General features: G+C 68.0%; 51 protein-coding genes, 3 tRNA genes, 1 other RNA gene and 1 riboswitch (1 of these 56 cut by a window edge). Of the genes, 24 read left to right on the top strand and 31 right to left on the bottom strand.

The features are described from left to right. From QAR72_RS05705 to QAR72_RS05690, 4 genes are all read right to left on the bottom strand, one after another. Positions 1-1,086, bottom strand: partial view of an ethanolamine ammonia-lyase subunit EutB gene (locus tag QAR72_RS05705; RefSeq protein WP_304616400.1) — the 5' portion only. Its footprint begins 291 nt before the window's first position; only the first 1,086 of its 1,377 coding nucleotides appear in the window; its start codon is at positions 1,084-1,086; its stop codon lies off the left edge, out of view. A 93-nt stretch (positions 1,087-1,179) separates the two neighbouring features. Next, positions 1,180-1,266 (bottom strand) — tRNA-Leu (locus QAR72_RS05700). Positions 1,267-1,352: 86 nt separating this feature from the next. Then, on the bottom strand, positions 1,353-3,890 hold the full coding sequence (locus QAR72_RS05695; RefSeq protein WP_304616399.1) for an ABC transporter permease: 2,538 nt from the start codon (positions 3,888-3,890) through the stop codon (positions 1,353-1,355). Next, positions 3,887-4,582: an ABC transporter ATP-binding protein gene (locus QAR72_RS05690; RefSeq protein WP_304616412.1), complete on the bottom strand. Its 696-nt coding sequence runs from the start codon at positions 4,580-4,582 to the stop codon at positions 3,887-3,889. Before QAR72_RS05690 ends, QAR72_RS05695 begins: the two co-directional genes overlap by 4 nt. A 100-nt stretch (positions 4,583-4,682) precedes the next feature. Between QAR72_RS05690 and QAR72_RS05685 the strand changes: the two genes are divergently transcribed. The 6 genes from QAR72_RS05685 (at position 4,683) to QAR72_RS05660 (ending at position 10,057) form a co-directional block, all read left to right on the top strand. Next, entirely contained in the window at positions 4,683-5,303 is a 621-nt protein-coding gene (locus tag QAR72_RS05685) for an arylesterase (RefSeq protein ID WP_304616398.1), read from the top strand. Positions 5,304-5,384: 81 nt separating this feature from the next. Then, complete coding sequence (locus QAR72_RS05680; RefSeq protein WP_304616397.1) at positions 5,385-5,549, top strand: hypothetical protein; 165 nt, start codon at positions 5,385-5,387, stop codon at positions 5,547-5,549. Next, positions 5,549-6,730 (top strand): vWA domain-containing protein, encoded by a 1,182-nt coding sequence (locus QAR72_RS05675; RefSeq protein WP_304616396.1) that lies wholly within the window; start codon positions 5,549-5,551, stop codon positions 6,728-6,730. The genes QAR72_RS05680 and QAR72_RS05675 overlap by 1 nt, the downstream gene beginning before the upstream one ends. A 48-nt stretch (positions 6,731-6,778) precedes the next feature. After that, positions 6,779-7,462: a M48 family metallopeptidase gene (locus QAR72_RS05670; RefSeq protein WP_304616395.1), complete on the top strand. Its 684-nt coding sequence runs from the start codon at positions 6,779-6,781 to the stop codon at positions 7,460-7,462. A gap of 79 nt (positions 7,463-7,541) precedes the next feature. Beyond that, the gene (locus QAR72_RS05665) at positions 7,542-8,726 is read left to right on the top strand and encodes a hypothetical protein (RefSeq protein ID WP_304616394.1); all 1,185 of its coding nucleotides are present in this window, start codon (positions 7,542-7,544) and stop codon (positions 8,724-8,726) included. Beyond that, positions 8,723-10,057: a cytochrome P450 gene (locus QAR72_RS05660; RefSeq protein ID WP_304616393.1), complete on the top strand. Its 1,335-nt coding sequence runs from the start codon at positions 8,723-8,725 to the stop codon at positions 10,055-10,057. Before QAR72_RS05665 ends, QAR72_RS05660 begins: the two co-directional genes overlap by 4 nt. Positions 10,058-10,060: 3 nt before the next feature. Here QAR72_RS05660 and QAR72_RS05655 read toward each other — a convergent pair whose 3' ends face one another. The 11 genes from QAR72_RS05655 to QAR72_RS05605 form a co-directional block, all read right to left on the bottom strand. Next, on the bottom strand, positions 10,061-11,143 hold the full coding sequence (locus QAR72_RS05655; protein WP_304616411.1) for an ABC transporter ATP-binding protein: 1,083 nt from the start codon (positions 11,141-11,143) through the stop codon (positions 10,061-10,063). Between the two features lie 11 nt (positions 11,144-11,154). Beyond that, positions 11,155-11,970, bottom strand: a complete 816-nt coding sequence (locus QAR72_RS05650; RefSeq protein ID WP_304616392.1) for an ABC transporter permease — start codon at positions 11,968-11,970, stop codon at positions 11,155-11,157. Then, positions 11,970-12,839 carry an ABC transporter permease gene (locus tag QAR72_RS05645; RefSeq protein WP_304616391.1) on the bottom strand — a complete coding sequence of 290 codons (870 nt, stop codon included), beginning with the start codon at positions 12,837-12,839 and terminating at the stop codon, positions 11,970-11,972. Before QAR72_RS05645 ends, QAR72_RS05650 begins: the two co-directional genes overlap by 1 nt. Positions 12,840-12,930: 91 nt before the next feature. Further along, positions 12,931-13,701 (bottom strand): squalene/phytoene synthase family protein, encoded by a 771-nt coding sequence (locus tag QAR72_RS05640; protein ID WP_304616390.1) that lies wholly within the window; start codon positions 13,699-13,701, stop codon positions 12,931-12,933. After that, entirely contained in the window at positions 13,698-15,170 is a 1,473-nt protein-coding gene (cysS, locus tag QAR72_RS05635; RefSeq protein ID WP_304616389.1) for a cysteine--tRNA ligase, read from the bottom strand. Before cysS ends, QAR72_RS05640 begins: the two co-directional genes overlap by 4 nt. A 30-nt stretch (positions 15,171-15,200) precedes the next feature. After that, positions 15,201-16,424, bottom strand: coding sequence for a glycosyltransferase (locus QAR72_RS05630; protein ID WP_304616388.1), 1,224 nt, complete (start codon positions 16,422-16,424; stop codon positions 15,201-15,203). After that, positions 16,421-18,145, bottom strand: coding sequence for an ABC transporter ATP-binding protein (locus QAR72_RS05625; protein WP_304616387.1), 1,725 nt, complete (start codon positions 18,143-18,145; stop codon positions 16,421-16,423). The genes QAR72_RS05630 and QAR72_RS05625 overlap by 4 nt, the downstream gene beginning before the upstream one ends. After that, a complete protein-coding gene (locus QAR72_RS05620; RefSeq protein WP_304616386.1) occupies positions 18,142-19,245 on the bottom strand; it encodes an ABC transporter permease in 1,104 nt (367 codons plus the stop codon). The genes QAR72_RS05625 and QAR72_RS05620 overlap by 4 nt, the downstream gene beginning before the upstream one ends. Then, complete coding sequence (locus QAR72_RS05615) at positions 19,245-20,321, bottom strand: microcin C ABC transporter permease YejB (protein ID WP_304616385.1); 1,077 nt, start codon at positions 20,319-20,321, stop codon at positions 19,245-19,247. Before QAR72_RS05615 ends, QAR72_RS05620 begins: the two co-directional genes overlap by 1 nt. 95 nt (positions 20,322-20,416) lie before the next feature. Continuing rightward, complete coding sequence (locus QAR72_RS05610; RefSeq protein ID WP_442953555.1) at positions 20,417-22,285, bottom strand: extracellular solute-binding protein; 1,869 nt, start codon at positions 22,283-22,285, stop codon at positions 20,417-20,419. A 164-nt stretch (positions 22,286-22,449) separates the two neighbouring features. Then, positions 22,450-22,971 (bottom strand): c-type cytochrome, encoded by a 522-nt coding sequence (locus tag QAR72_RS05605; RefSeq protein WP_304616384.1) that lies wholly within the window; start codon positions 22,969-22,971, stop codon positions 22,450-22,452. 124 nt (positions 22,972-23,095) lie between these two features. On the opposite strand from QAR72_RS05605, the gene QAR72_RS05600 reads away from it, so the two are divergent. Next, the gene (locus QAR72_RS05600) at positions 23,096-23,947 is read left to right on the top strand and encodes a prephenate dehydratase (RefSeq protein WP_304616409.1); all 852 of its coding nucleotides are present in this window, start codon (positions 23,096-23,098) and stop codon (positions 23,945-23,947) included. A 19-nt stretch (positions 23,948-23,966) separates the two neighbouring features. On the opposite strand, the gene QAR72_RS05595 is transcribed toward QAR72_RS05600, so the two are convergent. Beyond that, complete coding sequence (locus QAR72_RS05595) at positions 23,967-24,425, bottom strand: hypothetical protein (RefSeq protein WP_304616383.1); 459 nt, start codon at positions 24,423-24,425, stop codon at positions 23,967-23,969. Positions 24,426-24,650: 225 nt separating this feature from the next. Between QAR72_RS05595 and QAR72_RS05590 the strand changes: the two genes are divergently transcribed. Beyond that, entirely contained in the window at positions 24,651-26,567 is a 1,917-nt protein-coding gene (locus QAR72_RS05590; RefSeq protein WP_304616382.1) for a bifunctional 2',3'-cyclic-nucleotide 2'-phosphodiesterase/3'-nucleotidase, read from the top strand. 63 nt (positions 26,568-26,630) lie between these two features. Beyond that, positions 26,631-26,727, top strand: an RNA gene (gene ffs, locus QAR72_RS05585) — signal recognition particle sRNA small type. Between the two features lie 15 nt (positions 26,728-26,742). Here the strand turns inward: ffs and QAR72_RS05580 are convergent. Next, the gene (locus tag QAR72_RS05580) at positions 26,743-27,276 is read right to left on the bottom strand and encodes a CBS domain-containing protein (RefSeq protein WP_304616381.1); all 534 of its coding nucleotides are present in this window, start codon (positions 27,274-27,276) and stop codon (positions 26,743-26,745) included. A 214-nt stretch (positions 27,277-27,490) separates the two neighbouring features. On the opposite strand from QAR72_RS05580, the gene QAR72_RS05575 reads away from it, so the two are divergent. Both QAR72_RS05575 and QAR72_RS05570 read left to right on the top strand, forming a co-directional pair. Then, complete coding sequence (locus tag QAR72_RS05575; protein ID WP_304616380.1) at positions 27,491-28,060, top strand: heme NO-binding domain-containing protein; 570 nt, start codon at positions 27,491-27,493, stop codon at positions 28,058-28,060. Beyond that, positions 28,057-29,112: a GGDEF domain-containing protein gene (locus QAR72_RS05570; RefSeq protein ID WP_304616379.1), complete on the top strand. Its 1,056-nt coding sequence runs from the start codon at positions 28,057-28,059 to the stop codon at positions 29,110-29,112. The genes QAR72_RS05575 and QAR72_RS05570 overlap by 4 nt, the downstream gene beginning before the upstream one ends. Positions 29,113-29,408: 296 nt before the next feature. On the opposite strand, the gene QAR72_RS05565 is transcribed toward QAR72_RS05570, so the two are convergent. After that, positions 29,409-29,966: a TetR/AcrR family transcriptional regulator gene (locus tag QAR72_RS05565; protein WP_304616378.1), complete on the bottom strand. Its 558-nt coding sequence runs from the start codon at positions 29,964-29,966 to the stop codon at positions 29,409-29,411. An 86-nt stretch (positions 29,967-30,052) separates the two neighbouring features. Between QAR72_RS05565 and QAR72_RS05560 the strand changes: the two genes are divergently transcribed. After that, on the top strand, positions 30,053-31,552 hold the full coding sequence (locus QAR72_RS05560) for an MFS transporter (RefSeq protein WP_304616377.1): 1,500 nt from the start codon (positions 30,053-30,055) through the stop codon (positions 31,550-31,552). A gap of 21 nt (positions 31,553-31,573) precedes the next feature. Here QAR72_RS05560 and QAR72_RS05555 read toward each other — a convergent pair. Then, a tRNA-Gln gene (locus QAR72_RS05555) sits at positions 31,574-31,648 on the bottom strand. Between the two features lie 95 nt (positions 31,649-31,743). Here QAR72_RS05555 and QAR72_RS05550 point away from each other — a divergent pair. After that, positions 31,744-32,916, top strand: coding sequence for an NAD(P)/FAD-dependent oxidoreductase (locus QAR72_RS05550; protein WP_304616376.1), 1,173 nt, complete (start codon positions 31,744-31,746; stop codon positions 32,914-32,916). A gap of 18 nt (positions 32,917-32,934) precedes the next feature. On the opposite strand, the gene fba is transcribed toward QAR72_RS05550, so the two are convergent. The 10 genes from fba to QAR72_RS05500 all read right to left on the bottom strand — a co-directional run bounded on the left by fba (position 32,935) and on the right by QAR72_RS05500 (position 43,327). Beyond that, on the bottom strand, positions 32,935-33,969 hold the full coding sequence (gene fba, locus QAR72_RS05545; RefSeq protein ID WP_304616375.1) for a class II fructose-bisphosphate aldolase: 1,035 nt from the start codon (positions 33,967-33,969) through the stop codon (positions 32,935-32,937). Between the two features lie 6 nt (positions 33,970-33,975). Next, positions 33,976-34,947, bottom strand: a complete 972-nt coding sequence (locus QAR72_RS05540; protein ID WP_304616374.1) for a class 1 fructose-bisphosphatase — start codon at positions 34,945-34,947, stop codon at positions 33,976-33,978. Beyond that, positions 34,947-35,408, bottom strand: a complete 462-nt coding sequence (gene derI, locus QAR72_RS05535) for a D-erythrulose-4-phosphate isomerase (protein WP_304616373.1) — start codon at positions 35,406-35,408, stop codon at positions 34,947-34,949. Before derI ends, QAR72_RS05540 begins: the two co-directional genes overlap by 1 nt. Then, complete coding sequence (locus tag QAR72_RS05530) at positions 35,405-36,166, bottom strand: triose-phosphate isomerase (protein ID WP_304616372.1); 762 nt, start codon at positions 36,164-36,166, stop codon at positions 35,405-35,407. Before QAR72_RS05530 ends, derI begins: the two co-directional genes overlap by 4 nt. Beyond that, positions 36,163-36,960, bottom strand: coding sequence for a DeoR/GlpR family DNA-binding transcription regulator (locus QAR72_RS05525; RefSeq protein WP_304616371.1), 798 nt, complete (start codon positions 36,958-36,960; stop codon positions 36,163-36,165). Before QAR72_RS05525 ends, QAR72_RS05530 begins: the two co-directional genes overlap by 4 nt. 180 nt (positions 36,961-37,140) lie before the next feature. After that, the gene (locus tag QAR72_RS05520; RefSeq protein ID WP_304616370.1) at positions 37,141-38,091 is read right to left on the bottom strand and encodes a sugar-binding transcriptional regulator; all 951 of its coding nucleotides are present in this window, start codon (positions 38,089-38,091) and stop codon (positions 37,141-37,143) included. Further along, complete coding sequence (locus QAR72_RS05515; protein WP_304616369.1) at positions 38,091-39,239, bottom strand: iron-containing alcohol dehydrogenase; 1,149 nt, start codon at positions 39,237-39,239, stop codon at positions 38,091-38,093. Before QAR72_RS05515 ends, QAR72_RS05520 begins: the two co-directional genes overlap by 1 nt. A 26-nt stretch (positions 39,240-39,265) precedes the next feature. Next, positions 39,266-40,195, bottom strand: a complete 930-nt coding sequence (locus QAR72_RS05510) for a sugar phosphate isomerase/epimerase family protein (RefSeq protein ID WP_304616368.1) — start codon at positions 40,193-40,195, stop codon at positions 39,266-39,268. A 10-nt stretch (positions 40,196-40,205) separates the two neighbouring features. Further along, complete coding sequence (locus QAR72_RS05505) at positions 40,206-41,723, bottom strand: glycerol-3-phosphate dehydrogenase (RefSeq protein WP_304616367.1); 1,518 nt, start codon at positions 41,721-41,723, stop codon at positions 40,206-40,208. After that, on the bottom strand, positions 41,720-43,327 hold the full coding sequence (locus tag QAR72_RS05500; RefSeq protein WP_304616366.1) for an FGGY-family carbohydrate kinase: 1,608 nt from the start codon (positions 43,325-43,327) through the stop codon (positions 41,720-41,722). The genes QAR72_RS05505 and QAR72_RS05500 overlap by 4 nt, the downstream gene beginning before the upstream one ends. Before the next feature lie 359 nt (positions 43,328-43,686). Between QAR72_RS05500 and QAR72_RS05495 the strand changes: the two genes are divergently transcribed. The 6 genes from QAR72_RS05495 (at position 43,687) to QAR72_RS05470 (ending at position 51,171) form a co-directional block, all read left to right on the top strand. After that, positions 43,687-44,367 (top strand): DUF2291 family protein, encoded by a 681-nt coding sequence (locus tag QAR72_RS05495; protein WP_304616365.1) that lies wholly within the window; start codon positions 43,687-43,689, stop codon positions 44,365-44,367. Continuing rightward, positions 44,364-45,866, top strand: coding sequence for a sugar ABC transporter ATP-binding protein (locus tag QAR72_RS05490; RefSeq protein WP_304616364.1), 1,503 nt, complete (start codon positions 44,364-44,366; stop codon positions 45,864-45,866). The genes QAR72_RS05495 and QAR72_RS05490 overlap by 4 nt, the downstream gene beginning before the upstream one ends. Before the next feature lie 16 nt (positions 45,867-45,882). Beyond that, on the top strand, positions 45,883-46,920 hold the full coding sequence (locus QAR72_RS05485) for an ABC transporter permease (RefSeq protein WP_304616363.1): 1,038 nt from the start codon (positions 45,883-45,885) through the stop codon (positions 46,918-46,920). A 97-nt stretch (positions 46,921-47,017) separates the two neighbouring features. Continuing rightward, positions 47,018-47,968 (top strand): D-ribose ABC transporter substrate-binding protein, encoded by a 951-nt coding sequence (locus QAR72_RS05480; RefSeq protein WP_304616362.1) that lies wholly within the window; start codon positions 47,018-47,020, stop codon positions 47,966-47,968. A gap of 63 nt (positions 47,969-48,031) precedes the next feature. After that, positions 48,032-49,522 carry an FGGY-family carbohydrate kinase gene (locus QAR72_RS05475; RefSeq protein ID WP_304616361.1) on the top strand — a complete coding sequence of 497 codons (1,491 nt, stop codon included), beginning with the start codon at positions 48,032-48,034 and terminating at the stop codon, positions 49,520-49,522. Then, positions 49,519-51,171 carry a glycerol-3-phosphate dehydrogenase/oxidase gene (locus tag QAR72_RS05470; protein ID WP_304616360.1) on the top strand — a complete coding sequence of 551 codons (1,653 nt, stop codon included), beginning with the start codon at positions 49,519-49,521 and terminating at the stop codon, positions 51,169-51,171. The genes QAR72_RS05475 and QAR72_RS05470 overlap by 4 nt, the downstream gene beginning before the upstream one ends. On the opposite strand, the gene QAR72_RS05465 is transcribed toward QAR72_RS05470, so the two are convergent. Together QAR72_RS05465 and tgt are read right to left on the bottom strand one after the other, a co-directional pair. After that, complete coding sequence (locus QAR72_RS05465; protein ID WP_304616359.1) at positions 51,153-51,623, bottom strand: 6,7-dimethyl-8-ribityllumazine synthase; 471 nt, start codon at positions 51,621-51,623, stop codon at positions 51,153-51,155. The genes QAR72_RS05470 and QAR72_RS05465 overlap by 19 nt on opposite strands. Positions 51,624-51,694: 71 nt before the next feature. Beyond that, positions 51,695-51,827: riboswitch (FMN riboswitch) on the bottom strand. Positions 51,828-51,892: 65 nt separating this feature from the next. Then, complete coding sequence (gene tgt / locus QAR72_RS05460) at positions 51,893-53,026, bottom strand: tRNA guanosine(34) transglycosylase Tgt (RefSeq protein ID WP_304616358.1); 1,134 nt, start codon at positions 53,024-53,026, stop codon at positions 51,893-51,895. A 121-nt stretch (positions 53,027-53,147) separates the two neighbouring features. Between tgt and QAR72_RS05455 the strand changes: the two genes are divergently transcribed. The 5 genes from QAR72_RS05455 (at position 53,148) to QAR72_RS05435 (ending at position 55,909) form a co-directional block, all read left to right on the top strand. After that, the gene (locus QAR72_RS05455) at positions 53,148-53,504 is read left to right on the top strand and encodes an SUF system Fe-S cluster assembly protein (RefSeq protein ID WP_304616357.1); all 357 of its coding nucleotides are present in this window, start codon (positions 53,148-53,150) and stop codon (positions 53,502-53,504) included. Positions 53,505-53,613: 109 nt separating this feature from the next. Continuing rightward, positions 53,614-53,988, top strand: coding sequence for a HesB/IscA family protein (locus QAR72_RS05450; protein WP_304616356.1), 375 nt, complete (start codon positions 53,614-53,616; stop codon positions 53,986-53,988). A 70-nt stretch (positions 53,989-54,058) separates the two neighbouring features. Continuing rightward, positions 54,059-54,805, top strand: a complete 747-nt coding sequence (gene tpiA / locus QAR72_RS05445; RefSeq protein WP_304616355.1) for a triose-phosphate isomerase — start codon at positions 54,059-54,061, stop codon at positions 54,803-54,805. Between the two features lie 68 nt (positions 54,806-54,873). Next, a tRNA-Arg gene (locus tag QAR72_RS05440) sits at positions 54,874-54,950 on the top strand. A gap of 794 nt (positions 54,951-55,744) precedes the next feature. Continuing rightward, a complete protein-coding gene (locus QAR72_RS05435) occupies positions 55,745-55,909 on the top strand; it encodes an FAD-dependent oxidoreductase (protein ID WP_304616354.1) in 165 nt (54 codons plus the stop codon). Positions 55,910-55,981: the final 72 nt, after the last annotated feature.

Here is a 55,981-nt window from a genome sequence, read left to right as displayed (position 1 = left end):
CCCCATCGGCAGGCCCAGCATCTTGCCGCAGAAATGATCCTCTAGCCCGGCCCGGATGATCTGCTTGCCGTCGAACAGGTATTCCGGCCCGATGAAGCCCACGACCGTGTTCACCAGCAGCGGATCGAAGGCCCGTGCGACGCCGTAGGCGCGTGCCTCAAGCGTCTGCTGATCGACGCCGTGATGCGCCTCGGCCGACAAGGCCGAGCCCTGCCCCGTCTCGAAATACATCACGTTGCGCCCGACCGTACCGCGCTTCAGCGACAGCCCTGCCTGATGCGCCTCGGCCAGCATGGCCAGGGTGATGCCGAAGCCGTCATTGGCGGCCTCGGTCCCGGCGACGGACTGGAAGATCAGATCCACCGGCGCGCCGCGTTCGATCAGCGTCAGCGCGTTCGTCACATGGGTCAGGACGCAGGTCTGGGTCGGGATATCCAGCGCCGCCCGCATCTCGTCCAGCGCCGTCAGCATGGCGTGGCAATTGCCCAGATTGTCCGAGGCCGGGTTGATCCCGATCACCGCATCCCCCGCGCCCTGCAGCAGCCCGTCCAGCACGGCCACGGCGATGCCACGCGGATCGTCGGCGGGGTGGTTCGGCTGCAACCGAGAGGCCATGACCCCCGGCCCCCCGATCCGGTTCCGAAAGGCGGTTTCCACGCGGATCTTGCGGGCCACGCGGATCAGGTCCTGGTTCCGCATCAGCTTGCTGACCGCCGCCACCATCTCGGGCGTCAGGCCGGGCGCCAGCGCCCGCAGGGCCGCCCGATCGGCGGCGGGCGAGAGCAGCCAGTCGCGGAATTCACCCACGCTCATCGAGGCGACCGGGGCAAAGGCCGCGCGGTCATGACCGTCGATGATCAGGCGCGTGACCTCGTCGGTCTCGTAGGGGACAAGCGCGTCGTTCAGGAAGTTTGCCAAGGGCAGGTCCATCAGCACGCGGCGCGCGGCGACACGCTGCAGGGCGCTGTCGGCCGCAACGCCGGCCAGCTGGTCGCCGGACCGTTCCGGCGAGGCGGCGGCCATCACGGCCGCAAGATCGTCGAACCGGAACGTCTCGCCCCGCGCGCTGGCGCGATATGTCGTCATGAAAAAACCCCGGACAGCCGCGCCACATGATGGGGCGCCGCCACGCGAAAGGTCAAGAGACCAGACCGATCAGGTCTATTTCAGGGGGTTAGATGGTGCGGTCGAGAAGACTCGAACTTCCACTCCGGTTAAGGAACAGCGACCTCAACGCTGCGCGTCTACCAATTCCGCCACGACCGCATCCGGGCAGTGCGCGCCTGATAGCCGGTCCCGCGCGCCTTGAAAAGGGGAAAAACGCATCCCAGCGCGCATGGCCGGGATGCGCGTCAGTCCTGCGCCCGAAGCACCTGCGCAGGCCGCGCCGACAGGGGCCGCCAACCGAAGGCAAGGCCCGCCAGCAGTGTCGACAGAACGCCGCCCGCGACGATGCCGATGGCCGAGGCCGCGTCAAAGCGGAAATCGGTCTCCATCACGAAGCGCATCACCGCCCAGCCCGCAAGCCCGCCCCAAAGCAGCGCTACAAGCCCTGCCGCCGCCCCCAGAAGCGCCGAGCGCAGCGCGAAAGAGGCCAGCACCCGCCCACGCACCGCGCCAAGCGTCTTGAGCACCGCCGCCTCGAAGACGCGGGCGCGTTCGCCCGCCGCCGCCGCGCCGATCAGCACGACGAAGCCGGTCAGCAGGGTGGCCGCCGCCGCCCAGGATGTCGCGGCGGCGATCCCCGACAGCGCCTCGGCCGCGCGGTCGATGGCCTCGCGCACGGGAACGGCGGTGATGTTGGGGAAGCGGCTGCCCAGATCGCGCAGGATCGCGGCCTCGGCCTCGGGCGGGGCATAGACGGTGGCGATATGGGTATGCGGGGCCCCCTGCAGCGCCCCCGGGTTCATCGCCATGACAAAGCCGATGCCCGCCGTGCTGAAATCGACCTCGCGGAAGCTGGCGATGGTCGCGGTGATGTCGCGGCCGAGGATGTTGACCGTGACCGTGTCGCCAAGATTCAGGCCGATCTCGCGCCCGATCTCGTCGGACATGCTGACAAGGGGCGGGCCTGCGTAATCCTCGGGCCACCATTCGCCACGGGTCAGCACCGTGCCGGGCGGAGGCGCCGCCGCATAGGTCACGCCCCGGTCGCCGCGCAGCACCCAATGGCCCGGCGCGACCTCGGCGGCCGGACGGTCCTGAAGGCGCGTGATGATGCCCCGCAGCATCGGCGCGGTCTCGACATTCGAGACAAGGGGGTCATCATCCAGCCGGGCCATGAATTCGGGCAGCTGGTCGGTCTGGATATCGACGAAGAAATAGGCCGGGGCGCGTTCGGGCAATTCGTTCTGGATCGCGGATCGCAGGTTCGATTCGACCTGCCCCACGGCGGCCAGGACCGTCAGGCCCAGGCCGAGCGACAGGATGACCGACATCGCCTCTTCGCGCGGGCCTCCGATCGCGGCCAGTGCCAGCCGCAAGGCCGGGCGCCCCCGCACCAGCCGCGTGCGCGCCAGCGCCCGCGCGAGGCGCCGGACCAGCAGGGCGGCGACGACCAGCACGAGAAAGGCGCCGAGGATGCCGACCGCGGCCCCGAGCGCCAGTTCCGGCACACCCGAGAACCAGGCCGCAGCCCCGATAAGCACCGCCAGGGCCGCGATCATCGCCAGAAGATAGCGCGCCCTCGGCCAGCCCTCCGCCACGCCGCCCATACCCCGGAACAGGGCCGCCGCGCGGACCTGTTCACTGCGCGCCAGCGGCCAGAGCGTGAAGACGAAGGCCGTCAGAAGCCCATAGAGCGCCGCCTCGGCCAGAGGCGCGGGATAGAGGCCAAAGACCGCAGGCACCGGCAGACGGTCCGCCAGCAGCGGCGACAGGGCCAGCGGCACGCCCGCGCCAAGCACCAGCCCCGCCGCGATCCCCAGCAGCGCCATCACGCCGATCTGGATGAAATAAACCCAGAAGATCGTCCGCCCCGGCGCACCGAGCGTCTTGAGGATCGCGATCACCTCGGTCTTGCGCGCCAGATAGGTCCGCACCGCCGCCGAGACGCCGACGCCGCCCACGGCAAGCCCCGTCAGGCCGACCAGAACCAGAAAGGCCGCGATCCGGTCCACGAACATCTCGATCCCCGGCGCGCCGCGGCGGGCATCGCGCCAGCGCGCGCCGCTGTCGGGAAACGCTTCGCGCAGGGCCGAGCGCAGGGCGTCGGGATCGGCATCCGGCGCCAGCATCATCCGGTATCGGCTGTCGAACAGCGTGCCCGCGCCCAGAAGCTGGCTGTTGGCCAGTGCCTCGGTCAGGACCAGCGTGCGCGGCCCGAAGCCGAAGCCCGCCGCCCCCGCATCGGGTTCACTGACCAACGCCGCGGTCAGTTCGAATTCCTGCACGCCAAGCCGGAAGCGGTCGCCGATCTCAAGCCCCAGCCGGTCGCGCAGAAGCGGCTCGACCACCGCGCCGGGCAGGCCCGAAGGCTGAACCCCGAGCGCCTGCGCGATAGGCATGTCAGGCTCAAGCACCGCCTGACCGACCAGCGGCCAAAGCGCGTCCACGCCCTTGACCTGGGTCAGGGCGCGTTCGGCCCCGGCGCCCTCCCCCACGACCACCATGGAACGGAAATCGACTATTTCGGAAACGGTTAGGCTGTTTTCCTCGAACCATTCACGCTCCGCAGGGTCGGCGAAACGGTAGGTCAGGCTGACCTGCGCGTCGCCACCCAAGAGCGCCGCGCCTTCGCGTTCCAGACCCGCCTCGATCGCGGCGCGGACCGTGCCGACGCCGGCAATGGCCGCGACGCCAAGCGCAAGGCAGATCAGCAGGATCCAGAAGCCGCCAAGGCCACCGCGCAATTCCCGGCGCGCGATCCGGGCGGCGATACGCAGGCTCATTCGGCGGCCTGCGGGATGGCCGAGGCATCGATCCGGCCATCGGCCAGACGCACGACACGGTCACAGCGCGCGGCCAGGTCAGGAGCATGCGTCACCAGAACCAGGGTCGCGCCGTGATCGGCGCGCAGGCCGAACAGCAGGTCCATGATCGCCTGCCCGTTCGCGCCGTCCAGATTGCCGGTCGGCTCGTCCGCCAGCAGGATCGCCGGGCGCGGCGCGGCGGCGCGGGCCAGCGCGACGCGCTGCTGTTCGCCCCCCGACATCTGGCCGGGATAGTGGTCCATCCGCGCGCCTAGGCCCACACGGCGCAGTTCCTCGGCCGCGCGGTCGAAGGCGTCAGCCATTCCCGCCAGTTCCAGCGGGGTCGCGACATTTTCAAGCGCCGTCATCGTCGGGATGAGGTGGAAGGACTGGAACACCACCCCCATATTGCCCAGACGAAAGCGGGCCAGCGCGTCCTCGTTCAGGGCCGTCAGATCCTGACCAAGCGCCTGCACCCGCCCCCCAGTGGCGCGTTCCAGCCCGCCCATGACCATGAGGAGCGACGACTTGCCCGAACCCGATGGCCCGACCAACCCCACCGTCTCGCCGCGCGCCACGTCCAGCGTGATGCCCCGCAGGATCTCGACCGGACCGGCATTGCCTTGCAGCGTCAATCGGGCGTCTTCAAGGCGGATCACGGGCTCGGTCATCTCGTTCATCCCTGCTTTGCTTCGGCTTTTCGCACCTGCGGCAGGATATGGGGCGCGGCGCGCGCTGCGCAACCGCGCGGCGGTCACAATCCTGCCGGTGATGCTGGCGGCGTCGCCGGTAGCGGCGGAACCGCTGGTCCTGACGGCACTGGGCGACAGTCTGACGCAGGGCTACGGCCTGCCGCAGGACGAGGGTTTCGTCCCCGTGCTGCAGGATTGGCTGACCGATCGCGGCCATGACGTGACGGTGATCAATGCGGGCGTATCGGGCGACACGACGGCGGGCGGCGCGGCCCGCATCGACTGGACCCTGGCCGAGGCGCCCGATGCCATGATCGTCGCGCTTGGCGGCAATGACCTGCTGCGCGGGATCGACCCGGCCGCCAGCCGCGCCAATCTGGACGCGATCCTGACCGCGACCGGGGCGGCGGGCGTGCCTGTCCTGCTGGCGGGACTGCCCGCGCCCGGCAATTACGGCCCCGATTTCCGCCGCGACTTCGAGGCGATGTATGTCGATCTGGCCCAGGAACATGACGCGATCTTGGTGCCCGACTTCCTTGGCCCCCTTGGCGAAAAGGCGACGCAGGGCCTGTCCATCGCCGATCTGATGCAGGACGACCGCATCCATCCCAATGCCGAGGGCGTGCGCCAGATCGTCGCGGCCATCGGACCCGAGGTAGAACGACTTCTGGACCGCGCCCGCCAGCCCGATGCCCCATGACCTGCCGCTGACTGGCCCTGCCCGGTTGCGGGCAGGCGCGGGCCAAGCTATCCCCGGCCTGCACAGACAGGAGCGCCGCCCATGATCGTCATCGCCGCCGCCATCTTCGGAGCCCTGCTCGGCTGGCGCCGCGCCGCGCAATTGCGCGGCAACCGTCGCGACAAGGCGCAATATGCCTTTGCCTATGGGCTGGGCCTTGCGATGATCGGGGTCTTTGCCACGATCATCATTCACCGGATGGCCTGATGTTCCTGCCCTTCCTTGACAGCCTGCGCCGGAACGGGGTTCCGGTCTCGCTGCGGGAATGGCTGGATCTGATCGCGGGGCTTCAGGCCGGCGTCGCGGGCTGGACGGTCGAGGGCTTCTACCACTTTGCCCGTGTGGCGCTGGTCAAGGACGAACGGCATCTGGACCGCTTCGACCGGGCTTTTGCCGAAAGCTTCTCGGGGCTGGCCGAGATCCCGCTCGAGGCGCTGGTCAACGAACGCGCGCTGCCCCGCGAATGGCTGGAAAAGCTGGCCGAGAAGGTTTTGTCCGACGAGGAAAAGGCAGCGATCCGGGGCAGCGGCAGCTTCGAGGCGCTGATGGAGGCCTTGCGCGCGCGGCTGGCCGAACAGCAGGCTCGCCATCAGGGCGGCAGCAAGTGGGTCGGCACGGCGGGAACCTCGCCCTTTGGCGCCTATGGCTACAACCCCGAAGGCGTGCGGATCGGCCAGGATGCCAGCCGCCACCGTCGCGCCGTCAAGGTCTGGGACAAGCGCGAATTCCGCGATTTCGACGATTCGGTCGCCCTTGGCACGCGCAACATCAAGGTCGCGCTGAAACGCCTGCGCCAATGGGCGCGCCACGGTGCGGCCGAGGAACTGGACCTGCCCGCAACGATCCGCGCCACCGCCGATCACGGCTATATCGACGTGCAGACCCGGCCCGAACGGCGCAACGCGGTCAAGGTGCTGCTGTTTCTGGATGTGGGCGGCAGCATGGACGACCATATCCGCGTCGTGGATGAATTGTTCAGCGCCGCGCGGGCCGAATTCAAGCACATGCAGCATTTCTACTTTCACAACTGCATCTATGAAGGGCTGTGGACCGACAATCGCCGCCGCTGGACCGAACAGACGCCGACCTTCGATGTGCTGAACCGCTTTGGCCGCGATTACAAATGCGTGATTGTGGGCGATGCCTCGATGTCGCCCTACGAGATCGCCGTCCCGGGCGGCGCCAACGAGCACTGGAACCCTGAATCGGGCGAGACGTGGCTGCGCCGCCTGACCGGCGCCTTTCCCGACCATGTCTGGCTGAACCCCGTCCCCGAGGCGCATTGGCCGCATACCCAATCCATCGGCATGATCGGCAGTATCTTCGAGAACCGAATGATGCCCCTGACGCTGGACGGGCTGACGCGCGCCATGCGAATTCTGGGCTAAGCGCCGCAGGCTCTGGCAGGGCTGGCGCGTTGCGACCATATTGCGGGCATGCGCTATTTGCCCCTGCTTCTCCTGATCCTCTATCTGGCCGCGATGTGGTTCTTTTCCGCATGGCGCCTGAAACAGGAACTGAACCAGAAATCGACGCCACTGCGCCATCCGCGCCTGACGCCCATGCTGGAACGCCTGGGGCGCGCGATGGACCTGCCGCCGATCCAGGCCCATATCTACGAGGTCGAGCCTGTGAACGGGCTTGCCGCCCCGGACGGCCGCATCTTCCTGACGCGCGGCTTCATCCGCAAGCTGGATGCCTGCGAGGTCACGGCCGAGGAAATGGCCAGCGTCATCGCGCATGAGCTGGGCCATGTCAGTCTGGGCCATGCGAGGCGGCGGATGATCGACTTCGCGGGGCAGAACGCCATCCGGCTGGCGCTGGCAGGGGTTCTGGGGCGCTTTCTTCCCGGCCTTGGCGCATGGATCGCCAATCTGGTGGCCACAGCCGTGGCGGCCCGCCTGTCGCGTCAGGACGAGTTCGAGGCCGACCGCTTCGCCAGCGCCCTGATGATCAAGGCCGGTCTGGGGACCGAGCCGCAGAAATCGCTGTTCCGCAAGCTTGAACGGCTGACCGGCGCGCAGGGCGTGGGCGCGCCCGTCTGGTTCCTGTCGCACCCCCCCGCCCCGCAGCGCATCGCCGCGATCGAGGCGCTGGAGGCACGCTGGCGGGCACGCTGATTTTGCGTCGAATTCGTCCCGAGGGCTTGCCGCGCGGGGCGCAGGCTCTATTCTGCGTGGCGACAGAAAGGCCCTTCGGATGACCCGCCCCTTCCGCCGCCGCGTGCTGTATCTGCCGGGCTTCGACCCGATCCCGCCACGCCGCTACCGCGAACTCTATCGCCGCGAGGGTGCGGAACAGGCGCGGATCTCGGGCCATGAACTGTCCATGCTGCCAACCGGGCCCGACCCGCAGCGTTTCTCGTGGGGCGTCGCATCGCGCATGGGCGACGCCGAGGCGGAGACCCGGATCGAGGTTCTGGTCTGGTCCGACATCGTGCAGGCCTCGATGCGGGCGGGCATTCCTGGCACCTATGCCCAGCTTCTTCGCACCGCTTGGACCTATATCGCGACTGGCACGCTGACGCGGCTGATGCGGCTCAGGCGGGGGCCGGTCATCGCCGCGCTCTATCCGATCGCAATCCTGTCGGCGCAGTTCCTGCTGGCCGTGCTGGCGGGGCTTCTGGCGGGCTGGGCGATTGCGGCCCTCGCCGGGATCTGGGCCGGGCTTGTCGCGGGGCTGGCCGCGTTCTGCGGCATCCTGATCCTGGGGCGGCGGCTGGATCACCGGCTTTTCGCCTATTACCTGATGCATGATTACGCCTTTACCGCCGCCCATCGCGGCGCCTATCCGCAGGCGCTGGAGGAACGGCTGGCCGAGTTCCGCACCCGCCTGACCGAGGTTCTGGCCGAGGATCTGGACGAGGTTCTGGTCGTCGGCCATTCGTCGGGGGCCTATCTGGCGGTGTCGGTGCTGGCCGATCTCTTGCGTCAGGGCCGCCCGCAGGGGCCGGACCTGTCGCTGTTGACGCTCGGCCATGTCGTGCCCATGGCGGCCTTCCTGCCCGATGCGGGACGTCTGCGCGAGGATCTGGCCTGGCTGACGCGGCGCGACGACATCTTCTGGCTGGACGTGACCGCGCCGGGCGATGCCTGCTGTTTTGCGCTCTGCGATCCGGTCGCGGTCTGCGGCGCAGGGGGCGAGGGGCAGCTTTGGCCGCTGGTGATCTCGGCCGCCTATACGCAGACCCTGTCGCCCGAAAAGCAGCGCGAGATCCACAACCGTTGGTTCAGGCTGCACTTCCAGTATCTCTGCGCCTTCGACCGGCCGGGCGATTACGATTACTTTGCCATCACCGCCGGACCGCAGACGCTGGCGCAGCGTTTCGCGGGTCGCAAACCCTCGCCCGGACGGATCACCCGGCCGGTCGGCGCGCGGCCATGACTGCACCGCGCCCGCGCGGCGCCGAAGGGCGCGGCACTCTTCTGGGCCTGATGCGCGGCTTTCGGAGCGACCTCTTGGCCGCCCTGCCCGAACGGCTTTACCGCGCCTGGATGGCCGAGTTCCGCAATCCGCTGATCCACAGCTTTTTCTGCAACGATCCCAAGTTGTTGAAGGTCATTCTTCAGGAAAGGCCCGAAGACTTCCCGAAATCGAACCGGATGCGCGAGGGGTTGGCGCCGCTGCTGGGCAACGGGGTCTTCATCTCGAATGGCGAGGATTGGGCGCATCAGCGCCGCATCATCGACCCGGCCTTTGAAGGCGGACGCGTCCGGCACAGCTATGCCGCGATCCTCGATGCCGCCCATGCCGCCGCCGCCCGCCTGCCCGAGGGTCTGGTTGATGTCGAACCACATGCCGCCCATGCGGCGGCGGATGTGATCTTTCGCAGCCTGTTCTCGATCCCGGTCGAGCACGGCATCGCCGCCGAGGTCTTTTCCGCCTTTCGCGAGCATCAGGAGGCGCAGCCGCTGGTCAATCTGGCCGCGTTGCTGCCCCTGCCGCGTTGGCTGCCCCGCCCCCATTCGCACCGCACCAGGCAGACGGCAGGGCGCATCAGGAGCCTGATCGCGGGGCTGGTCGCGGAACGCATGGCGGCGATCCGGGCGGGGACCGCGCCCGACGATCTAGCGACCAAGATCATGACGACGCCCGATCCCCAGACCGGCGCCTGCTTCACCGAGGCCGAAATGATCGACCAGGTCGCGGTGCTGTTTCTGGCCGGGCACGAGACCAGCGCCTCGGTTCTGGCTTGGGCCCTGTGGCTTCTGGCCGAACATCCCGAATGGCAGGACCGCGTCGCGGCCGAGTCCGCGCTGCTGGGCGAGGATTTCGCCTGCGTCTCGCGACTGACGGCCAGCCGGGCGGTGTTCCGCGAGGCACTGCGGCTTTATCCCGCCGTCGCCATGTTCGCGCGCGAGGCCACGCGGCCCGAACGCTTCCGCGACCGTGACGTGCCGAAAGGGGCGCAGCTGACGATCTCGCCCTGGCATTTGCACCGTCATCAGCGGCTGTGGGACCGGCCCGACGATTTCGACCCGGCACGATGGGACAGCCCCGAGGGCAAGGCCAGCGCCCGGCAGGCCTATCTGCCCTTTTCCGCCGGTCCCCGCGCCTGCCCCGGCGCTGCCCTCGCCATGGTCGAGGGGCCGGTGATGCTGGCCGCCATCGCCGGCGCGCACCGGATGGAGGTCACGGAGCAACGCCCCCGCCCCGTGGCACGACTGACGATCCGGGCGGCGGACGGGGTCTGGCTGCGCCTGACCCCGCGCTAGAGCTTAGCGGAACAGGACCCGCGAACCGGGCGACCAGGCGAGCCGGGTGCGGGTGCCCACGCATTGCACATCCCGTCCGAAGACGTTGCGCATCGAGATGCGGACGACCTTGCCCGCCCCGTCCAGCCGCAGATCGTAATAGGTCATGTCGCCGTAATAGACGACCTCGTCGATCGTGGCCTCGGATTCGCGCGGTTGGTTATGGGCCTGACCCGGTGTCACCAGCGTCATCGTCTCGGGGCGGAAGCCGATGCTGGGGCCGTCATCATCGGGGCTGGCGCGGCTGATCTGGTCGGCGGGGATCTGGACCTGCCCGAGGCCCGCCACATCGACCAGCGCGCCCTGCCCGTCCTCGGACAGGATCGTCACCGGCAGGAAGTTCATCACGCCGATGAAATCCGCGACGCGGCGCGTGGCGGGGCGGGCGTAAAGCGCCTCGGGGCTGTCCATCTGCGCGATCTCGCCCTCGAACATCACGGCGATGCGGTCGGACATGACCAGCGCCTCTTCTTGGTCATGCGTCACCAGAACGAAGGTGATGCCAACCTGGCGTTGCAGCTTGATCAGCTCGACCTGCATCTGTTCGCGCATCTTGCGATCCAGCGCGGACAGGGGTTCGTCCAGCAGCAGCACCTTGGGCTTGAGGATCAGCGCGCGCGCCAGCGCGACCCGCTGGCGCTGCCCGCCCGACAGCGCATGCGCCGCCCGCGCCCCGTAGCCGCGCAGGCCGACCATGGCCAGCGCCTCTTCGACCGCCGCCGCCTTTTCGGCCCTGGACCTCGGATCGCGGCGAAGGCCGAAGGCCACGTTCTCGGCAACCGCCAGATGCGGGAAGATGGCGTAGGACTGGAACACCATGTTCGTCGGCCGCTTGTTCGCGGGCACCTCGTCCATGCGGCGTTCGTCGATCAGGATCGCGCCGTCGCTGATCCCCTCGAACCCGGCAATGGTGCGCAGAAGCGTGGTCTTGCCGCAGCCCGACGGCCCCAGAAGCGAGAAGAACTCACCCGCGCGGATGGTCAGGTCGATCCCGCGCAGCGCGTGGTATTCGCCGTAATACTTGTGGACGCCGTGGCATTGGATCATCGGCTTTTCGGTCACAGCAACCCTCCGGTGGGCTTGCCGCCGATGCGGGCATTGCCCCGGCGACGGAAATATTCGCCGAGCGCCAGAAGGACGACCGACAGGATCACCAGCACGGTCCCGAGCGCCATGATGACCGGGATCGCGCGCGGAAAGCGCAGCTGGCTGAAGATGTAGGTGGGCAGCGTCGGCTCGTTCCCCGCCAGGAAGAAGGCGATGATGAACTCGTCCAGACTGATGGTGAAGCTGATCAAGAGCGCGCTGATGATGCCCGGCATGACCAGGGGCAGCGTGACCAGCCGGAAGGCGCCCCATTTCGTCTCGCCCAGATCATAGGCGGCCTCTTCAAGGCTGCGGTCAAGGCTGGAAAAGGCCGTGGACAGGACCGCGATCGCATAGGGCATGCAGATCAGCGTATGTCCGACAATCACCGTCAGGATCGACAGCTGCACCCCCATGCCCAGCAGAACGACCAGCAGCGACATGGCGACGATGATCTCGGGCAGGACCATGGGCAGCATGATGAAGCCCATCACGCCGCCCTTCAGCGGAAAGACATAGCGCGTCGAGGCGCGCGCCGCGAAGATCCCCAGGCAGGTCGCCAGAATCGAGGCCGAGACCGCGATGGTCAGCGAATTCGACAGGGCCCGCCGCAGCGTCGCATTGCCCCACATCTGCGCGAACCATTCCGTCGTGAAGCCCTGCAGCGGAAAGGCGATCACGGTTCCCGAATTGAAGGCGAAGATCGGCAGAAGCAGGATCGGCGCATAGAGAAACAGCAGATAGAGGATCACATAGGCCTGAAGGCCGCGCCCGGAATTGGCCTTCATCAGCGCCCCCTCAGAAAGCGGCGGTTCAGCGCCAGGAACAGCACGCTGACCAGCGCCACGATCACCATCGTCGTCACCGCCAGCGCCGAACCAAGCGGCCGGTTGTCCAGCGCCAGCATCTGCACCTGGATGAGGTTCGCGATCATCGGGATCTTGCCGCCGCCGATCACTTCGGGGGTGACGTAATCGCCGATGGTCGGGATGAAGACGATCAGCACCGCCGCGATCACCCCCGGCATGGCCAGCGGCAGCGTGACGCGCCAGAAGGTCATCAGGCGGCTCTCGCCCAGATCGCGCCCGGCTTCCAGAAGCGAGCGGTCGATCTTTTCCAGCGCGATGAAGATCGGCAGGATCGCAAAGGGCGCATAGGCATGGGCCAGCGTGATCACGATGGAATTGACGTTGTAGAGAATGAAGGTCAGCGGCGCATCGATGATGCCAAGGCCGGTCAGCGTCGTGTTGACCACCCCGTTGAAGCCCAGGATCACCTTCCACAGGAAGACCCGGATCAGGTAGCTGGTCCAGAAGGGAATGGTGATCAGGAACAGCCACATCGCCTTGCGTTCCGGGCGGACATGGAAGCTGACGTAATAGGCGACCGGAAAGGCCAGCACGACCGTCACCAGCGTCACCATCGCCGCCACGCCAAGCGAGCGCAGCATCACCACCCGCACGATGGGATCGGTGAAGACCTGCGTGTAATTCGCAAGCGTCGGCTCGCGGATGATCTCGAGATAGCCGTCGGTCAGGAAGCTGGTCGCCAGGATGGTCAGCAGCGGCGCCGCAAGGATCAGCAGCGCGAACAGAAGCGGCGGCGAGATCAGGGCCAGCCCTGCCCGCCCCTCGGCATCAAGTCTGCGTCCGGCCATTATTCCCCCGCCATCATGGCCGCCTGCGCGACCCCGTCCGCCAATTCCTTCCATAGCGCGGGCGGCAGGAAAAGAGCCTTTTTGCGAGGCCTCACCGCCACCAGCGCCCTGTCACCGCCAGACGGGCCAGCGACGCCCGGCGCTGAAAGGCCGAAATGGCGGGAACTTCGGTGAAGGCGTCGATGCGCCCTGCCGCGATTTCGGACAGAAGGCGCGGCACGCGGGGGCCGGGATAAAGCGCCGCTGCCGTGCGCTTGGGCAGCTTGCGATGCATCCGGGCAGCTATGCGAAGCCCGTCGCGGGCGGCCTCGGCCAGCAGGGCCAGATCCTCCGGGTCCGGATCGGCCAGGCCCAGGCCCATCGGCTGAAGCTGCGGCAACGCGCGCAGCCAGGCGGCCAGCCCCGCGCCCCGTGCCTGGGCCGCGACGATCTCGCGCGCGCCGTCGGGCGCGCCCAGCCGCGAGGCAGCCGCCCAGACCAGCCCGCCCGCCGTGGCATCGACATAGGCGATCACCTCGGCCGGCCCCTCGAAGGGTTCGCGCGCGCAATCGCGACGACGAGCCTCGGCCAGCGGCTCCAGCGTGCCGGCATCGGCGCCCCAGATCTCCCAGAGCGGGGTCAGAACGTCATGCAGGGGCGGCGCGGTGCCGCGCCCCATCTCGGCCAGCCTATCCACCCACCATTGCAGCCGCATCTCGGCCAGCATCGGCTCGGCCGATTGAAAGGGCGCCCGCGCAATCTCGAGGTTCAGCGCGTAGAGCGTGACGAGGGCGGGCCGGTCCTGCGGATCGGCCACCAGAACGGCGCCGAAGCGCAGGGGGTCATGCTCGCGCAGCGTCTCGGTGCAGGCTTCTAGGGTCATGTCGCTGAAATGCCGTGCTTCGCTGCGATAGCGGAGACTTGGGACAAGTCGGCCTGCTGCTCGCGCTTGTAGGTGATGCCACCATCGGGGTCATAGCTCAGGGTGATGCCGATACCGGTCAAGTCTGCGCGGATTGCGTCTGCAGTTGCGAAATCCTTCGCTTTTCGTGCCTCGGCCAGCTTCTGGACAAGCAAACGGACGAGAGGTTCGACACTCAGCGAACCCGCAATCCATTCCGTCGACTTTGCGTCCTCATACCACTCCGACATCTCGGGCAGAAGCAGCCCCAGCATCCGCGCCGAGGCCAGCAGCCCCGCCGCATCGCCGCGCGCCGCCAGATCGTGCAACACCGCAAAGGCGCCCGCCGTGTTCAGGTCGTCGGCAAGCGCCTCGACCAGCGCGGGCGCCGGGCTTGTTGCGGGTTCGATGCCCGCAACAAGCCCTCGCCACCGCCGAAGCACGGCTTCGGCCTCGGCGGCCTTCGCTTCGGTCCAGTCCATCGGCTTGCGGTAATGCGTGGACAGCATCACGAAGCGGATCACCTCGCCCGGCACGCCGCGATCCAGCAGGTCGCGGACGGTGAAGAAGTTGCCAAGCGACTTGGACATCTTCTTGCCCTCGACCTGCAACATCTCGTTGTGCAGCCAGTAGCGGGCGAACCCCTCGGCGGGATGGGCGCAGCAGCTCTGCGCGATCTCGTTTTCGTGATGGGGGAATTGCAGGTCGATGCCCCCGCCATGGATGTCGAAGGACGGCCCCAGCAGCGCCGCCGACATGGCCGAGCATTCGATATGCCAGCCCGGACGTCCCCGCCCCCAAGGGCTGTCCCAGCCCGGCAATTCGTCATCCGAGGGCTTCCACAGCACGAAATCCATCGGGTCGCGCTTGAAGGGCGCGACCTCGACCCGCGCACCCGCGATCATGTCATCGACCGAACGACCCGACAGCTTGCCGTAATCGGGAAAGGACCGCACGTCGAACAGCACATGCCCCTCGGCCTCGTAGGCATGGCCGCGCGCGATCAGGTCCAGGTTCATCTGGATCATCTGCGCGATATAGGCGGTGGCGCGAGGCTCTGCCACGGGCGTCACCTCGCCCCGGATATGGGGGCGCATGGCGCCAAGCGCGTCCATGTCGGCGTGATACCAGGCGATGGTCTCGTCCGAACGCTCGGCCACCAGCGCCTCCAGCGACAGGGCCGAGCCCGCGGCCTTGCGGCGCTGCGCCTCGGCGTTGATCTTGTCATCCACGTCGGTGAAGTTGCGCACATAGGTCACGGCTTCGCGGCCATAGACGTGATGCAGCAGCCGTACCAGCACGTCGAAGACCAGCACGGGCCGCGCATTGCCCAGATGGGCGCGGTCATAGACGGTCGGCCCACAGAGATAGAGGCGCAGATTGGTCGGGTCGATCGGCTGGAAATCCTCTTTCCGGCGCGTGCGGGTATTCGTCAGGCGGATCTGCACCATCTGGGGCCTCTTGCGTCAGGTCGGGCAGGCTTAGCGCATCGTCCCGCCGCTTTCCACCCAGGCAATCTGGCGCGGCAGGCTATGGGCGCGCAGGTCATAGCCATCAAGAATCGTGCGGCGCGCGGCCTCGCGCAGGCTTTCGGCCCGAGGGTCGCCCGCAAGGCCCCGGACCAGCGCCGCCGACAGTCCTTCGCGGTCGAAAAATCCCGCCAGATGCCCGTTTTCGCCGTCGCGGATCAGTTCGCGGACAGGTTGGGTATCCGAAGCCACGACATAGGCGCCCGCCGCCATCGCCTCGGTCAGCGACCACGACAGGACGAAGGGATAGGTCAGGTAGCAATGGACCCGCGCCACCTGCAGCAGCGACAGGTAGTCGCCATAGGGCACCCGGCCCAGGAAATGCAGGCGCGAGAGGTCCAGCCTGCCCTGCAGCTCGGCCAGCAGCATGGCCTTCCAGCTGGACGCCTCGGCCGGGGCCGCCCCGTAGCTGACCCCGTCCCCGCCCACGATCACCACCTGCGCGCCGGGCCGGGCGGCCATCACCTCTGGCAAGGCCCGCATGAAGGCGTGAAAGCCGCGATAGGGTTCCAGCGAACGCGAGACGTAAGTGAGCACCTCGTCGCCCGCCCGCAGCAAGACCCCCGAGGGCAGGGTCAGGCTGGCCTGCGGATCGGGCCGCACACGGTCGGTGTCGATCCCGTCGTGGATCACGGTGATCTTGCCGCGCAATTCGGGCGGAAAGCTGTCGGCCTGATAGCGGGTCGGCGCAATGGCGGCATCGGCCTGCACCATCGCCTGCACCAGATGGGCCGAACGCGCGACCGTCAGGAACCGCGTCTCGTCGCGGTCGGGGCTGATCTCGGGGTCGAAGCCCACGTCATGGCCGCGGGTGCGATACATCAGCTCGGCATAGAGCAGCAGGCGCGCCTCGGGCCAGATCTCGCGCAAAAACAGCGTCTCGCCCCATCCGGGATGGCCGATGATGATGTCGGGCGAGAAACCGTGCCGGTCGCGCAGCGCCCGCGCCCCCCGCGCCGCCATCAGACCGCGTTCGGCATAGTCGGAATAGGTCCGGCCAAGCGCGCTGGCCCCGGCCACGGGCTCGGGCGCCTTGTAGCGCAGGGTCGTGACGGGGCTGGGGCGCTGGTTCTTCTCATCCGTCAGCGCCAGAACCTCGTGGCCGCGCGCGGCCAGGGCCGGTGCCAGATGCGGGAACTGGCCGGGAAAGTTCTGGTGAACGAAAAGGATCCTCATTCCGCCGCGACGGGAAAGGCGGCGGCCAGAAGCGCGCGGGTGTAATCCTCGCGCGGGGAATCGTAGATCTGCGCGGTGTCGCCCTGCTCGACCACATCGCCGGCGCGCATGACCATGATCTTGTGCGACATGGCGCGCACCACGCGCAGATCGTGGCTGATGAACAGAAAGGCCAGCCCGTATTTGCGCTGAAGCCCGCGCAGAAGCTGCACGATCTGGACCTGCACCGTCATGTCCAGCGCGCTGGTCGGCTCGTCCAGCACCACGACCTTGGGGCGCAGGATCATCGCGCGGGCAATGGCGATGCGCTGGCGCTGGCCGCCGCTGAATTCATGCGGATAGCGGTGCATCAGATCGGGGTTCAGCCCCACCTCGGCCATGATCTCGGCCACCATCTGGCGGCGGTCACGGCCCGGCTCGACCCCGTGGACGCCCAGGCCCTCGGCGATGATCTGTTCGACCGTCATGCGGGGCGACAGGCTGCCATAGGGGTCCTGAAAGACGATCTGCATGTCGCGGCGCAGGCGGCGCAACTGCTTGCCGCCCCATCGCGAAATGTCCTGCCCCATATACAGGATCGGCCCCTGGCTTTCGATCAGCCGCATCACCGCCAGTGCCAGCGTGGTCTTGCCGCTGCCCGATTCGCCCACGATGCCAAGCGTCTCGCCCGCGCGCAGGGTCAGGCTGGCGGCGTTCACGGCCTTCACATGCCCGACCGTGCGGCGCAGAAGCCCCCGCTGGATCGGAAACCAGACCCGCAGATCGCGCGTCTCGACCAGAACCGGCGCGTCTGCGGGGATCGGTTCGGCCAGGCCCTGAGGCGCGGCGGCCAGCAGCTTCTGCGTGTAGGGGTGCTGCGGATCGGCAAAGATCGCCTCGACCGGGCCCTGCTCGACGATCTCGCCGTCCTTCATCACGCAGACCCGGTCGGCGATGCGGCGCACGATGCCCAGATCATGGCTGATGAACAGCATAGACAGCCCCTCGGCCGCCTTGAGTTCCGCCAGAAGGTCAAGGATCTGCGCCTGAATGGTCACGTCCAGCGCGGTCGTGGGCTCGTCCGCGATCAGCAATTCGGGGCCGTTGGCCAGGGCCATGGCGATCATCACCCGCTGGCGCTGCCCGCCAGACAATTGGTGCGGATAATCGGCCAGCCGGCTTTCCGGGTCGCGGATGCCCACGCGGGTCAAAAGCTCGACGATCCGCGCCCGCGCCGCAGCACCGGTCAGGCCCTGATGCAGGGCCAGGCTTTCGGCCAGCTGCTTTTCCAGCGTGTGCAGCGGGTTGAGCGAGGTCATCGGCTCTTGGAAGATAAAGCTAATGTCATTGCCCCTGATCTGGCGCAGCAGCTTTTCCGGCGCGCCCACCAATTCGCGGCCCGCATATTTCACCGATCCCTCGACCAGCGCCGAGGCGCCCAGAAGCTGCACGGTCGACAGCGCCGTCACCGACTTGCCCGACCCGGATTCGCCCACGATGGCGACGGTCTCGCCCCGCGCGATCTGGAAACTGACGCCGCGCACGGCCTGATGGACGCGGCCCTCGGATCGAAAGCCGATGCGAAGATCGCTGACCGACAGGACCGCATCCGAAGCGGGGGCGGGCCTTGCCTCGGTCCGGGGTGCGCCGGGGATCGTGCCGCCATGGCGTTCCTCAAGCGGCAGGGGGGCGCCCGCGGGCGCGCCCGGAACCGGATGCGGGCGGAGGGGCGGCTGGCTCATCGGAAGGTCTTTCGCGGATCGAACGCGTCGCGGATGCCCTCGAAGATGAAGACCAGCAGCGACAGCATGATAGCAAAGGTGAAGAAGGCCGTGAAGGCCAGCCAGGGCGCCTGCAGGTTCTGCTTGGCCTGCAGCGCCATCTCGCCAAGCGAGGCCGAGCCTGCGGGCAGCCCGTAGCCCAGGTAGTCCAGCGCCGCCAGCCCGCTGATCGTGCCGGTCACGACGAAGGGCAGCATGGTCAAGGTGGCGACCATCGCGTTGGGCAGGATGTGGCGGAACATGATCTTGCGGTCGCTGACCCCCAGCGCGCGGGCGGCGCGGACATATTCGAAGTTGCGCGCCCGCAGGAACTCGGCCCGGACGACGCCGACCAGCGCGGGCCAGCCGAAGAGGATCGTCACGAAGACCAGCAGCCAGAAACTTCGCCCGAGGATCGCGAACAGGATGATGATGACGTAAAGACCCGGCGTCGAGGCCCAGATTTCCAGGATGCGCTGAAAGACCAGATCGGTCCGCCCGCCGAAATATCCCTGGATCGCCCCGGCCGCGATGCCGATGGTCGAGGCGATGACCGTCACGATCAGAGTGAACAGGATCGAGGTCCGGAACCCGTAGATCACCCGCGCCGTCACGTCGCGCGCGGTGTCATCCGTGCCCAGCCAGTGGTTCGCATCCGGCGCGCTTGGCGCGGTGCCGACATTGTTGATCGTGCGGTAGTGATAGGGGATCGGCGGCCAAATCATCCAGCCCTGCTCGGCCGCGGGCACATCGGTCAGGCCCGCGCGGACATCGGCCATGAAGCCCTCGGGGTCGTCCCAGCAATCCTCGCGCCCGCCCGAGACGATGAGGCACTGGACCTCGGCCTCGCGATAGACGGCCTCGGTGCCGAAATCGCCGCCGAAGGCGGTCTCGGGGTAGAACTGGTAGGCGGGCCAGTAAAGCTCGCCTTGGAAGCGCACGACGATTGGTTTGTCATTGGCCACGATCTCGGCCAGCATCGCCACCACGAACAGGACCGAGAAGATCACCAGCGACCAGAAGGCCCGCCCGTTGTTGCGGAAATTGCGCCAGCGGCGGCGGTTCAGTTCGGACATGGCCATCAGCCCGCCCTCTTCTCAAAGTCGATGCGGGGATCGACGAAGACATACATCAGGTCGGACAGGATGCCGACGACAAGGCTCATCAGGCCAAAGACATAGAGCGTGCCGAAGATCACCGGATAATCGCGCTGCACGGCGGCCTCGAAGCCCAAGCGTCCCAGACCGTCCAGCGAGAAGATCGTCTCGATCAGGATCGACGAACCGAAGAAGACGCCCAGAAACATGGCCGGAAAGCCCGCAATCACGATCAGCATCGCGTTGCGGAAGACGTGGCCGTAGAGCACGCGGCCCTCGGTCAGACCCTTGGCGCGGGCGGTGATGACATACTGCTTGTTGATCTCGTCCAGAAAGCTGTTCTTGGTCAGCAGCGTCAGCGTCGCGAAGCTGCTGATCGTGGCGGCGGCGACGGGCAGCGTGGCGTGCCAAGCGTAATCCTTGATCTTGCCCCAGAGCGTGAGGTCGGCGAAATTCTCGCTGGTCAGGCCGCGCAGGGGAAAGATCTGCCAGTAGCTGCCGCCCGCGAACAGCACCATCAGCAGCACCGCGAACAGGAAGGCCGGGATCGCATAGGCCATGATGATGATGCCCGAGGTCCAGGTGTCGAACCGCGTGCCGTCGCGCACCGCCTTGCGGATGCCGAGCGGGATCGAGATGATATAGGCGATCAGCGTGGACCAGAGGCCAAGCGTGATCGAGACGGGCATCTTCTCGACCACCAGATCCACGACGCTGATCGACCGGAACCAGGACGTGCCGAAATCAAAGCGCAGGTAGTTCCACAGCATCTGGAAGAAGCGTTCGACCGGCGGCTTGTCGAAACCGAATTCGCGTTCCAGCTGGGCGATGAATTCGGGCGGAAGGCCCCGCGCGCCCTCGTAGCCCGAGGGCGCCTGCTGGCCCGCCTCGGCGCCCCCGCCCGAGATGTTGCGGAAGACGTCGCCCTCGCCCTGGATCTGGGCGGCGATCTGTTCGATCGGGCCGCCCGGCACGAACTGGGTCAGCGTGAAGTTGACCAGCATGATCCCGAACAAGGTCGGGATGATCAGCAGCAAACGCCGCAGGATATAGGCGCCCATCTTTCCCTGCCCCTTTTCAGGCCGCGACCCCTTGGCGGGTCGTCTGGTTGATCCGCCTTGTCGGTCTTCCGTCCCCGGAAATCAAGCGCATTGCCCTAGCGCCGGATCGCCCCCGCCGCGCGCAGCGCCTGGGCCTTGGTCTCGTCGAACCACCAGAAATCCATCTCGCCAAGCGCATAGGGCGGCAATTCGGCGGGCCTGCCATACAGATCGTAATAGGCGACCAGATGGTTCGGGTTGAACCATTGCGGCACCCAGAAATGCAGGCTGCGCAGCGCGCGGTCCAGCGCATGGACAGCGGGAACAAGCTCCTCGCGGGTCGAAGCGGCCTCGACATGGGCGATCAGGCGGTCGATGGCGGGATTGGCCACGCCCGCCACGTTGAAGGCGTCGCCCACTGCGGCCGAGCCGAAATATTGCTGCAACCCCGAGCCGGGAATTTCCGACTGGCCCAGATGCCCGCCGATCATGTCGAAATCGAAACTGCGCTTGCGGTTCTCGTATTCGGCATTGTCCACACGGCTGTTGCGGGCGTCGATGCCCAGGGCACGCAGGTTCTCGACGAAGGGGTTGATCACGCGGTCGAAGGTCTGGCTGTCGTTCAGGATCTCGAGCCGCAGGACCTGCCCGGCCTCGTTGCGGCGCATCCCGTCGGCGCCGGTCGTCCAGCCCGCCTCGTCCAGCAGGGCTGCCGCGCGGCGCAGATTGCCGCGGTCAAGCTGGCGTTCGCCGCTGACGGGGGCGGTCACGGCATCCTCGGTCAGGATCCCCTCGGGCAGATCGCCCGCCAGAGGCTCCAAGAGGGCCAGTTCAGCCTGCGAGGGGGCGCCCATCGCCTTGAGATCGCTGTTGTCCCAGAAGCTCTCGACCCGCTCGTAAAGGCCGAAGAACAGCGCCTGGTTCGACCATTCGAAGTTGAACATCAGCCCGATCGCCTGCCGAACGCGCGGGTCCTGCCAGTTCGGGCGGCGCAGGTTCAGCACCCAGGCCTGACCCGAGGCGACCGTTCCGTCGGGCAGCGTCTCCTGCAGGACCCAGCCATTGTTGATCGCGGGGAAATCGTAGCCCGTTGCCCAGCTGCGGCTGCTGACCTCGCGCCGGAAATGGTAGACGCCGGCCTTGAACGCCTCGAAAGCGGCGTCGTAATCCGAGAAATACTCATAGCGGATCACGTCGAAATTGTGCCTTCCGCGATTGATCGGCAGATCGGCGCCCCAGTAATCGGGATCGCGGCGATAGGCGACGAAGCGGTTCGTGTCGGCGCGGTCGAACCGGTACGGCCCGGATCCGACGAAGGGCACCTGCGAGGGCTGTTCCAGATTGCGGTCATTGGCCTCGAAATCGGCGCGGCTGAAGACCGGCAGGCCGCCGACCGACTGGATCAGGTCGCGGCGCGGAAAGTCGGGGGTGAAGTCGAAGCGGATGCGGTGATCGTCCAGCACCTCGGCGCCGGCGACCTGCTGGGCCAGCACCATGCGAAAGCTGGACAGGCCCTGGTCGCGCAGCGTCTCGTAGCTGAACAGCACGTCATGGGCTGTCAGGGGCGTGCCGTCGCTGAAACGCGCCTCGGGGCGCAGGTTGAAGATCACCCAGTCGCGGCTTTCGGGATATTCGAGGCTTTCGCACAGCAGGCAATAGGCGGCGCCGATCTCGTCGGCGGTGCCGGTGAGGATGGATTCCAGCATGATCGAGGACAGGGCCGCCGCCCGCCCGCGAAAGGTGAAGGGATTGTAATTGTCGAAGCCCGTCGCGTTCGGGATCGCCTGCGACATCTCGCCGCCCTTGGGCGCATCCGGGTTCACATAAGACAGATGCGTGAAATCGGGCGGCAGGCGCAATTCGTCGAAGATGGCGATTCCATGCGCGCGCGTCACCTCGTCGTCCTGCTGCGCAAGGCCGGGGCCGGTGACGGCAAGGCCAAGCATCACGGACAGAAGGGCGGCGGTCGGGGATTTCTGGCGCATGGAACTCTCCTGAGGGCAGGGTGAGGCTAGGGCAGCAGACCCCCGCCGATCAAGCCGCGTTTTCGTGAGCACTGTCCCCCGTGCCTGCGCGCAACCCCTTTGCACAAAATGAAAAACGCGCGCCCCGAAGGACGCGCGCATCACGTGCAGCCGAAAGGCCGCGATCAGGGATTGCTTGCCAGGAAGGCAATCAGGCTGGCGCGGGCCTGGTCGTCGCGGATCCCCGCGAAGCTCATCGTGGTGCCGGGCATGTAGCCGCGCGGGTTCGCGAGGAAGTCGAACAGGTTCTCGGGCTCCCACACGCCGGGCATGCCTTGCGCGGCCGAGGAATAGTTGAAGCCCGCGACCGAGGCCTTGTCGCGACCCACGACGCCGTTCAGGTGCGGGCCGACGCCATCGCTGCCGTTCAGCTGATGGCAGGACCGGCACTTGGCCCATTCACGCTCGCCCTGGGCCAGATCGGCCGAAGCCATCAGCGCCTCGAAATCGACCTCGACCACTTCGGCCTCGGCGGCGCCGTCGCTTTCGGGCACGGGGATCGTCCAGGCCTGCGCGACTTCCTCGTCGCCGTGGTGGTCGTGACCCACGCGATACAGCTCGCTGGCGCCCCAAAGCGCCAGCATCAGGAAAAGCAGGGCGCCGATAAAGCCGCCGGCTGCCTTGGTCAGGGTCATGGTGTCAAACATCGCGTGCGGTCCCCGCCTTGGTAAGCTCGTCAAGTCGTGGCGTATCTATCCGCTTTCGCTTTCGGGGATCAAGGTATAGTTACCGCCGGACAGTCAAATTTCGACCATTCGGGGCCGCGTCATGTTGACCAACCGCATCGCCTTCCAGGGGGAACCGGGCGCCTACAGCCATCAGGCGTGCAAGGCCGCACGGCCCGGAATGGAGGTCCTGCCCTGCCGCACCTTCGAGGACGTGATCGAGGCCGTGCGCGGCGGCGAGGCCGATCTGGCGATGCTGCCGGTCGAGAACTCGACCTATGGCCGGGTGGCCGATATCCACCACCTGCTGCCGGAATCCGGGCTGCACATCATCGACGAGGCCTTCGTGCGCGTCCACATCAGCCTGCTGGCCCTGCCCGGCACGGCGCTGGACCAGGTGCGCGAGGCGATGAGCCATCCGGTCCTGCTGGGCCAGTGCCGGGGCTTCCTGCGCCAGCACGGCATCCGCACGATCACCGGCGCCGACACGGCCGGATCGGCCGCCGAGGTCGCCCGGCGCGGCGATCCGTCGCTGGCCGCGCTGGCGGCACCGCTGGCCGCCGAGATCTACGGGCTGGAACGGCTGGCCGACCAGATCGAGGACCGCCAGAACAACACGACGCGCTTCCTGATCATGGCCCCCGCCCCTGACCACAGCCGCCGGGCCGAGCAGATGCTGACCAGCTTCGTCTTCCGCGTGCGCAACATCCCCGCCGCGCTCTACAAGGCGATGGGCGGCTTCGCCACGAACGGCGTGAACATGACCAAGCTGGAAAGCTACATGGTGGACGGGGTCTTCACCGCCACCCAGTTCTATGCCGATATCGAGGGGCATCCTGACGACGCCCATGTCCGCCGCGCGCTGGAGGAGCTTGGCTACTTCACCTCGATGCTGACGCTGCTGGGGACCTATCCGGCCGATCCGCTGCGCGAAAGCCAGCGGATGCCCGCGGAATAGGCGTGGGTCGCGGGCGGGGTCAGGCGGCCCCGCCGGTCGCGCTGCGGACATATTCCTCGATCCGGCGGGCATAGCGGCGGTCCAGCTGCGCCTTGCCCAGCTTTGCGGTCTGCATCATCAGCCGCGCCCGCATGTTGCGGGGCTTCAGCTCGGTCTCAAAGATCAGGCGCGACTTGGTGCGGCTTAGCGCCACGAAGGTTGCCTTGACCGTGATGTCCAGCGCATCCGAGTTTCCGGCCATCGCGATCTGTTCCGGACGGTCGAAGCGGTTGACCACCAGAAGCAGCTTGCGGGCCTTGCCGCGCCAGTCGAAACCGATCTTCCAGCCCATGGTGATGCCCGGATCCTGCGCCGGGTCGATGCGCTTGACGCTTGCGCCGCGTCCGATCAGCGTCCGCTCGAGCGCGTCGAAATCGCCCACCATGTCGAAAAGCTGCTCGGCAGCCAGATCGGTATCGATTCGCGTCGAGAACTTCATAAACAGCCTGCTTATCGTGACGGCGACGCCAGAGACGTTCCGGCCTCCTGTCGTGGATAGTCCATTTCACGACAGAGGTTCAACAGGCTCGGCAGGATTTGAGCCGCTTTGCCTCATGGCGGGCAGTTCGGGTGCGTTGCAGCGAAGACACTCGGATGGCGCCCAACCCTTTGGTCATGCTCAATCTCCGGTTGTTTTCTTCCAGACCCTCGCCTTAATGAGGGCATGGATCGATGCAGCGACAGCGCAGGCCCCCAGGGGGGCGCCCTTCCCGCCGGGCCGGGCTCGGCCGCGACGTCGCCCGGACCGAACCACTCCGACGAGACGCCGCGCCTGTCGCTGCGGGTGCTTGCGACCTCTGACGTGCATATGCACCTGCTGCCCCATGATTACCTGACCGGCACGCCCAGCCGGCGGCTGGGGCTGGCCCGGACGGCAAGCCTGATCGCCCGGCGCCGCGCCGAGGCGTCCGCCTGCCTGCTGCTGGACAATGGCGATTTCCTGCAGGGCTCGCCCATGGGCGACGTGGCGGCGCGCGCCCCGCGCGCCGAGATTCATCCCGCCATCGCCGCCATGAACGTGCTTGGCTATGACGCCGCAGCGCTTGGCAACCACGATTTCAACTATGGTCTGGCGGGCCTGCGCAATGCCCTGTCGCGGGCCCGGTTTCCGGTTCTGGCGGCCAATCTTCGGATGCGCAACGGTCCTGCGCGCTGGACGATGCTGCGGCGCGCCATCGCGGACCAGCACGGCGCCCTGCATCAGGTGACGATCGGCGTAATCGGCTTCCTGCCGCCCCAGACGGTGGATTGGGACCAGGACCTGACCGGCGCCATCGCCTGCGACGACATCATCGAGACCGCGCGCGCGGCCCTGCCCGCCATGCGCGCCGAGGGCGCCCAAATCGTGATCGCGCTGGCCCATAGCGGCATCGGCCCGCTGGAGCCCTCGCCCCGGATGGAACATGCCGCCACCGCTCTGGCGGCTTTGCCCGGCATCGACGTCGTGATCGCGGGCCACACGCACGAGGTCTTTCCCGGCCCGCATGTCAGGCCCGGCCCCGGCATCGATCCGCAGCGCGGGACGCTGGCGGGCAAGCCGGCGGTCATGCCGGGCTTCGGCGGCTCGCATCTGGGACTGATCGACCTTGAACTGACGCCGTTCGGCCAAGGCCCGGATCGGGGCCTGTGCGTGACAGGCTTCAGGGTCCGGTGCGAGTCGGTCGACCCTGCGCTGCCCTCGCTGCCAGAGATGCAGCAGCCGCTTCTGCGTGCCCATCGCGCGACGCGCCGTCATCTGGGCGGCCGGATCGGGCGCTCGGCCGTGACGCTGAGCAGCCAGTTCACGCTGCTGGGACAGGATGCTGGCCTGCGCCTGATCTGTCAGGCGCAGCGCTGGCATGTCCGCAAGGCGCTGGACGGCACGCCCTGGCAGTCGCTGCCGATTCTTTCCGCCGCCGCCCCCTTTCGCGCCGGAGGCCGCGCGGGGCCGGATCACTTCACCCACATCCCCCCCGGCGCGCTGAGCCTGCGCCATGTCTCGGCGCTCTACGCCTTTCCCAACCGGATTGCGGCGATCCTGCTGACCGGCGCGGATGTCGCCGAATGGCTGGAACGCTCGGCCAGCCTGTTCGCACGCGTGCCGGCGGGTGCCCGGGACATCGCGCTGCTGGACCCGGACTTCCCGGCCTATCAGTTCGACATGATCGACGGGCTCCGCTGGCAGATCGACCTGTCGCGCCCGGCGCGCTATCGTGTCGATGGCAGCCTCGCCGATCCGCAATCGCGTCGCATCACGGCACTGACGTTCCGCGGGCGCCCGATCCGCCCCGAGGCGCCCTTCGTTCTGGCGACCAACACCTATCGCCTGGCCAGTTGCGGCCTGTTCAGCCCGCTGGTCCATGACCGACCCGTCCTGATGAAGAGCGGGCTGCTGACGCGGGACGTGCTGCGCGCCTATATCCGCAGACGGCGCCATGTCTCCCCGTCCGAGACGCCCGCCTGGCACTTTGTCGCGCAGCCGGGCAGCAGCGCCCTGCTGCCGACCTCGCCCCTGGCCGAACCCGAGGCGGTCCTGTCCCACCCGGCCCAGTGCGCCGGCCTGACGCCCGACGGCTTCCGCCTGATCCGCATCCTGCTGTGATCCGCCCGCGAAACGCGCGGTGACGGGTTGCAACCCGCCCGGTTTCGTCCTATCTCTCCCCCCGAGAGGTTGGCGCGGGCAGGCGCCTCGCCAACCCGGTCAGGTCCGGAAGGAAGCAGCCGTAACGAGCCCCGCTTGGGTCGTTGTCCAGCCTCTCACCTTTGCCCTCGAACGCTCAACCAAGCGTCAGCAGCGCGACCAGCGCCAGCACGAAGGCGAGAAACCCGATCACCACCAGATGCAGCTGACCGAGGATCGTGGCCTTGGCCAGCCCGCCCGCCTGATAGAACAGGTCGGGCCATGTGTAGCTGACGAAATCGCCCTGTGTCAGCAGCGCCTGCAGCCGCCCCTGCTCGTCCACGACCGGCAGGCGGCGGAACCGTTCGTTCGACATGATCCGCAGCCAGTCCAGTACGTTGTCGGTTTCCTTCGCCGTGCGGATCTCGCGGGTCATTATCTCGGACAGGCGCACCCTGTCCGGGTCAAGGTTATGCGCGACCAGCTTGAACATGATGTCGCGCTCGGTCACGATCCCCTCGACGCGGTCCTCGGCATCGGTGATCACGATGCAGCCGTAATTGCGCGCCTTCATCGCGGCGACCGCCTCGGACACGGTGCTGTCGGCGCGGCCGGTCAAGGGGCCGAACTTGCTGGCATATTCAGGGCGATCAACGATCCGGGCGCCCTTGCGCGCCTTGGCTGCGGCCATTCCAGCACCCTCCTGCAAACGCCGCGCAAGCCCGGCGGCACCTGGTGAAGCGTTGCGCCGGACGTCCCGCCGATCAAGCGCCAATCGCCGCCAGGGGGCGCGGCCGATTGACCCGGCCTCGGTTTTGGCCGCCCATGGGAATCCGCCGCATCCGCAGCGCCGCTTACCGGTTCTTTACCTCTGTGGGCTATGATCGCCCGGGAAAGAGGTGCATATGAACAGGCTGGTTGACCGCACGATCGAGGAATTCCTGCGCATGACCTATGGCGACGACCTCGTGCGGGTGCTCGCGGACGAGCTGGCCCTGCGGGAGGGGTTGCCGCGGGACGATCTGCAGGGATGCGGCAGGCAGGCTCTGGCGCTGGTCGCGGCGCAGATGGCCAAGTCGCAGGCCGAGATGTTCGAGGATATAGGCGCGTGGCTGACGCGCCTCGAGCCGATCCGCAGGCTCTTGCGCTTTTCGGGCCGCGATTTCCGCGACTTTCTTCTGGGGCTCGAGGAATTGCCGGGCCGGGCGCATCTGGTCCTGCCCCATCTCGCCGTGCCGGATCTGGTCATCACGCGCAGGCACGGCGCCATCGTCATCACGGTCCGGGCCGAGGATCGCGACTGGCAGCCGGTGCTGATCGGCCTGCTGCGCGGCATGGCCGACGATTACGGGGCGCTGTGCCTGATCGATGCCGAGGGTCCAGACATCCGGGTCGAGATCTGGGAAGAGCGCTTTGCCGAAGGGCGCAATTTCCGCCTCAGTTCCGAAGTGGCGGCCCAAGGGGAACGGGCATGATCGGCACCCCCTCCGCTGTCGCCGCGCCTGCGGGCGGTCTGACCCTGTCGCCTGCGGCGCTGTCGCGCATCCTGCCGATGCATCTGCGTCTCGACCATGCGGGGCAGGTGCTATCGGCGGGGCAGACGCTGCTCAAGATCGTTCCCGGACTTGCTGACGGGATCAGGGGCAGGCTCGCGCCGCTGCGCGCCCATGACGGCCGGGACGTGGTCGAGGCCGCGCATATGGCCGCCTCCGAGGGGCGGCGGCTGTTTCTGGGCCTCGTCCACGATCCCGGCATCGTGTTGCGCGGCCATGCGGTGGGAGCGCTGGACGGGACGATCCTGCTCAATCTGGGCTTCGGCCTGTCGCTGCGCCGCGCGATCGCGGCCTGCGATCTGACGGATGCCGACTTTCCGCCGACGGATCTTGTGATGGAGTTCCTGTTCCTGCACGAGGCCAATCGCGGCGTGCTGTCGGAATTGTCGCGCTTCAGCGCCCATCTGGAAACCGCCCGCCGGATGGCCCTGTCCGAGGCGCATAGCGACCCGCTGACGGGGCTTCTGAACCGGCGGGGGCTGACGCTGGCACTGGCCGCGCTGCTGCGGCCCGGCCCGTCGGAGGCGCCGCGCCCCTTCGCGCTGGTGCAGCTGGACCTTGACCATTTCAAACCGGTGAACGACCGGCTGGGCCATCAGGCGGGCGACGAATTGCTGGCCGAGATCGCGTCGGCGCTGCGCCAGACCATCCGACAGGCCGACACGGCGGCGCGGCTGGGCGGTGACGAATTCGTCGTGATCCTGCGCGACATGACCTGCCGCGACCAGCTTGAGCGCATGGCCTCTCGCATCATCGAGGCCATCCGCGCCCGCAGCCCAGCCGGAATCGCGCCCCTGACGGTCGGCGCAAGCCTCGGCATCGTGATCTGCGACGGAAGCTGGGGCCATGATGCAGAGACGATCCTGGCGGCGGCGGACCGGGCGCTTTACCGCGCTAAAGACGCCGGGCGCGGCTGCGCAACGATCGACGACATGCCTCCCGCGGCGGCAGCGCCTGGAGACGCGCCGCTCTGAGAAACGCCGGAACCCGGGCGCGCGGCGCGTCCGGACAGGATTGGGCGGTCGAGACTGACGACAAGTCTGGCTGATAGAGTCCTGCGGCGATGAGATGACAGGCGAACCAGCCGCTCGATCTGCGGCCCTGCTGCCGGACTTGCGACTACATGCTCGTCACTGCCTAAAGTGGGTCGGGCGCAGCCTAGTCCGCCCCGGGCCGGGCAGCTTCTCCGACTGCGAGGCGCGATGATCGACGTGATCGGGGCAGTCCATCCGTCTGGTCGTCACGGAAGCACATCGCGCCTTCCTCGCCCTTAGCAAGAGCCGTTCGACACCGGGATCGTGGCAAGCATGTCGTCGAACAGCTTGCGCCACTGATCCTCGTCCAGATCGACCAGCCCGAAGGCCTTGAGCAGGAACGCCCCCTCGCCCGCCAGAAAGGCCAGGGCGAAGCGGCGGTTCTGCGGATCGTCCAGATCCAGCGCGGCCAGGCGGGCATTGTACCAGTCGCGCGTCTGCGACAACTGGCCGGGATGCTGGACCAGCGCCGTCATCATCACCGCCGAGCGCGAATGCTCGGCCTCGTCGGCGTCGCGGGTGGCGGCCAGATGCGCGCGGATCGTGTCGCGCGGCGTCGGCGCATCGCCGCTGCGCGCGGCGACATCGGCATCGAAGGCCTCGCCCCACCGGGCGATCATCGCGCGGATCAGGTTGTCGCGCGTGCCAAAGGCGTATTGCACGCCGCCCTTGGTCACGCCCGCCTCGCGCGCGACCGCGTCGAAGCTGAGCCCCGCCGCACCCGAGGCCAGCACGATCCGCTCAGCGGCGTCCAGAACAAGATCACGGTCGATGCTGCGGGGGCGTCCTGCCATTCTGCCTATTCCATTACGATACGACTGTATTTAAATATCCGGGATCACCTTTCTCATCCAGACCGAATCGACCAAGGATTTTCCCGATGTCTTCTCCGAACCGGTGGCTGGTCCTGGCCATCCTGTCCAGCGCCCTGTTCCTAATCGTGATCGACATGACGGTGCTCTACACCGCCTTGCCGCGCCTGACGCTGGACCTGCAGGCGACGGCCAAGCAGAAATTGTGGATCGTCAACGCCTATCCGCTTGTCGTCGCGGGGCTTCTGCCGGGGCTGGGCGGTCTGGGCGACCGCTTCGGGCACAAGCGGATGTTCATGGGCGGGCTGGCGGTGTTCGGCCTGGCCTCGCTGGCGGCGGCTTTTTCGCCCGATCCGCAATCGCTGATCGCGGCGCGGGTCGTGCTGGCCGTGGGCGCGGCGATGATGATGCCCGCCACGCTGTCGCTGATCCGGCTGACCTTCACCGACGAATCGGAACGCGCGCTGGCCATCGGCATCTGGGCTGCGGTCGCCTCGGGCGGGGCCGCAATGGGGCCGGTCGTGGGTGGCCTGCTGCTGGAATGGTTCTGGTGGGGTTCGGTCTTCCTGATCAACGTGCCGGTCGTGCTGGTTGCGCTGGCGGCCGCGGCCGTGCTGCTGGTCAACAGGCCCGCCGCGCGGGCCCATCCCTTCGACCTGATCGGCTCGGCCCAAGCGATGGCGGGGCTGGTCGGGCTGGTCTATGCGATCAAGGAGGCAGGCCAGCGCACGCCATCCTGGCCGGTCGCCGCGCTGGCGCTGGCGGTGGGCGTGGTGGCGATCACCGCGTTCATCCGGCGCCAGAGGACCTGCGCGGACCCGCTGATCGACCTGACCCTGTTCGCCCATCCGCGCTTTGCCAGCGGTGTCGTGGCCGCGCTGGTCGCCTCGGCCGCGCTGATCGGGGTAGAGCTGGTCTTCAGCCAGCGCCTGCAGCTGGTCATGGGCCTGACGCCCCTTGAGGCGGGTCTGATGATCCTGCCGATTCCGCTGGCCTCGTTCGTGGCGGGGCCGCTGGCCGGTCTGGCCCTGCCGCGCATCGGTGCGGGGCGGCTGCTGCCGGGGGCGCTGGCGCTGACCGCGGTGGCGCTGCTGGCCTGCCTCGCGCTGCTGGGGCAATCGATCTGGCTGTGGCTGGGCGCGCTGGCGGTGATGGGCTTCGGCGTCGGCGCGACCATGGCGGCGGCCTCGACCGTGATCATGATGTCCGCCCCCGAGGACCGCGCGGGCATGGCGGCTTCGGTCGAGGAGGTCTCGTTCGAGCTGGGCGGCGCCCTTGGCATCGCGGCCCTGGGCAGCGCAATGACCGCGATCTATGCGCGCGCGATGTTCGTGCCCCAAGGCCTTCCGCCGCGCGTGGGCGACAGCCTGGACGAGGCGCTGATGGTCGCATCCGACCTTGCCTCGCCGCAGGCCGAAGCCCTGGTCGTGCAGGCGCGCGGCGCCTTCGATCAGGCCTTTGCGGGGGTTCTTGCGCTGGCGGCAGTGATGGTGGCAGCGGCCGCTCTGGTCGTCTGGCGGCGCATGGCGTCACCGCAAGCACGGGAACTGCGCCCTGCAAGGCATTGATAATGCTGGATCAGGAAGATTTGGCTGGGGCGGTAGGATTCGAACCTACGGTACACGGTACCAAAAACCGATGCCTTACCACTTGGCCACGCCCCAACTGTGGGAGGGTGATTACCCAAGCCCGCAGGCGGGTGCAAGACCGAAAATGCAGAAATCTTGCCCTGTCCCGTCTGGCGGGTTAACCGGCCGTCATGGAGCATTTCGACCTTGTCATTCTTGGCGCCGGGGCGGCCGGTCTTTTCTGCGCGGGCTCGGCCCTGGCGCAGGGTCGGCGCGTCGCGGTGCTGGATCACGCGCGCAGCCCGGGCGAGAAGATTCGCATCTCGGGCGGGGGGCGCTGCAACTTCACGAATCTGGCTACCGCGCCCGACCGGTTCCTGTCGGCCAATCCGCGTTTTGCCGCCAGCGCGCTGGTCCGCTATCCGGCCGGCGCATTCGTGTCGCTGGTCGATCGCGCGGGCATCGCCTGGCACGAGAAGACGCAGGGCCAGCTTTTCTGCGACGGCAAGGCCACGCAGATCACCGACATGCTGCTGGCGCGGATGCGCGGTGCCGATCTGCGGATGGAGACCGCGATCGAGACCCTCACCCGTCAGGCGGACCGCTTCCAGATCACCGGACCATGGGGGGCGCTGACGGCGGCGCGGGTGGTGGTGGCGACGGGCGGCAAGTCGATTCCCAAGATCGGCGCGACGGGCTTTGCCTATGATCTGGCGCGCCAGTTCGGGCTGCGCCTGATCGAAACGCGCCCCGCCCTGGTGCCGCTGACCTTCGCCGAGCAGGATCTGGCGCTCTGCCGCCCGCTGGCGGGCGTCGCGGTCGAGGCGCGCATCGCCCATGGCGGCGGCGTGTTCCGCGATGCGCTTCTCTTCACGCATCGGGGCCTGTCGGGGCCGGTGATCCTGCAGATCAGCAGCTTCTGGAAACCCGGCGACGTGCTTCAGATCGACCTCTGCCCCGATCACGACATTGCCGCGCGCCTGAAAGAGGCCCGGGGCCGCAATGGCCGCCAGCAGGTGGCGACGGCGCTTGGCGCGATGCTGCCCGAACGTCTGGCGCAGGCCGTCGCGGCCGAGACGGGGCTGGCGCAGGCGCGGCTGGCCGACCAGAACAATGCCCGCCTTGACGCGCTTGGCGCGCGGGTCAATCGCTGGCGCATCACCCCCGTCGGGACCGAGGGCTACCGCACCGCCGAGGTCACGCTTGGCGGGGTGGACACGCGCGATCTGGATGCGCGCACGCTGGCGGCGCGCGCATTGCCGGGGCTGCATTTCATCGGGGAATGCGTGGATGTGACCGGCTGGCTGGGCGGCTACAACTTCCAGTGGGCCTGGGCCTCGGCCGATGCGGCCGGGCGCGCCTGAACGCGCCCGGCGCGCGGGTCAGTAGCGCGCGGCCATCGCGGACAGCGGCAGCGGCTTGATGCGGCTGGCATGGCCCGCCGTGCCGAAGGCCTCGAACCGGGCGCGGCAGATATCCGACATGGCGGCCATGGCGGGTTTCAGATAGGCGCGCGGATCGAATTCCTCGGGACGTTCGGCAAAGACCTTGCGGATCGCAGCCGTCATCGCCAGCCGGTTGTCCGTGTCAATATTCACCTTGCGCACGCCGTGGCGGATGCCGCGCTGAATCTCCTCGACCGGGACGCCCCAGGTGGGGCGGATGTCGCCACCATGATCGTTGATGATCTGTTGCAGGTCCTCGGGGACCGAGGATGACCCGTGCATGACCAGATGCGTGTTCGGCAGCCGGCGGTGGATTTCCTCGATCACATGCATGGCCAGAATGTCGCCATCGGGCTTGCGCGTGAACTTGTAGGCGCCGTGGCTGGTCCCCATCGCGATGGCCAGCGCATCGACTCCGGTCTCCTCGACGAAGCGCACGGCCTCGTCCGGGTCGGTCAGCAGCTGATCCTCGGACAGTTTTTCGGTCGCGCCGTGGCCGTCCTCCTGATCGCCCATGCCGGTTTCCAGGCTGCCCAGCACGCCCAGCTCGCCCTCGACCGAGACGCCGCAGGCATGGGCCATCTGGGTCACGCGGCGGGTGATGTCGGCGTTGTAGGCGTAATCGGCGGGTGTCTTGCCGTCTGCTTTCAGCGACCCATCCATCATCACCGATGTGAACCCGTTCTGGATCGCAGTGGCGCAGGTCGCCAGACCGTTGCCGTGGTCCAGATGCATGCAGAGCGGAATGTCGGGAAAGGCGCGGGCGAGCCCCGTGATCAGCCCCGCCAGAACCGCGTCATTGGCATAGGCGCGCGCGCCCCGGCTGGCCTGCAGGATCACCGGGCTGTCGGTGGCGGCGGCGGCCTGCATGACCGACAGGCCCTGTTCCATGTTGTTGATGTTGAAGGCCGGCACGGCATAGCCATGCTCGGCGGCATGGTCCAGAAGCTGGCGGAGGGTGATCATGGCCATCAGGCGTCATCCTTTGCGGGCAAGATAGGTGTGGATCGTCGCCACCTCGTCGGCGGCGCCAAAGATCAGGGGCGTCATCTGGTGCAGGCTGTCGGCTGCCAGATCCAAGATCGGTCGGCGCCCGTCGGTCGCCTGCCCGCCCGCCTGTTCGATCAGAAAGGCGATGGGTGCGGCCTCGTAGATCAGGCGCAGTCGTCCCCGGCCATAGCCGGGCCGCGCATCGTCAGGGTAAAGGAACACGCCCCCCTTCAGCAGGATGCGGTGCAATTCGCCAACGGCTGCGGCCAGCCAGCGCATGTTGAAGTCCCGCCCGCGCGGCCCGTCGGCGCCTGCGCGCAGATCGGCCGCCCAGTCGCGCAAGCCGGGCGCCCAGTGCCGCTCGTTCGAGGCATTGTAGGCGATGGTCGAGGCCTGTGACTTCAGGCGCAGCCCCTCATGCGCGATGCGGAAATCACCGCCCGGCTCCAGCGTTGCGACATGCACGCCCTGCCCGGTCGAAAAGCCGAAATCGACCGAATGGCCAAAGGAGGCATAGCCTGCCGCCACCGCCGTCCGGCCCGGCCGCAGGAAGCTGTCCGGCGCCGATGGCAGGACGCTGAACAGCAGGCCCAAGGGTGCGCCGATCCCGATGCTGCCCGAGCCGTCGATCGGGTCGATCGCCACATCGAATTCGCCGCCCTCGTTCAGGGGGATGACGGCCTCGGCCTCTTCGGACAGGACGCGGCGCACGCCCGCCTTGCGCAGGGCCGCAAGCATGTGGTGATGGGCGGCCAGATCCAGCGCCTTTTGCCGGTCGCCGCTGTCATTCGTGCCGACCACGGTTTCGGGGTCTCCATGCAGGCGCCCCGCCGCCAGCCGCGCGGCAAGGGGCGGCACCCCGCCGGCGATGGCCGCGATGACGGGGCCTGCAGGGGCGCCCTCCAGCGCCTCGGACAGGCGGGGGCCGGTCGCGGCCCCGTCGATGGGAAGTCGCAGCATCAGGCCTTGTTGTATCTAGCATCGACCGCGTCGATGGCGGCGACATTGCCTGCGGATTTGCCCGAAGCGTCGAAATTCAGCGTCTCGGCCAGCCAGGCATCGGCGATGGCCTTGGCCAGTTCCGGCCCGATCACCCGGGCTCCCATCGTGATGATCTGCGCGTTGTTGGACAGCGCCGCGCGGGTCGCGGAATAGGTGTCGTGGGTCAGCGCCGCGCGGATGCCCGGCACCTTGTTCGCCGCGATGCAGACCCCGATCCCGGTGCCGCAGACCAGGATAGCGCGGTCAAAGGTGCCGTTCATCACGCCCGAGGCGACGCGGTCCGACAGATCGGCATAGAATGCGTCCGGCCCCTCATCCGTGCGGCTGATCTCGGACACGTCGAAGCGGTCCTTCAGATGATCGGCCAGCACCTTTGCCAGCCCCTCGCCCGCGCTGTCCCCTGCAATGGCCAGTTTCATGCCGTCTCTCCCATGGTTGCGGCGCAGCGCGCCAGAATGTCCAGATAGCCCGCCACGTCCCAGGCAGAGCGTCCGATGAACAGCCCGTCCACATGCGGGCAGGCGATGAGTTCCGCGCAATTGCCCGGATTGACCGACCCGCCATAGAGGCACGGGATGTGCCGCCCCATGACCTCGCGCGCGACGGCAGCGATCTCGGCCTGCCTTGCATCGGCGTAATCGGCCGTGGCGGGGATGCCCCCCGCGCCGATGGCCCAGACGGGTTCATAGGCCAGAAGGATCGTCGCCTCGGCCCCCGCCACGGGGTCCAGCGCGGCGCGGACCTGCGCCGCGAGAACCTCGGCCGCGCGGCCCGCCTCGCGTTCGGCCAGGGTCTCGCCAATGCAGATCAGCGGGATCAGCCCATGCCGCACGGCGGCTGCCGTCTTGAGGCCGACCGTCTCGTCGGTCTCGCCGAAATGGGCGCGGCGCTCGCTATGGCCCAGCTCGACCAGGTCGAGGCCGCAATCGACCAGCATCGGCGCGCTGATCTCGCCCGTCCAGGCGCCCTCGTCCTGCCAGTGCATGTTCTGCGCGCCGACCTTTACGTCGGTGCCTGCCAGCGCCGCCTTGACCTGGCGGCAGGCGGTGAAGGGCGGCACGACGAAGCGCTGGATGCCGGGCAAGGGCGCCGCCGCGCGCAGCCCCTCTGCAAAGGCCAGCGCCTCGGGCAAGCTCTTGTTCATCTTCCAGCTGGTGCCGATCCAGAATGTGGTCATCGCTTTCCTCCCCTGTTCTGTGAACTCGTGGCGTCCTCGGCGACAATCAGCGCGATTCCACCGCGTTCCAGCGCCGCCAGATGGTCGGGCACGGGCGCCGCATCCGTGATGATCGCGTCGAAATCCGCCAGGTCGGCCAGCAGATGCAGCGCGCTCCGCCCGAAGCGGCGATGGTTCACCAGCAGCACGCTGGTCCCTGCCGCCCGCATCATGGCGCGCTTGGTGCGCACCGCGTCCCCGTCCATATGAAAGGCCTGAAGCCCCGCCACGGCCGGGGTCGAAACAAAGGCCAGATCGGCGCGCAGGCCCGCCAGCGCGTTTTCCGTGACCATCCCGAAGAAGCCGTTGAACTTGGCGCTGTAGGTGCCGCCAAGCGCGATCAGCGTGACGCCGGGCGCGTCCTTCAGCCGTTCGATCACGGCGGCGTTGTTGGTGATGACGGTCAGCGGCGCAAGCCCGCCCAGGCGCGCCCCAAGCAGCGCCGCCATCGAGCCGTCATTGACCATCACCGTCATGCCCGGCTCGACCAGCGCCATGGCGGCCTCGGCCATCCGGCCCTTGGCCTCGCCATCCTGCAATTCGCGGATGCGGAAATCGCTTTCGAACTGGGTGCCCGCCTCGATCGTGGCGCCGCCGCGCACCTTGCGCAGCAGCCCCGCCTGCGCCAGGTCGTCCAGATCACGGTGGATGGTCATGCGGCTGACGTCGAACCGCGTCGCCAGCGCGTCCAGATCGACGGCGCGGTCGGCCACCAGCAGATCCATGATCGCCTGTCGTCTCTCGTCCCGCTTCATCGCCGGCGCCCCCTTTGCCGCCGCTCATAACACAATGATCGCCGCTTGAAACATGAATCATGTGATTCTGTGACGATTTCGTGTTACAACAGCCGCGCGCAGCGCGGCGCGAGGCCAAGCGGCAGCGTCCGGGCCGGGCTTTGCCCGGCCCGTCCCCCGATGCGGGCAGCCGGGAGATGGTCAGGACAGCAGGCTGCGGGCCGTCGTCTCGTCGGTGATCAGGCCCGACAGATGGCCGCTGTTCAGCACGGCTCGGATCGCGGCGATCTTCTGCGCGCCGCCCGCGATCACGACGATCCGGTGGCCCTGCGGGCGGTCCAGATCGACCGACAGCGTCCGCATGCTCAGCGTCGTGGTCAGGACCCGGCCCTCGGCATCGAAGAAATGCCCCATCATCTCGCCCACCGCGCCGGCGGCGTTGATCTCGTCGATCTCATGGCGCTCGATCATCCCCGAGGCGACAAGCTGCGCGCCCGCATCCGCCGATCCCATTCCCACCAGCTTCAGCGTGGCGCTGTTGGACAGATCGAAGATCTCGCGCACGCCGGGCTGGGCCAGCAGGATCGCCCGGTCGCTTTCGCTGTTGGCGAAGAACGGCACCGGCAGGACATACGCCTGCGCGCCGGTCTTTTCCGCAAGGCTGTGCATCACGTCATGCGGGTTGGCCGCGTAATTCCGCGTGAGCCCGCCCAGGACCGAGACGAACCGCACCCGCCCCGCATCGAAGCGCGGCAGGTTCTGGACCGCCGCCGCCATCGTGCGGCCATGGCCCAGCCCGATCACCTGATGCTCGCCCCGTTCGATCTCGCGGCGCAGAAAGCCCGCGCCGGCCAGCCCGAGGGCGCGCAGCGGAATGTCCTCCTCGCCCAGATCGGGGGCGACCTCGCAATGATCCAGCCCGAAACGCGCGCAAAGCCGGTCTTCAAGAATGGCGCATTCGACGATCTCGCCATCGATCGAGACCTTGACCACGCCCTCGGCCACCGCCCGGGCGATCAGGCGATGCGCCTTGACGCCCGGCAGGCCCAGCCGCTTGGCCACCGCCGCTTGGGTCAGGCCGCCCGCATAATGCAGCCAGGCCGCGCGGATCGCCAAGCTCTGCTCGGGGTCCACCGGACCGCGCCGCGCCATCAGCCCGCAGCCTCCATCAGGGTGCGCAAGGCCTCGGGATCCAGCACCGCCGGATTGGCCTTCATCGAGGACGAGGCCGCCGCCGCCTCGGCCGCCTGCGCCCGCGACTGCGCATCGATGCCAAGCGCGGAAAGGCCGAGCAGGCCGCAGGACCGCGACCAGCCCGCCAGCAGGCCCGCAGCCCGGTCCATATCCGCGCCGGGTTCGCCGAAGGCCGCGCCGATCCAGCCCGCCACCTCGTCCATTCGCGCGGCCAAGGCCGGGTTGTTCACAGCCGCCCGGTTCGCGACCAGCCCATGGGGCAGAAGCGCGCCGCAGATCGCGCCATGCGCCGCCCCGGTCAGCCCACCCAGGGGGCCCGCCAGCCCATGCACGACCCCCAGCCCCGAATTGGCCAGCGCCAGCCCGCCGCACAGGCTGACCCAGGCCATGCGGTCGCGGGCCGCCATGTCCTCGGCCTTCATCAGCCGCATCAGCGCCGCCAGCCCCTGCGGGATCGCATCGCGGCACAAGGCATCGGTCATCGCATTGGCCCGCGTGCTGAGATAGGGCTCGATCACCTGCGTGATCGCATCCAGACCCGAAGCCAGCGTCACGCCGCGCGGGCAGCCATCCGTCAGGGCCGGATCCACGATGGCCAGACGGGGCAGCATCCGCGCGTCGCGCAGGCTGACCTTGCGCCGCGCCTCGGGCACGCCGATCACAGCATTGCGCGTCACCTCGGCGCCGGTCCCCGCGGTGGTCGGGATCGCGACAAAGGGCAAGGGCGCGTGATCCAGCGGCAGCCCTTGGCCGACGACTTCCAGATGATCCATCAGCGGCCGCGTCATGGTCAGGCAGGCCGCCAGAGCCTTGCCCGCATCGATGACCGCGCCGCCGCCCATGGCCACGACAACCTCGGCCCCCCGCCCAAGCCGCAGCGCGTCCTCGATCATCGGCAGATCGGGCTCACGCCCCACGGACAGCCGGATCAGCGAACAGCCCTGTTCCTCAAGCGCCCGGGCCAGCCCGTCGGCGCGCGCGCCCGTCGATCCCTGCACCAGCAGCACCACCCGTCCCATCGGGGCCACACGGGCGGCGGCACCCGCCACCTGGCCGCGGCCGAACAGGATCTCCGTGGCTGTGGCAAAGGCGAACGGGCTGGGCATGATCGAATTCCTGCTGTGACAATCCGCTAGATATTCAGCTTATCGGCGCCGGTGTCGATATGGGGCGCCCAGAAGGCCACGCTTTCGGCGATCTGCGCGATGACCTGCCGATCGTTGGGCTCGCGCTCCTTGAAGCTGAGCTCCAGGCAGATCTCGTTGTCGGCGGCGCCGCCCGCGGCCAGGGCGGCCAGCAGCGGCTCGGGGTGAATGCGGCCCAAGGCGTTGAATTCGGAAGTAAAGGGCCGGTGCCCGCCCTTGTCCATCAGCGATTGCTTGATATGGATGATCGGACTGACGCGCGGCACGGCGCGCGCCCAGGCATAGGGGTCGTAATCGGCCGGGTCAGCGCTGGTCACGTCGCCATGATCGATATCGGCCATCATCCACATCGGGATGGCCATGCCCGCCGCCGCAATCCGGTCCTGCAATGCCATCGCGGCGGGAATCGTCTCGCCGAATTCGCGCCCGATGCTCATCGGCTCCCAGAAGAGGTAATCCAGCCCGGCGGCGCGGGCATGGTCCGCGACCTCGGCCCAGCACTCCAGCGCGACATCGATCAACGCCTCGCGGCGGGCCGGATCATCGTAATCGCGCCAGGTGAAGATCGCGAATTGCGTGCCCACCGACCGCCCGCCCAGTTCGGCGGTGATGTCGGCGAAGGTCTTGAACCAGTCGATATAGTAGCGCCGCACCTCGGCATCGGGATGGCCGAAATGATTGAGCCGCCCGTAAGGCCCGGTCATCCCGCTGGTCACGCGCACCCCCGTCCGGTCCAGCGCGGCGCGCATCTGCCGGGTCAGGCGGCGGATCAGAGGCGCGGGCCAAGAGGGATTGATGAATTCATGCGTCAGTTGCAGGTCGCGGATGCGGATGTCGCGCGCGACCGTGTCGATCAGATCATCGGGATCAGCGATGCGGTTGACCAGAGGGTTGGTGTTCAGCGAAAGCGTCAGCATCGTCGTTCCTTCAGGCCGCGCGAGCCAGATCAGAGGCGTTGAACCATTCCGCGAAGGCGGCCTGCTCGGCGGCGCTCAGATGCAGGTAATGCTTGGTGCGGCGGGTCAGGATATCCTCGGGTGTGCGCGCCCATTCGCGGGCGACAAGATAGCGCGCCTCGACCTCGTAAAGCTGGCCGCCGAAATGCCGCCCCAGATCCGCAAGCCCCATCGCCCCCGCCAGCACGTCGCGCGTCCGCGCCCCGTAGAGCCGCCCGTAATGGCGCAGCAGCCCGCGCGGCATCCACGGATGCAGCTCGCGCAGCAGCGCGGCGAAGCTTTCGTAATCGGCATTGGCGATCTCGCCGCCCGGCAGGGGCGCGGTCTCGGTCCAGTCCGGGCCCATCTGCGGAAAGATCTCGGCCAGCCGGTGCATCCCGCGTTCAGCCAGTTCGCGAAAGGTGGTGATCTTGCCGCCGAAGATGTTCAACATCGGCGCGCCGCCATTGCGGTCCAGGTCGAACACATAGTCCCGCGTCACGGCCGAGGGGTTCCCCTGCCCGTCATCGAACAGCGGACGCACGCCCGAAAAGGCGTGGATCACATCCTCGCGCCGCAGCTTCTCCTTGAAATAGCGGTTCACGGCGGCCAGCAGATACTCGATCTCGGCTTCGTCGGCGGTCACGTCCTCGGCCCTGCCCTCATAGGCGATGTCGGTCGTGCCGATCAGCGCCATGTCGCCCTCGTAGGGATTGATGAAGATCACCCGCTTGTCGTGGTTCTGGACGAGATAAGCGTTCTGCCCCTCCCACCATTTCGGGACGATGATGTGGCTGCCCTTCACCAGCCGCACATTGCGGGCCGAGTTCGAGCCCGCGACCCGCGTGATCACGTCGCTGACCCAGGGCCCGGCGCAATTGACCAGGCAGCGGGCGCGGAAATGGCGCGTCTCGCCGGTCAGGCTGTCGCGGGTGGCGACGGACCAGGCCCCGTCCTCGCGCCGGGCCGAGATGCAGGGGCTGCGGGTCAGCACCGTCGCGCCGCGTTCGGCCGCGTCCAGCGCGTTCAGCACCACGAGCCGCGCATCGTCGACCCAGCAATCGCTGTATTCGAACCCCTTGTTATACTTGTCCAGAAGGGGCGCGCCCTCGGGGTCGCGGCGCAGGTCCAGCACCCGCGTGCCGGGCAGCTTTCGCCGGCCCCCGAGATTGTCGTATAGAAACAGCCCCAGCCGGACCAGCCAGGCGGGCCGGTCATCGGGGCTGTGGGGCAGAACGAAGCGCATCGGCCAGATGATGTGCGGGGCGGCGCGCAGCAGCACCTCGCGTTCGATCAGCGCCTCGCGGACCAAGCGGAATTCGTAATATTCCAGATAACGCAGCCCGCCATGAACCAGCTTGCCCGACCTCGACGAGGTGCCCTGCGCCAGATCGTCCTTTTCGCACAGCACGACCGACAGGCCGCGCCCGGCCGCGTCGCGGGCGACGCCCGCGCCGTTGATGCCGCCGCCGATCACGAACAGGTCGATCATCTCGGGGTCATGGGTCATCGTGCTTCTCCTGTCGTCGGGCGCGACCGTGCCAAGGCGGCCCAGACGGGCGGCATCGCGGCGCGGGTCGCGGCAAAGGCGGGGTAAAGCCGCGCATAGGTCGCGGCCAGATCGGGGTCGGGCCTCTCGGGGGCACCCAGAAGCGGCGTCACCCAACGGTCGATGCAGGTCCGCATGTCGGGCATGGCGCCGACGGCGACGGCGGCCATCATCGCGGCACCCGCCGCCCCGGCCTCGTCGCGGGCCGAGACGCGCAGCGGCGCGTTCAGGCAGGCCGAGAGGATCGCACGCAGACCCGGCGAGCGCGCAGCACCCCCGGTCAGGCGCAGCTCCGACGGCAGCGGCCCCATCGCGGCGTAGCAATCGCGCATGGCCATGCCCAGCCCCTCGGCCACGGCGCGGACCAGATCGGGATAGCGATGCGCTGCCGACAGGCCCGTGAAACCCGCCCGCGCATCGGCATCGACGAAGGGGCCACGCTCGCCCGCCTCGGAGATGTAGGGATGATAAAGCACCCGCCCCGGCGCGGCCTGCGCGAGCCAGCCGTCCAGCCGCGCGACCAGATCACGCTGGCCGACCGGATGGCTCATCTCGGACAGCAGGCCCGCGGCCAACCCCAGAACCCAGTCGAGGTTCAGCGTCGCCGCCATGTTCGTCTGGACCTGCGTGACCATGCCCGGCACAGGCAGGCAGATCACATAGCCCGTGCCCTGATCGTTCAGATGCACCCGCTCCGCCGGAACAGCGCGCAGGTGCACCCCGGTCGAGCCGATGGTCGAACAGGCGACATCGCCCGGCCCGCTTTCATCATGGCCGCCCAGCACGCCCGCGCCGAGCGCCGTCATCACCATGTCCACATAGCCCAGACAGACAGGCGTGCCCGCCAGAAGGCCGGTGGCGCGGGCGGCCTCGGCTGTCAGCGGATGGGTGGTCTCGGTGCCCTCGACGATCGGCGGCAGCAAGGCGCGGCGATGCGTCAGGCCAAGGGCCGCGATCACCGCGTCGTCATAGGTGCGGCTGCGGAAATTGCCGAAGGTGAAGCTGGCCTCCGACGGATCGGTCGCGCGGACGCCGGTCAGGTTCAGGTAAAGCCAGTCCTTGCAATGCAGCGCGATCTCGGCCCGGTCCAGCAGATCGGGGTGGTGGGCGTCCATATGCGCCATCTGCGCGCCCTGCTGGCAGGTGTTCAGGCCGGTCCCGGTCGCCTCGAACCGGGCGCGGTCCTGACCCAGTTGCGTCACGGTCGGCGCAGCGCGGGCGTCCAGCCACAGCCAGGCATCGCCGACAGGCCCGTCCCGGCCCACAAGCCACGTCCCGTCGCCCTGCCCCGTCACCGCCAAAGCCGCCGTGCGCGCAGCGAGGCCCGGCACATGATCGGCCAGACCGCGCAGAGCGGCCGCGCAATCGGCCCAGGTCCGTGCCATGTCCTGCACCGCCGATCCGTCGGCCCCGCTGCGGTAGCTGTTCGGAACTGCGGCCGCGCCAAGCTGATGCCCGGCCAGATCGAAGGCCACGGCCTTGATCACCGAGGTGCCTGCATCGACACCGATCAGGACATCGCGCCCGCCTGGCGCACCACCGCTGAAGGCGCCCGCTTCGACCATCTGCTTCCCCCTCGCTTGCGGCGCCGCAAGGCGGCCCGCCGCCTAGTTCGATATAGCACGCATCCGGGTTGATAAACGAATTTTTTTACGGACAGCGCAAAATATTTCATCTAAGCTGATCCTGTTCGCCGCAATCCGGCGCCGGAACAGACGACGCGATGTCGCGGTCCGGCAGCACGGGGCAAGACCGGCGAAGCCGAAGGGGAGGTCGGCGCCGTGGTCATGAATACACCGCTTTTCCAGCGCCTTGCCGCGATCAGGCACGCGGCCCCCGTTCGCGGTGGCCGGGCTGCCGCCCGCACGGACGCGCCGCGAATCGCCCGCTCCTCCCGCAGAACACAGGACCAGAGAGGCCGCCCATGAGCGCAGAAGCCGAAAGCCCCCGGACCACGCCCCGCCCCGAGGCCCCCAAGGCGGCGCCCTCGTCCCGGCGCGGCCTGTGGCTGTCTCTGGCCGCCGGTGTGCTGGTCCTCGGGGCCATCGCGCTGGACACGACCGTCGTTCATGTCGGCTCGGATGCGGATGTCCGCCAGCAGGCCTTTTCGCCCGACGCCTATGGCCAGCAGGAATTCCCGCGCATCCGCGACTTCGTCATCAGCCGCGCGGTCGAGGCGCAGGTCCTGCACGCCGCCATCGCCGCCGACCAGCAGGCCGCCATCGCCGAATACGGCACACCGGCCTCGACCGGGGCGATCCTCATGGTTAGCGTCACTGGCGTGGCAGGCACCCCCCGCGCGGGCGTCTACCCGCTGGAGGTCGAGGGCATGCCCGAAGGTCAGGTGATCCGCGTGCAGACCGGCCCCGCGATCAACGGCACCGACCTGCGCGACGCGCCGGGCGACATCGCCTTTGGTGCCTTCCGCAACCAGATCGAGTTTCAGGATGCCGGATCGGGCATCAACCGCGCCATGGCCGCCGAGGTTCTGGGGCCCATCGACACCGCCAACCTGACCGGCCGCACCCTGACCGTGACCGGCGCCTTCCGCCTGATCAACCCGACGAACTGGATGATCACCCCCGTCGCGCTGGAGGTCCAATGACCGGCATCGTCCTTGCCGCGCGCAACGTCGCCAAGTCCTACGGGCAGGTCCATGCCCTCAAGGGCGTGAATTTCGACATCCGCCGGGGCGAGGTGACGACGCTCTTCGGGGAAAACGGCGCGGGCAAGTCCACGCTGATGAAGATCCTGTCGGGCGTCATCCAGCCCTCGTCGGGCGAGATCGTGCTGGACGGCCAGCCCGCCCGGTTCGCCAATGCCGCCGAGGCGCAGGCGCGCGGCATCTCGATCATCCATCAGGAACTGAGCCTCGCGCCCAATCTGTCGGTGCGCGACAACATCTTCATGGGCCGCGAGATCATGACCCCCTTCGGCGTGGACTACGCCGAAGAGGAACGGCAGGTCCGCCTGCTGATGACCGAGCTGGAAGAGGATATCGACCCCCAGACCCCGGTCGAGGATCTGCGCCTTGGCCAGCAGCAGATCGTCGAGATCGCCCGCGCCCTGTCCGTGGACAGCCGCATCCTGATCATGGACGAGCCGACCAGCGCGCTGTCGGCCAGCGAGGTCGAGGTGCTGTTCAAGGTGATCCGCGACCTCAAGGCGCGCGGCGTCAGCATCGTCTATATCTCGCACCATCTGGAAGAGGCGCTTACCATCACCGACCATGCCGTCGTCCTGCGCGACGGCGTGATGACCGCCAGCGCGCCGCGCGACCGGATCGACCTGGAATGGATCGTCCGCAACATGGTCGGCGAGAATTACGATCTGGGCAGCCCGCCCAAGACGACGCCGGGCGACGTGGCCCTGTCGATCCGGGGCCTGTCCGTGCCGGATGCGACCGGGCAGGATCTGGTGCGCGGCCTCGATCTGGACATCCGCGCGGGCGAGATCGTCTGCATCTACGGCCTGATGGGCGCGGGCCGGACCGAGCTTCTGGAAACCGTCGCGGGACGCTTGCGCGCCAGCGGCGGGCAGATCGTGCTGGACGGGCAAGAGGTCAGCCATCTGTCCATCGCGGACCGCATCGCACGGGGCCTTGCACTGGTCCCCGAGGATCGCCAGCGCGATGGGCTGGTCCAGACAATGAGCGTAGGCCAGAACCTGTCGCTGGCCTCGATCGCGCGCTTCACGCGGGGCTTCTTCACCGACACGCGCGCCGAACGCGCCCTGATCGAGGACAGCATCCGCCGTGTCACGGTCAAGACCTCGGGCGGGGAAGCGGCCATCGGCTCGCTATCGGGGGGCAACCAGCAGAAGGTCGTGATCGGCAAGATCCTGGCCACGCAGCCCCGCGTCATCATGCTGGACGAGCCATCGCGCGGCATCGACATCGGCGCCAAGGCCGAGGTCTTCCGCCTGCTTGCCGAAGGCGCGCGGCAGGGTCTGGCCGTTCTCTATTCGACATCCGAGGTCAGCGAATGCCTGTCCATCGCCCATCGGATCATCGTCATGCACAAGGGCCGCATCTCGGCCGAATTCGACAGCAGCGTCTCGAAGGAAAAGATCATGGCCGCCTCGGGCGAGTCCGTGGCCGCCTGAGCGCGAAGAGGAAACCATGTCCGCATCAACCACCAACCCCGCCTCGCCCAAGCGCCGTTCGCTGAACCTGACCCGCATCCTGCTGGAGGGCCGCGCCTTCTTCGCGCTGATCGCGATCATCGCGGTTTTCTCGTCGCTGTCGCCCAATTACTTCACGGTGGCGAACTTCCTGATCATGTCCAGCCAGGTGGCGATCTTCGGCATCCTGTCCATCGGCATGCTTCTGGTGATCCTGAATGGCGGGATCGACCTGTCGGTGGGATCGATCCTGGCGCTGTCCGGCGTCGTGGCGGGCGCGATGATGCAGGGGGTGGAACTGGATGCGCTTGGCGTGATCCTCTATCCGCCGGTCTGGGCGGTCGTGGTGCTGACGCTCTGCGTGGGCGCGGCGGTGGGCGCGGTAAACGGCGTGCTGGTCGCCATCTTCAAGGTGCCGCCCTTCGTCGCCACGCTTGGCGTGATGTATGTGGCGCGGGGGATCGCGCTGCTGATGACGAACGGGCTGACCTACAACAACCTGCGCGGCCGCGAGGAATTGGGCAATACCGGCTTTGCCTGGCTGGGCTTCAACCGGCTGTGGGGCATTCCGATCAGCGTGATCGTGCTGGCCAGCATCGCCATCGTCGCGGGGCTGATGCTGTCGCGCTCGGCCTTCGGGCGCTGGCTTTATGCCTCGGGCGGGAATGAACGCGCGGCGGAATTGTCGGGCGTGCCGGTCAAGCGCGTGAAGATCACCGTCTATGTCGTCTCGGGGATGCTGTCGGCGGTGGCGGGCCTGGTGCTGGCGTCGCAGCTGACCTCGGCCGGTCCCACGGCGGGCATGACCTACGAGCTGACCGCCATCGCGGCGGTCGTGATCGGCGGCGCGGCGCTGACCGGCGGGCGCGGGACGGTGCGCGGCACGATGCTGGGCGCCTTCGTGATCGGCTTCCTGTCGGCGGGCCTCGTGATCATCGGGGTCAGTTCCTACTGGCAGACCGTGTTCACCGGCGCCGTGATCGTGCTGGCCGTGCTGATGAACTCGCTTCAATATGGCGGCCCCCGCAAGGGCTGAGGCCGCCCCGACCTTCCCCGCACGGCCCGGAAAGAGGGCGGGCCGCGCGGAAAGACCCCCGCAAGGGGCAGACCACCAACCCAAAGGGAGAGAGAGAATGCTGAAGATGACCCGCCGGATGCTGATGGCCGCCGTGGCAAGCGCCCCCCTGATGGCCGGCTCGGCCTGGGCCGAAGGGCTGATCACGATCATCGTGAACGACCCCGCCAACCCCTACTGGTTCACCGAAGGCGAGGTCGCCCGCGCCACCGCCGAGGAACTGGGCTATTCCGCCAACGTGGCCGCCCATCGCGGCGACACCAATACCGAAAGCACACTGATCGACACCGCGATCACCAACCAGTCGGTGGCGATCATCCTCGACCCGGCCAATGCCGACGGCTCGATCGGCGCGGTGCAAAAGGCCGTCGATGCCGGCATCCCGGTCTTCCTGGTGAATGCCGAGATCAACCAGGAAGGTCTGGCCAAGGCGCAGCTCGTGTCGAACAACGCCCAGGGCGCGGCGCTTGGCGCACAGGCCTGGGTCGAGGCGATGGGCGAAGAGGGCGGCCAGTTCGTCGAATTGTTCGGCAACCCCGCCGACAACAACGCGCAGACCCGCTCGAACGGGTTCGAGACCGTGCTGAGCCAGTATCCCGAATTCGAGAAGGTCGGCCAGGAGGTCGCGAACTGGGACCGTACGCAGGGCTTCCAGCGCATGCAGTCGCTGTTGCAGGCGAACCCCGACATCACCGGCGTGATCTCGGGCAATGACGAGATGGCCCTTGGCGCCATCGCCGCGCTGAAAGAGGCCGGGCGTCTGGACGGCATCGTCGTCGGCGGCTTCGACGGCAGCCCCGACGCGGTCGAGGCCGTTAAGGCGGGCGAGATGGCCTATACCGTCCTGCAACCCGTGGCGGTCTTCGCGGCCGAGGCCGTGCGTCAGGCCGACAGCTACATCCGCACCGGCGAGACCGGCGCCGACAGCGAAAAGCAGCTGTTCGACTGCCTGCTGATCACCGCCGAGAACGCGCATCTCTACAGCGCGCCCTTCGTGCTGGATCAATAAGCCCTCTGGCGGCGGGGGCGCCCTGCCCCTGCCGCCGACCCTTCTCACGGAACCGGAACGCGCATGCTGCTGCTGGGCATCGACAACGGCCTGACCGTCACCAAGGCGGTGATCTTCGACGCCTCGGGCCGGGTTTTGGCCACCGCCCGGCGGCGCGTCGCGCAATCCATGCCGCAGCCCCGCCATGTCGAACGCGACATGGCCGATCTGTGGCGCCAGACCGCCGCCGCCATTTCCGAAGCCATCGCGGCCTCGGGTCAGCCCGCCTCGCGGATCGCCGGCGTGGCCGCGACCGCGCATGGCGACGGGCTCTATCTGCTGGACCGCGCGGGCGCGCCGCTTGGCCCGGGCATCCTGTCGCTGGACAGCCGCGCAGGCAGCGTCGCCGAGGACTGGGCGCGCGACGGAACCGCCGCGCGGGCCGTGGCGCGGACGGGGCAGATGCCCCATGCCTCGGCCCCGTCCGCGATCCTCGGTTGGATCCGCGCCAACCAGCCCGACCGCTTTGCCGCCATCGGCCATGTCCTTGCCTGCAAGGATTGGCTGACCCTGTGCCTGACCGGCCGGATCGGCACCGACCTGACCGAGGCCAGCACATCCTTCACCGATATGCAGACCCAGGACTACGCGCCCGACATCCCGGACCTGTTCGGCCTTGGCCCCCTGCCCCTGCCCGAGATCGCGCCGCCCGATCAGATCGTGGGCCATGTGACACCCGAGGCCGCCGCGATGACCGGCCTTCTGCCCGGCACGCCGGTCGCGGCGGGGCTGCATGACGTGACGGCCTCGGCGCTCGGTTCGGGCGGCTACGGCGAAGGGATCGTCGCCATCGTCGCCGGGACCTATTCGATCAACGAGACTGTCACCCGTCAGCCCCTGACCGATCCGCGCTGGTTCTGCCGCAACGGCATCGCCCGCGGCGAATGGAACGCCATGTCGATTTCGCCGGCCTCGTCAGCAAACTACGACTGGTTTCTGGACAATCTCTGCGCCGATGACGGTTCTGGCACGCCGCTTCATCTGCAGGCCATCCCGCAGATCGAGGCCGCGCTGAGCCGCCCCTCGACGGCCCTCTTTCATCCCTATCTCTTCGGATCGCCCCACGGGCCGCAGGCCAGCGGCGCCTTCTTCGGCCTGCGCGGCTGGCAGCATCGCCCCGCCCTTCTGCGCGCCGTGGTCGAGGGGATCGCCCTGAACCACCGCCACCATGTCGAGGCCCTGCGCGAGGGGTTTGCCCCCCGCCACGCCCGCCTGACCGGAGGCATCTCGCGCGCGCCGCTGCTGGCGCAGCTTTTCGCCGATGCGCTGGACATGCCCGTCACCACCTCGGCTGTGGAAGAGGCCGCCGCCTGGGGCGCGGCACGCTGCGCGGGTGCGGGTGTGGGGCTCTTTGCCTCGCCCCAGCCGGATCCGCGCGACGGACCGGACGGCGTGACGCATCACCCCGATCCCGCCCGCGCCGCTGATCTGGCCGCGCGCCATGCCGTTCTATCCGATCTGGCGGCGGCGCTGACGCCGCTCTGGCCACGGATCGAGGCCTTGGGCGAGCTATGATCCGCGATATCGATGTGCTGATCCTGGGCGCGGGCATCAACGGGGCGGGTCTTTTCCGCGACCTCTGCGAGCAGGGAATCGATTGCGCCATCATCGACAAGGGCGATTACGGCGGCGGCACCTCGGCTGCGCCCTCGCGGCTGATCCATGGCGGCATCAAGTATCTGGAAACCGGTGAATTGCGGTTGGTGGCGCAATCGACGCTGGAACGGAACCTGCTTCTGAAGAACGCGCCGCATCTGGTCAGGCCGCTGCCGACGGTGATCCCGATCTTCTCATGGCTGCGCGGCATCGGCCCGGCCCTGCGGACGCTGATGGGATCGACCACCGCCCCGCGCAGCCGCGGCGCAGTGCTGATGAAGGCGGGGTTGGCGATGTATGATTTCTACGGCCGCCGCCACCGGGTCATGCCGCGCCACCAGCTCTGGTCGCGGGCCCGTGCGCTGCGTGAAATCCCGCCCCTGACACCGCGCATCCGGGCGGCGGGGCAATATTACGACGCGGCGGTGACGCTGCCCGAACGGCTGGTCTGGGAGCTGGTCGCGGACGGGCTCAGCGCCCATCCACAGGCATTGGCGCGGAACCACACGACCCTGGCGGGGACGGACGGCCAGGTGATCCGCTTCGACGGCCCGTCCGGGCCGCTGGCCCTGCGCCCGCGCATCGTGGTGAACGCGGCGGGCCCGTGGATCGACCGGGTGAACGCGGCGCTCGGCGCGCCGTCGCGGCTGATCGGCGGCACAAGGGGGTCGCATATCCTGCTGGACCATCCCGAACTGCTGGCCGCGCTGAAGGGCCGGATGATCTATTTCGAGGCCGATGACGGACGCATCTGCCTGGTCTTTCCCTATCTGGACCGGGCGCTGGTCGGATCGACCGATATCCGCGCGGACGACCCCGACAACGTGGCCTGCGACGATGCCGAAATCGCCTACTTCCTTGGCGCGCTGCGCGGCCTGCTGCCGGGTCTCGATTTCGACGAAAGCCAGATCGTCTATGCCTATTCCGGCATCCGGCCCCTGCCCGCCTCGAATGCTGCCAATCCCGGCCTGATCAGCCGCGACCATTCCGCCCCCGAGATCACCCCCGAGGGCGCGCGCCGCTGGCCGATCATATCGCTGGTGGGCGGCAAATGGACGACCTTCCGCGGCTTTGCCGCCGAGGTCGCAGATGACCTGATGGCGCGCCTGGGCGTCACGCGCCGCCGCGACACGGCCCTGCTACCCATCGGCGGTGGCCGCGATTACCCGGCTGATCCGGGCGCGTGGAGCGACGACGCGGCCCGCTGCAGCCTCGCCGCGCCCGCCCGCGCGCGCCAGCTTCTGGCGCGCTACGGCACGACGGCCGAGGCCATCCTGCAGGCCGAGGGCGCAGCGCCGGTGATGCTGGAGGCCAGCGATCACAGCGAACAGGAACTGGACTGGGTCATCCGCAACGAACAGGTCGGCACGCTGGCCGATCTGGTCATGCGCCGCACGGCGCTGGCGGTAACGGGGCGGCTTTCGGCGCGCGACCTGTCGCGGGTGGCCGATCTCTGCGCGCAGGCGCTTGGCTGGGACGACGCCCATCGCGCGGCCGAATTGCGGCAGACGCAGGCGATGCTGCTGACGCGGCACCGCCTGCGGATGGATCAGGCGGCCTCGGCCTGATCCAGGCGGGCCAGACGGGTCTCGACCGCCAGCATCTGGGCGACGGCATTGGCCGCCTCGGCGCCCTTCTTCACGAAATGCTCGCGGTAGAAGCCGGTCAGAAGCTCGGTCTCCTGATAATTATGCGGCGTCAGCGAGACCGAGAAGACCGGAACGCCGGTTTCCATGCCCGCCTGCATCAGCCCGGACACCACGGCCTGCGCCACGAAATCATGCCGGTAGATGCCGCCATCGACGACAAGCGCCGCCGCGACCACGGCATCATATTTGCCGGTCTGGGCCAGCTTCTTGGCCAGCAGCGGCATCTCGAAGGCGCCGGGCACGTCCCAGGCCTCGACCTGGGCGCCGGGCATCAGGCCGGCGGCCTCGGCGACGAAACCGTCATGCGCGCGGTCCACGACATCGGCGTGCCAGCGGGCCTTGATGAAGGCGATACGAGGAGATTTGGTCATCTTTCAGGAACCTTACGTTAGCTGCGTCAGGCCCCCAAGGCATACCACCACGGGCGCATGGGGACGCCCGCAGCGGTTCTCTTCCATCCGGACTATACCGTCGGCCCCGGAATTTCACCGGATCTGCTGACCCTCTCCCGACGGGAAAGGCGCTCGCGGGCTGTCACCGCCGGTGGGGAATTGCACCCCGCCCTGAGAACACTTGCAGAATAGGCATTCCGAAAAGCGGCGCCAAGGCCCAAGCGGCAGACCAGCGGCAAAAAACGACATCAGAGCGGCTCGATGTCGCCTTCGGCCCGTCTGGCGTGGAAATCGGCGACGAAGGCGTCCAGCCTCCCCTCGGCGATGGCGCCGCGCAGCCCCTCCATCAGGCGCTGGTAGTAATGCAGGTTGTGCCAGGTCAGCAGCATGCCGCTGATCATCTCCTTCGCGCGAAAGACGTGGTGCAGATAGGCGCGCGAATAGCCGGTGCAGGCCGGACAGGTGCAGGTCTCGTCCAGCGGGCGCGGATCGTCCTGGTGGCGGGCATTCTTGATGTTGACCTGCCCGCGCGGCGTCCAGGCCTGCCCCGTCCGCCCCGAGCGCGAGGGCAGGACGCAATCCATCATGTCGATGCCGCGCTGCACCGCGCCCACGATGTCATCGGGCTTGCCCACGCCCATGAGGTAGCGCGGCCTGTCCTCGGGCAGAAAGCCCGGGGCGTAATCCAGAACGCCAAACATGGCCTCCTGCCCCTCGCCCACGGCCAGGCCGCCAACCGCATAGCCGTCAAAGCCGATCGCCTGCAGCGCCTGGGCGGATTCCTCACGCAGGTCGCGGGTGACGCCGCCCTGCATGATTCCAAACAGCGCATGGCCCGGCCGATCGCCGAACGCATCGCGCGACCGCTGCGCCCACCGCATCGACAGCCGCATCGAGGCCGCGACCTCGGCTTCGGTCGCGGGCAGCGCGGGGCACTCGTCAAAGCACATCACGATGTCGCTGCCCAAAAGCCGCTGGATCTCCATGCTGCGTTCGGGCGTCAGGTGGTGCTTCGATCCGTCGACATGGCTGGAAAAGGTCACGCCCTCCTCGGTCAGCTTCCGCAGACCGGCCAGAGACATGACCTGAAACCCGCCCGAGTCGGTCAGGATCGGCTTCTGCCAGTTCATGAAGCGGTGCAGCCCGCCCATCCGCGCGACGCGTTCGGCGGTGGGCCGCAGCATCAGGTGATAGGTGTTGCCCAGCAGGATGTCTGCCCCGGTCGCGGCCACGCTGTCGGGCAGCATCGCCTTGACGGTCGCCGCCGTGCCCACCGGCATGAAGGCCGGGGTGCGGATCTGGCCGCGCGGCGTGTCGATGACGCCGGTGCGCGCCTTGCCGTCCGTGGCATGGAGTGTGAATCCGAAACGGGTGCTGTTCATTGTGCCTGACCTCTGGAAGCGGCCGCTTGTAGCCTTGGCCGGGCGCGGGCGCAATGCGCGTGCCACTGGACCGGGGGCAAGGGCTGCCCTATATATTTGGTCGGAATTGAAGGATGAAGCGATGACCGAACCCCTGATGGAGGGCGCGCCCCTGATCGCGCCCTCGACCACCGATCACCCGCTTTACGAGGCGGTCGTCGAGGCCTGCAAGACGGTCTATGACCCCGAGATCCCGGTCAACATCCACGATCTGGGCCTGATCTACACGGTCGAGATCAACGACGCCGCCGAGGTCAAGGTGATCATGACCCTGACCGCCCCCGGCTGCCCCGTCGCGGGCGAGATGCCGGGCTGGGTCGCCGACGCGGTCGAGGCAGTGCCGGGCGTCAAGCAGGTCGATGTCGAGATGACCTTTCAGCCCCAATGGGGCATGGACATGATGTCGGACGAGGCCCGTCTGGAACTGGGCTTCATGTAGCATCCGGCGCCCTGCGCGGGCGGGATCGGGCACCCTGCCCCGCCCCCGCGCCTTGAGCGACCGGGTCCGGACGCCTATCTCTTGCAGGACGTAGTCGAGGAACGCATCCATGTTTGCCCTGCCCGGAACCGCACCCGTGACCATCACCCCCGCCGCCGAGGCGCAGATCGCCCGCCTGATGGCGGGCAAGGGCGCCTATGGCCTGCGGATCGGGCTGAAGAAGGGCGGCTGCGCGGGCATGGAATACACGATGGAACTGGCCGAGGCCGCCGCCCCCGCCGAAGAGGTCGTGGAACAGGGCGCCGCCCGCGTGCTGATCGCGCCGATGGCGCAGATGTTCCTTTTCGGCACCGAGATCGACTACGAAACCGGCCTGCTGGATTCGGGCTTCCGCTTCCGCAATCCGAACGTGACCGACAGTTGCGGCTGCGGCGAATCCGTGCGTTTCGAGCCGCTGGAAGGCAGCCGCGCCGCACAGGGCTGAGCGGCCACAAGAGTATTGCGCGGCCCTCCGCCTCCGCTTAACTGCTGACGCAGTCAAACGGAGGAACGACATGGCACCGCGCAAGCTGGCAGCAGGCAACTGGAAGATGAACGGCACCCTCGCCGCCCTAGCCGAGGTCGAGGCCCTGGCCGAGGCTCATCCCGCACCCGGTTGCGATGTCCTGATCTGCCCGCCCGCGGTTCTGATCCATCCCCTCTCGGCCCGCATCGAGGGACGTGGCATCAAGCTCGGCGGGCAGGATTGCCATGCCAAGGCTTCGGGCGCGCATACCGGAGATCTGGCGGCCGCGCAGCTGGCGGATGTCGGGGCCAGCCATGTCATCCTCGGCCATTCCGAACGCCGCGCCGATCACGGCGAGACCAGCGAGATGGTCGCCGCCAAGGCCCGCGCCGCGCATGAGGCGGGCCTCGTCGCCATCATCTGCCTGGGCGAGACCGAGGCGCAGCGCGACGCGGGCGAGACGCTGGATGTGATCGCCGCGCAGCTTGCGGCCTCGCTGCCCGAGGGAGCCACAGCCGCGAACACCGTCATCGCCTACGAGCCCGTCTGGGCCATCGGCACCGGCCGCACCCCCACCACCGAGCAGATCGCCGAGGTTCACGCTCTTCTGCGCGCCGATCTGGGCAAGCGCCTGTCCGACGGCGCGGATGTGGCGCTGCTTTATGGGGGCAGCGTCAAGCCCTCGAACGCGGCCGAGATCTTCGCGATCCCGCACGTGAACGGGGCGCTGGTCGGCGGCGCCAGCCTGAAAGCCGCCGATTTCGGGCCGATCGTGGCGGCCCTGTCGGCTGCCTGACAGCTTCGGCGTGGCGGGATCATTTCGGCATTGCGCCTGACCTGCCGCGCCTGTATCTACGCCCGCAGGCACCCGTAGCTCAGCTGGATAGAGCGCTGCCCTCCGAAGGCAGAGGCCAGGGGTTCGAATCCCTTCGGGTGCGCCAGGCCCTGCATCGCCAAAAACGACGATCGGGTCGCGAAGATCTGGCGCGTTTCGTATTTCGAGCAGCGTCTTGCCTTGTTCAAGGGCGTGACAAACCCCGCTCCCTGCGGTCAAGACTTCGCCCACTATCCGGCAGCGTTCCGTTCATTCTGTCGCTACGCTGCAGGTCGACCTGATGATAACACGGGCGAAGAGCTGGACGGAGCTGACCAGAAGGCAAAGGCGCGCATGGCTACGCGCGACTCGCCACCACTGACAACTATAGTAATCCGGTGCCGCCGCCGGTTGACATCCGCCTTGGTATTCCGGACTGGGCCCTAGCTTTTGTCACGCTATCCCGGCAACACAGCATTGCTGTTAGTCGCCGTGTGGAAATATCGGCGCGAGAGCGGACCGCTCGAACTGCCCGCTATTCGCTTTGCTTGATACGCGAGATTTTCGAGATCAACCTCTGGTAACGAGCATTGATGAACGGCTGATGCGCCAGCTGGTTATGCGTCGGCGCAGGCATGGCACGGATGTCCGCTGAGGATCTGGCACAAGATGAGCTACTTGGCCGTTCCTAGTGTCGCGCGCTCAACTGGGGATTACTGCTTGGCAATCTGACGCGGCGCTCACCCACGGCGCCGCCCGACGCGACCGGGAATGCTTCACCGGCCTTCGGAACAATCGTCGCGGCTTGCAGTTGGCTCATGCTACCGGCAGCGGGTGCACTTGTTGGGCCGTCGTAAGCCAATCACCCGAAGAAGCGAAAACGCAAGGCCTGCAAGATGAGCGAGATCGGTTTTTCGTGACGTGGTGATCATCGGCGCGGGCTTCGCCGGGCTCGAAGTGGCCAAGCGCCTTGGTCACGCCGGAATCGCCGTGACGGTAATCGACCGGCGCAACCATCACTTGTTTCAGCCTCTTCTTTGGTTGCCGCCCGTGATGCAAGAGGCTTCAGACCCCGGTGGCTTTTGATCGAGTGCGAACTTCTTTCAGGCCTCGGTTTGCGGCACATCAGAAGCCGCGGGCCAATATGGTGATCTGCGG

This window comes from Paracoccus sp. (in: a-proteobacteria) (genome assembly GCF_030604785.1).
Taxonomy (GTDB): domain Bacteria; phylum Pseudomonadota; class Alphaproteobacteria; order Rhodobacterales; family Rhodobacteraceae; genus Paracoccus.
Note: the sequence above shows the minus strand (reverse complement) of the source record. Positions and strands in the feature narration are given on the sequence as shown.

Coding starts and splice junctions, on each gene's coding strand:
- QAR72_RS05695 (WP_304616399.1), bottom strand. CDS start 3,890: ATGAGCCTGCGTATCGCCGCCCGGATCGCGCGCCGGGAATTGCGCGGT.
- QAR72_RS05690 (WP_304616412.1), bottom strand. CDS start 4,582: ATGACCGAGCCCGTGATCCGCCTTGAAGACGCCCGATTGACGCTGCAA.
- QAR72_RS05685 (WP_304616398.1), top strand. CDS start 4,683: ATGCTGGCGGCGTCGCCGGTAGCGGCGGAACCGCTGGTCCTGACGGCA.
- QAR72_RS05680 (WP_304616397.1), top strand. CDS start 5,385: ATGATCGTCATCGCCGCCGCCATCTTCGGAGCCCTGCTCGGCTGGCGC.
- QAR72_RS05675 (WP_304616396.1), top strand. CDS start 5,549: ATGTTCCTGCCCTTCCTTGACAGCCTGCGCCGGAACGGGGTTCCGGTC.
- QAR72_RS05670 (WP_304616395.1), top strand. CDS start 6,779: ATGCGCTATTTGCCCCTGCTTCTCCTGATCCTCTATCTGGCCGCGATG.
- QAR72_RS05665 (WP_304616394.1), top strand. CDS start 7,542: ATGACCCGCCCCTTCCGCCGCCGCGTGCTGTATCTGCCGGGCTTCGAC.
- QAR72_RS05660 (WP_304616393.1), top strand. CDS start 8,723: ATGACTGCACCGCGCCCGCGCGGCGCCGAAGGGCGCGGCACTCTTCTG.
- QAR72_RS05655 (WP_304616411.1), bottom strand. CDS start 11,143: ATGATCCAATGCCACGGCGTCCACAAGTATTACGGCGAATACCACGCG.
- QAR72_RS05650 (WP_304616392.1), bottom strand. CDS start 11,970: ATGAAGGCCAATTCCGGGCGCGGCCTTCAGGCCTATGTGATCCTCTAT.
- QAR72_RS05645 (WP_304616391.1), bottom strand. CDS start 12,839: ATGGCCGGACGCAGACTTGATGCCGAGGGGCGGGCAGGGCTGGCCCTG.
- QAR72_RS05640 (WP_304616390.1), bottom strand. CDS start 13,701: ATGACCCTAGAAGCCTGCACCGAGACGCTGCGCGAGCATGACCCCCTG.
- cysS (WP_304616389.1), bottom strand. CDS start 15,170: ATGGTGCAGATCCGCCTGACGAATACCCGCACGCGCCGGAAAGAGGAT.
- QAR72_RS05630 (WP_304616388.1), bottom strand. CDS start 16,424: ATGAGGATCCTTTTCGTTCACCAGAACTTTCCCGGCCAGTTCCCGCAT.
- QAR72_RS05625 (WP_304616387.1), bottom strand. CDS start 18,145: ATGAGCCAGCCGCCCCTCCGCCCGCATCCGGTTCCGGGCGCGCCCGCG.
- QAR72_RS05620 (WP_304616386.1), bottom strand. CDS start 19,245: ATGGCCATGTCCGAACTGAACCGCCGCCGCTGGCGCAATTTCCGCAAC.
- QAR72_RS05615 (WP_304616385.1), bottom strand. CDS start 20,321: ATGGGCGCCTATATCCTGCGGCGTTTGCTGCTGATCATCCCGACCTTG.
- QAR72_RS05610 (WP_442953555.1), bottom strand. CDS start 22,285: ATGCGCCAGAAATCCCCGACCGCCGCCCTTCTGTCCGTGATGCTTGGC.
- QAR72_RS05605 (WP_304616384.1), bottom strand. CDS start 22,971: ATGTTTGACACCATGACCCTGACCAAGGCAGCCGGCGGCTTTATCGGC.
- QAR72_RS05595 (WP_304616383.1), bottom strand. CDS start 24,425: ATGAAGTTCTCGACGCGAATCGATACCGATCTGGCTGCCGAGCAGCTT.
- QAR72_RS05590 (WP_304616382.1), top strand. CDS start 24,651: ATGGATCGATGCAGCGACAGCGCAGGCCCCCAGGGGGGCGCCCTTCCC.
- QAR72_RS05580 (WP_304616381.1), bottom strand. CDS start 27,276: ATGGCCGCAGCCAAGGCGCGCAAGGGCGCCCGGATCGTTGATCGCCCT.
- QAR72_RS05575 (WP_304616380.1), top strand. CDS start 27,491: ATGAACAGGCTGGTTGACCGCACGATCGAGGAATTCCTGCGCATGACC.
- QAR72_RS05570 (WP_304616379.1), top strand. CDS start 28,057: ATGATCGGCACCCCCTCCGCTGTCGCCGCGCCTGCGGGCGGTCTGACC.
- QAR72_RS05565 (WP_304616378.1), bottom strand. CDS start 29,966: ATGGCAGGACGCCCCCGCAGCATCGACCGTGATCTTGTTCTGGACGCC.
- QAR72_RS05560 (WP_304616377.1), top strand. CDS start 30,053: ATGTCTTCTCCGAACCGGTGGCTGGTCCTGGCCATCCTGTCCAGCGCC.
- QAR72_RS05550 (WP_304616376.1), top strand. CDS start 31,744: ATGGAGCATTTCGACCTTGTCATTCTTGGCGCCGGGGCGGCCGGTCTT.
- fba (WP_304616375.1), bottom strand. CDS start 33,969: ATGGCCATGATCACCCTCCGCCAGCTTCTGGACCATGCCGCCGAGCAT.
- QAR72_RS05540 (WP_304616374.1), bottom strand. CDS start 34,947: ATGCTGCGACTTCCCATCGACGGGGCCGCGACCGGCCCCCGCCTGTCC.
- derI (WP_304616373.1), bottom strand. CDS start 35,408: ATGAAACTGGCCATTGCAGGGGACAGCGCGGGCGAGGGGCTGGCAAAG.
- QAR72_RS05530 (WP_304616372.1), bottom strand. CDS start 36,166: ATGACCACATTCTGGATCGGCACCAGCTGGAAGATGAACAAGAGCTTG.
- QAR72_RS05525 (WP_304616371.1), bottom strand. CDS start 36,960: ATGAAGCGGGACGAGAGACGACAGGCGATCATGGATCTGCTGGTGGCC.
- QAR72_RS05520 (WP_304616370.1), bottom strand. CDS start 38,091: ATGGCGCGGCGCGGTCCGGTGGACCCCGAGCAGAGCTTGGCGATCCGC.
- QAR72_RS05515 (WP_304616369.1), bottom strand. CDS start 39,239: ATGCCCAGCCCGTTCGCCTTTGCCACAGCCACGGAGATCCTGTTCGGC.
- QAR72_RS05510 (WP_304616368.1), bottom strand. CDS start 40,195: ATGCTGACGCTTTCGCTGAACACCAACCCTCTGGTCAACCGCATCGCT.
- QAR72_RS05505 (WP_304616367.1), bottom strand. CDS start 41,723: ATGACCCATGACCCCGAGATGATCGACCTGTTCGTGATCGGCGGCGGC.
- QAR72_RS05500 (WP_304616366.1), bottom strand. CDS start 43,327: ATGGTCGAAGCGGGCGCCTTCAGCGGTGGTGCGCCAGGCGGGCGCGAT.
- QAR72_RS05495 (WP_304616365.1), top strand. CDS start 43,687: ATGAGCGCAGAAGCCGAAAGCCCCCGGACCACGCCCCGCCCCGAGGCC.
- QAR72_RS05490 (WP_304616364.1), top strand. CDS start 44,364: ATGACCGGCATCGTCCTTGCCGCGCGCAACGTCGCCAAGTCCTACGGG.
- QAR72_RS05485 (WP_304616363.1), top strand. CDS start 45,883: ATGTCCGCATCAACCACCAACCCCGCCTCGCCCAAGCGCCGTTCGCTG.
- QAR72_RS05480 (WP_304616362.1), top strand. CDS start 47,018: ATGCTGAAGATGACCCGCCGGATGCTGATGGCCGCCGTGGCAAGCGCC.
- QAR72_RS05475 (WP_304616361.1), top strand. CDS start 48,032: ATGCTGCTGCTGGGCATCGACAACGGCCTGACCGTCACCAAGGCGGTG.
- QAR72_RS05470 (WP_304616360.1), top strand. CDS start 49,519: ATGATCCGCGATATCGATGTGCTGATCCTGGGCGCGGGCATCAACGGG.
- QAR72_RS05465 (WP_304616359.1), bottom strand. CDS start 51,623: ATGACCAAATCTCCTCGTATCGCCTTCATCAAGGCCCGCTGGCACGCC.
- tgt (WP_304616358.1), bottom strand. CDS start 53,026: ATGAACAGCACCCGTTTCGGATTCACACTCCATGCCACGGACGGCAAG.
- QAR72_RS05455 (WP_304616357.1), top strand. CDS start 53,148: ATGACCGAACCCCTGATGGAGGGCGCGCCCCTGATCGCGCCCTCGACC.
- QAR72_RS05450 (WP_304616356.1), top strand. CDS start 53,614: ATGTTTGCCCTGCCCGGAACCGCACCCGTGACCATCACCCCCGCCGCC.
- tpiA (WP_304616355.1), top strand. CDS start 54,059: ATGGCACCGCGCAAGCTGGCAGCAGGCAACTGGAAGATGAACGGCACC.